Genomic DNA, 57,671 nt, shown 5'->3' on the forward strand with positions numbered 1-57,671 from the left:
CCAAGTTTTACCATTTGCTTCCTTCAGATTTCACCTCACGGTGAACACCCTTGCATAGGCTAACGGTTCTCGCTCGACTGAGCCCGTAGAGGACTTTCACCTCCTAGATCAACGCCATGCTCGGCGCACGAAAAAAAAGACCCAGCGCACTACACGCTGGGTCTCACATTCAATATTAACGCAAGCGCAATTACTTGCCCTTTTTCATCATCGCCGCTAGATCTGCAAACGGGTTATGAGTTGCAGCTTTGTGCTCATCTTGGCCAGGTTGAACTTCACTGCCGTAGCGATCATGCTCTAGGTATTTGCTGTGCTCATGGTCGTGACAATACAAGCAAAGTAGCTCCCAGTTACTGCCATCGGCTGGATTGTTGGTGTGGTCGTGATCTTTGTGATGCACGGTTAGCTCACGTAAGTTTGAGTAAACGAATTCACGTGCGCAGCTACCACACACCCATGGGTATAGTTTGAGGGCGCGTTCACGATAATCGCTTTCATTGCGTTTGTAGGCAGCACTGCTTCCGTAAAAATCTGACGACATTTTCATAAACCTCGGTATTAATTTATGGCGATGCTACCACAGCTTAAATAGCAGTTATGTGCGAATTAACCGCTTCTTTGATCTGATCGGGTACAAAAAAACCGAGACGATATGGCCTCGGTTTCGTTTGTTTAATAGTTTTCTATTAGCTGAGCAAATTATGCGCAGTATTGCTTCGCGATATTTGCGCCAAGACGTGCGTTATTCAGTACTAACTGAATGTTAGAGTCTAGACTGTTACCACCAGTTAGTTCGCATACGCGAGCTAATAGGAATGGCGTTGATTCTTTACCGAAAATGCCCTGCTCTTCCGCTTCTTTAAGTGCTGTTTCAATCGCATCCGTGATTACTTGTGGAGACATTGCAAACTCATGAGGAATTGGGTTAGCGATAACTACGCCACCTTTCAGACCCATTTCCCACTTCGCTTTTAATGCGATAGCAATTTCATCAGCGCTGTCTAGGCGGTAATCAATACCGTGCTCACTTTCACGGGTGTAGAACGCTGGTAGGCTGTCAGTTTGGTAGCCAATTACCGGTACACCTTGAGTTTCTAAGTATTCGCGAGTTAGAGCAAGATCAAGAATCGATTTCGCGCCCGCACAAACAACAGCAACGTTAGTATTAGCAAGTTCTTGTAGGTCAGCAGAGATATCAAATGTCTCTTGCGCACCGCGGTGAACACCACCGATGCCGCCAGTTGCAAATACCTTGATACCTGCCATTTCTGCGATGATCATCGTCGCAGCTACGGTTGTTGCACCATCTTTCTTGCCTGCAACCATAAATGGAATGTCACGACGGCTTACTTTAGTTACCGCACTACCTGCTTGACCTAGGTGACGAATTTGCTCTTCATCTAGACCCACTTTTAGGCGACCGCCAATAATTGCGATAGTCGCAGGAATTGCACCTTGATCGCGAATAGTTTGCTCAACCAACAGCGCAGTTTCAACGTTACGTGGGTAAGGCATACCGTGAGAAATGATCGTCGACTCTAAAGCCACAACTGGGCGATTATTAACAAGTGCCTCTGCAACTTCTGGTTGAATATCTACATAATTCTCTAACATTGTGAGCTTTCCTCTAATTGACGTTGTACTGCATGTTCAGACATAGTGGTGTTAATCGTTTTGTCACTCTTAAGTGCCAAACAGGCTGCCGCTAGGGCAAAATCGACACTTTGTGACCAAGACCAGTCGCTCATGAATCCATGAGCCAGACCAGCCATTAATGCATCCCCAGCCCCAGTAACGTTATTTACTTGCGTGGCCGAAGGTGAAATAAATCTTTGCTCTGTTTCGGTACTTGAGAATGCCCCTTGGCTGCCCAAGCTGATCAGTAGTCGCTTAACACCTTTTTGGTGTAGAGCTTGTGCGACGTCTGGAAGCTGCTCCAATGACTCGATTTGAATACCCGAGAGCAGTTCAGCTTCAATTTTGTTTGGTTTTAGAGTGTGAATACGGTCAAGATATGGTTCCAGCTTACGTGCTTTTACCGACGAAACCGGATCAACAAATATCGGTTTATCACTATGAACGCTAAACAGATAATCAAGCGCACTGTCCGATAAGTTAGCATCAAGAATCAACGCACCGCTGCGGCTCAGTACTCCATCACGAGCAGCCAATGTTTCACTGTTCAACTGTTCGATCAGAGCCATATCATTGAGAGCAATATGCATCTCACCATCAGGCCCATGAATGGATAAATAGCTACTGGTGGTGGCGCCGGTAACCGTCAAGCAATGATCAACACTAACATTGGCAAGATGGCAAGCTTGCTTAAGTTGCTCACCCCATTTATCGTCACCAACGGCTCCGACAAACTGTACTTTGCTGCCTAGGCGACCAAGGTTATCGGCAATGTTGCGTCCCACACCACCAGCGCTGCTAGTTAGCACGCCTGGGTTTGAATCGCCAAACACCAACTCATTACGAGCAAGACCGCATAAGTCCATGTTGGCACCACCGATGACTACCGCGTAGCGTTCGGGCGCAATCACATAGCCTTTTCCCTGAATAAAACCTTTACGAGTCAGGTTCATAATATGACCTGCGACAGCACTGCGGCTTAACCCTAATTTGTCAGCCAGCGTTTGCTGCGCAATCATCGGATCTTGCTTAATCAGTGCCAGAATTTCATTTTCTCGCTCTGTCATTGTGACCTCATTCCATTGGGTGCAACCGCTGCACAACCAAACAATTGTTTGTAATATAAACACTTGTTTATTTAGTGCAAACGTTTGCCCATAAATGTGTGAGAATAAGCACAAAAACAGTAGGTATTATTTTTCGCACAAACAAACGTTTGCTTTGTTTGTGTATGTATTTTTATTGCTCTAAGCGCATAGCTTTCACTCGATTACGTCCATTACTGGGCGCTTTTTCCATTCGTCCTACGTGGTTAACCATTTATCGAGCGATTCAACCGTTTGTCGCATTATCATGCAGCGCCGACACCATATTCATATTCTAAGTGCATCCAAAAAGGACAAGGACTTAGAACGATGAAATCAGTAATAACTCTCCTCACTGGCGCTATCATCTCTGCAACGACCAGCTTCAACCTTTACGCTAACCCTACCCCTGACATTTTGGCGAATTACAACCAAGCAGCAGAAGGCAACGAAGCTTTAGTAGAGACTGTTTATGACCAACTCAATGCACTGATTAAAGAGCAAGGAGCAAAACCTTTAAGCTTGGTCTATCTCGGCAGCACGCAAACATTACAAGGTCGCGATGCCTTTATGCCGTGGAACAAAATGAAGTACACCGAACAAGGTTTAGCAACGATTGCCAAAGCGGTGGCTTTGATTGATTCATTACCGCAAGACATCAATCAGCAGCAACGTATTCAAGGTTTACCTGAGGCCTATCTTACTCAAGCGATGGCTGCCGTAACTTACACATCTTTACCGGATTTCTTTAACCACTTTGAACGTGGCTATGACCTCTACTTGCAGCTACTCAACGATCCACGTTTTGCTCAACAACCTTTTGCTGCCACAGCCTGGGTTTATCACACAGGTATTGCAGCCGCACTGAAATCAGAAGATTTAACCCAAGCGAAAGAGTGGCTTTCTGTTATGGCTCACGCGGATTCAACACATCCACAAACCCAAGCTGCTCAAGCACTAATCGCTCATTAACCAAGAGGAACGATCATGATTGCGTTTAACCATATTCAGCGCCATTACCAACTCGGTAGACAAACAGTTCCTGCGCTAGCGGACGTATCAGGTGAGATTGAAGCAGGTGAAATGGTTGCTCTATGCGGACCTTCAGGCAGTGGCAAAAGCACGTTACTCAACGTTCTCGGCTTGTTAGATACGCAATATCAAGGTGAAGTATTACTCCATGGCAAGCCACTACCCAAGAGGGCCAAACCAGCCGCACAACTGCGCCGCTCCCAACTTGGTTTTATATTCCAGCGTTTTAATCTTATCCCTGTGATGAGCGCACTTGAGAACGTCGCTTACCCTTTGATGCTTAACGGCGTCAGCAAAAAAGAGCAACATCTGCAAGCGACGCAAATGTTGCGTTTGGTCGGTCTCGAGGATTATCTCGAACACCGACCAGACCACCTTTCCGGTGGGCAACAGCAACGCGTCGCTATCGCCCGCGCCTTAGTACACAAACCCTCGCTGGTGATTGCGGATGAGCCCACCGCCAGTTTAGACAGTAAAACTGCCAACATCGTGGTCGATATCATGCGCCGCCTCGGACATGAGATGAACACCACCTTTTTAGTCGCCACTCATGACCCACGCATGGCCTCTCGTTGTGACCGAACCATCGAGCTGCTCGATGGCGAACTCAACCCGATTCAATCGAGTGAAAAGGTGATTTCATGGGCCAGCTAATCAACCGTTTTTTCCCTGACACACTACGCCTCGCTTGGTTAAATCTAAGGCGTAACCAGCGTCGTAGCTTGCTGTCGATTCTGATCATCGCCATTACGATATTTGCTTTAACCAGTATTGGTGGTTTTGGCCTCTACACCTACGACAGTTTAGAGCAATCAACCGCGCGCGATGTCGGTCATGTGATTATCTCAACACCCGGCTATTTTGAAAAAGAAGAAGAGATGCCTTTAGCAAACGGGTTAGATCACACCCAATCGCTTATCAATCGAGTGATGGCATTAGATTATGTACGTGGTGTTCAACCGAGCATTGACTTTACCGGACTGATATCAAACGGTAACAAGTCGACAATCTACGTTGGACGAGGCGTTAATGATCGTGAATTTGATATGAAAGGTCCTTTTCTTGATGTACGTGAAGGGAAAACACTTTCGAATCTACGTTCACCTCGATACGACGCCGCTGAGCCAGAAGTAATGTTAGGTACAGATTTAGCCAATAATCTTAATGTCACAATCGGTGACTGGGTCACTTTACTCGCTACCACTACTGATGGCGCGTTGAATGCGTTTGATTTCAAAGTTCGCGGTATCTACTCAACGGGAATTCCTGAACTCGACAAACGTCAGCTTTATATCCACATCGACACAGCGCAAGAGCTACTCAACAGCCAAAAAATCAGCACCATTTCAGTATTCTTGTTCGAATTAGCGCAAACCGAACTCGCTCAGCAAGATATCGCTGCCCTGCTCGCCAACCATGCACAATCTCTACAATTCACACCATGGCATGAGCGCGCATTTTTCTACCAAAACGTGAAAAGCCTCTATGACCGCATCTTTGGCATCATCGGCGCAATCATGGCTATGGTGGTTTTTGTCTCACTATACAACACCATGATCATGTCGGTAACCGAGCGTACACGAGAGATTGGCACGCTGTCTGCGCTTGGCTGCTACCCAAATGAAATCATTGGCGGCTTTATCCGTGAGGCGGGTCTGCTCGCCATAATAGGCAGCATAATTGGTGCGCTGTTGGCAGGTTTGTTAACCCTATTCCTCACTGTTGCCGACATTCAAATGCCGCCCCCTCCAGGAATGACTGAAGGCTACCCGCTGACGATCTACTTCTCTATTGAACTCGCGATAGTCGCATCAACTGGTGTGATGCTGATCTGTTTAATCGCCGCCTTTTTTTCGGCACGAAAAGGCGTAAACACCCCTATTATCGAGGCTCTTATCCATGTTTAAACCTACTCAATCTCAATCACGTTCTCCAATGATTAAGCTCTGCCTGTCCCTATTAGCCATGCTTGGTCCGGTCGCGAGTAGCTATGCCGAGCTTAACCAAGCACAGGTCGACCAACTGATTAGCAAAGCGGATGACTACCGACTGAGTGAAGAGTCCGCCAAAGTGGTCTCAATCGTCTCTCTTTATCAGAATCAGCTGCTCGACAAAACCCGTCAGTACAATGTCTACTCGAGACCCAATCGAGAGTCTTTAGTGGTGTTTAAATCTGCGGTGGAAGCGGGGCAAAAAATGCTGATGCTGCAAGATAACTTTTGGCTGCAAATGCCGAAAAGCCGTCGCCCTATTCGTATTACACCAATGCAAAAGTTGCTTGGTGAGGCGTCAGTTGGCGATATCAGTTCTCTCACTTGGAACCAAGATTATCAAGGTAAGTGGGTCAATGATACTCAGGTCAATGACCAAAATGGGCTTTCGTATCAAAGCCATCAACTGGTTCTCGTCGCGAAAACAAGCAGTGCGAGCTATCAAAAAATAGCGCTTTGGCTAGAAAAAGACACCGGTTTTCCAATTAAAGCAGATTTGTATCTACTCTCAGGAAAACTAGCTAAGCAGGCCATTTTCATTCGAGGCGTTCGCAACAACCGACTCGCCGTGACCGCCATGAGCTTGTCTGATGCTATTCAGCCAAGTAAGAAAACCGTGATTGAGTATCAATCCGTTACCCCTATGACGTTGGCAGATAAGTACTATAACCCGAGCTTCCTCGCACGTAATAGTACCACGGAGCTGTAACCATGTTGCGCTTACTATCGATAGTGATTTTTTCGACCATGTCTTATGACATCAAAGCCGATGCGTTGCAACTCAGTTGGGATTGGGCGCTATCGGCAAAACATGATCAGCTGCGTGAGAGTGCCTTTATTAAGCCGAATAACGACGAGCAGTCTCGGCTCGATGCGCTACTGGATGTAGGGGCTAGCTATGGTCAGTGGATCGGCTTGTTGGCTCTTTATAGCCAAGGCGTTTACCAAGATGAAAATCATCGCTGGCTTGAAGATAGCCACAACCAGTTGATTGTCCGTGAGCTTGCATGGCAAAGCACGTTGGATGTCGCGGAGCACAGTTATGATTTTTCACTGGGGAAAATACGCCTCGACTATGGCGTTAGCTATGGTTATCGCCCACTCGATATGTTCAAGCCTTATCGCCAAAACCCGATCGGGTTGAGTATCGAAGAAGGTGCTAGTGTTGCAAGTCTCGCTTCCTTTGATGAAAGCGGTGAGTGGACATTGCTCTATACCAATTCCCATTGGACAGACAATGATGCCGAACCGTTTAACGCAGAAAACCAACAACAAGGTATTGGCGTTAGACGCTACGGATTGCACGACAATGCCGAATACCAGTTAATTGCTTATTATGACGACGTGCGTCATGGCAGCCTCGGAGCAAGCTGGGTGTCGGTACCCAATCCCGCTTGGGAATTTCATGTCGAAGCGCTATGGCAAAAACAACATAAGCAGTTTTCTTTGCCCACCCAACCACGGCACGCAGTTGAGCTCTCGCAACAAGGTTCTGCTTGGCAAACTCTGCTCGGTTCCACCTACACCACTCTTGGTGGACACAGTTTTATCGGTGAATATTGGTACGACAGCCGTGCTTGGAGCGATGAACAGTGGCACAAAGCACAAAACCAAGCCCACGCGCTACAAAATATCACTCAATCCTCCTCCTTAGCTCACTCTTATGCTCAAGGTCTCAGCCATTACAACTTAACCGAGCACAGTATATTGCTCCATTGGAGTTGGGATACCAATGCATGGCTCCAGTGGCAAGAAAACAGCCATTGGGCTTGGCTTGGCGACGTAACGCCAAAAGTCGACTTATTGATCTCGCCACAAGATGGTGGCGTCATTGCCACCCAGTGGCTCACATACCAATGGATTGATACTGGCTACGCTTCGGTTGATTTGGAATTCACTGCACGCTTTTTGAGCGGAAAAAGCGATTCTGCTTACGCACAGATTAATCAAAGCCATACACTCACTTTTACGCTTAAAGGAAAATTCTAGTGGACGTGTCGAATTTAGTCATTTGCCCCCGTTGGCGCAATTTCATAATTACTAGCTTATTTTGTCTATTCGTTGCTGTCACGACTTACACAGTGTGGGCCGGTGAGGCTTATGTACATGTAATGACCAGTTTTGGCTATGGTTACGCAGCGCTGCTATCTTCACTTTTTCTCACCAGCCTATTCCCCAGCCTAAACCACATCATTGAAACAGCGTTATCTCTAACGATGTCGATAATTTTAGGCTCACTCAACGCTTGGTTCTGGCTCAGTAGCTATTTCGGTTCTAATCTGTCTGAACTGCTGCCCGTGGTGATGCTTGGTATCGTATTCTCTGGGATGTGCTTTTACTATTTTTATAACCGAGAGCAAATGGCAATTGCCGATAAGCAATTGGAAGAGACCAAACGTAAGCAAGCTGAGCAAGAAAAAGCACTAATTCTCAGCCAATTAATGCAAATGCAGAGCCAAATTGAACCACATTTTTTATTCAATACATTGGCTAATATTAGTGCGCTAATGTCACAAGATGTCGATAAGGCACGGATGATGGTCGATAAACTCACCGATCTGCTACGCACAACATTGACCAACTCTCGACGCACCGAAACCACAGTGGCAGATGAAGTTCGACAACTCGACGCGTATCTGGCGATTCAAAAAATTCGTTTGGATGAGCGCTTACAATTTAGTATTGACGTTGACCCACAACTCCAGCAGACCACTCTGCCACCGATGTTGATTCAACCACTAGTCGAAAACGCGATTCAACACGGCATAGAGCCAAAAGCGGTTGGCGGCACGATTACCGTGTGCATATTTAGCCAAGAAGGAAACATGGTTGTTCGTGTCAGCGACAACGGCATTGGTATTAGTGAAAATCCACACACTAAAGGACACGGCATTGGATTAAGTAATATTAAGCAAAGAATCAAAGGTCTTTATGAGCAGAACGGCAGTGTCGTCGTTACACAACCGGAACAAGGTGGTTTTTGCGTCACGATTTCAATGCCAAAAGAGGTCACGCAAACGGCTCACCACGCAGTAAAGGGAACAACAGCATGAATTCAATCACCGCAATTATCGCCGACGATGAGCCTCTCTTACGTCACCACTTAGACAAAAGCTTATCGGAAGTGTGGCCAGACTTAGAGATAGTTGCGACCTGCGGAGATGGTAAACAAGCACTGGAAAAAATCGTCCAATATACTCCAGATATTGTCTTTCTTGATATTCGTATGCCTGAGTTGGATGGCATGGCGGTAGCTAAACAACTTGTTCAACTTGAGCAGCAGCCATTAGTGGTGTTTGTCACCGCTTTTGATCAATATGCCATTAATGCTTTTGAGCAAAATGCGCTTGATTACTTGCTTAAGCCCATCAATGAAGAACGCCTTGAACATTGCTGTCAAAAGCTTCAGCAACATTTACACGCCAAGAGCAACAAGCAAGCCCCTGATATCAATCATCTATTGGCACAAATCAGCCAACTGACACCAAAGCAGCAGCAATACCTTCGATGGATTAAAGCCGCTCAAGGTGATGACATTCATCTGATTTCAACCAATGACGTACTCTACTTCAAAGCCGAAGAGAAGTACGTATCGATTTATACCGATGAAAGTGAGTATCTGATCCGCACTCCAATTAAAGAACTACTGCAACAACTCGATCCTGATTTGTTTTGGAAAATTCACCGTTCGACGGTGGTGAGAGTGGCAGCAATTGATAAAGTCACTAAAGATTTTACTGGCCGCATGTATGTAAAAATGGCTGGCCATAAACTTGCCGTCAGTCGTGCTCAGCAAGGCTTATTTAAAGGAATGTAAATCGCTACCACATAGCAAGATTAAAACGCCTAGATAGCTTGGTGTGACCTCTGCGTTTCATGGTTCTCCCAAGTATTACATTGACGACGCAGATTAAACGCCTTTGTCTTATTTTGTGAACTCGCACCTCAGATAAACGACGCTTTTTTCGGCTAGTTCAAACAACAACACTTTCACTTGTCGCAGTCTATTTTTGTGCCCCTCTCCAATTTCTCAATGATAGACTGAGAAATCATCTAGCTCTCAACTTTCATTCTCCTCCAATCGAAAGCATATTCTCAGTTTTTAGACAAATGCAGCGAGTTGTGATCCTGCTTTTACATTCATTTTCTGCTCCTGACATAATCATCTCGCAACCAATCGTAAATCTGATGTGTACCTAGTAATTCATATATTTCTCTACCCTTTTAATCGCCATTGTTAGCAATAGCATACGAGGTCAAGTTATGAAGAAAACACTACTTAGCGCTTTAATTTTGGCTAGCATAAGTTTTACAACATCGGCATCTGAACAAGATGCTTTCAAAGTACGCCCCTACCTCCAAAACCCTACCAATACCAGCATGACTATTATGTGGGTTACCACCGACAGCAATGCGGGTGAAGTGGTGGTTTCAGGGGAAGATTTTAGTAAATCGGTCAAATCGTCTCCTCAACAAGCAAAGGAGCTAAATTACTATCCGACCGAAATTGAAAAATATAGCCCCGACACCGCCACACCTTATATCCACAGTGTAAAAGTCGATGGCCTCGCGCCTGGCACCCAATATGAATATGTCGTTGAGCAAGGTGATGAAAAATACAGTGCTCACTTCACTACGGTGCCAAGCAAAGATGGCGATGTCCGATTTGTGGTGTATTCAGACTCAGAAACAGAGCCTGAATCTACGGGCAAGACCAGACGTTGGTCAGAACCTTATGGAGACTTTGATCGTCAATATCTTGTTGATCAAACCACAGGTTACCAAGAGAACATTCGAGTGATGATTGAACGTCAACCCAACTTCATCGCCATCGCTGGAGACCTAGTCGAATCTGGCAATGAACAGCGCGACTGGGATGAATTCTGGCGTCATAACGCTGGCGAGTACAATAACATCGCCTCGTACGTGCCACTCTTCCCTGCGCTCGGCAATCACGAAAACTACCCCGGCCCTGATGGCGGTATGAAAGAGTACAATACTGAATTGGCTCTACAAGCGATTGCTCGATACAAAGCCTATTTTGACGTTCCAGATAACGGCAGCGAAGTCGAGGCATACAAAGATCGCTTCTATCGTATTGATTACGGTCCAATCACCTTTATTACTCTCGACACGTCTGACGGCAAAGAAGATAAAACTGACAAGGATACCAACTGGCGTTTGCCAGGCGTTAACGCTCCTGACTTTAACCCAGGTTCTGAGCAATATGTCTGGCTGGAGAAACAACTCGCGGATGCACAGAAGAACAGTCAATTTACCTTTGTTCAGTTCCACCATGTTCCATATTCTGTAGGCCCTCACGGATTCCCGACGGGTAATGGCGGCTTTGACAATGGTCAAGATAATCAATCTGGTGTACCAGTTCGTGTGCTCACACCTCTGTTTGCTAAGTATGGCGTCGATGCGGTGTTTGCTGGACACGATGAGATGTACGAGCACTCACTTGTTGATGGTGTCCATTTTTACGATACCGGTATCGGCGGTGACGGTTTACGCGGCCCTTACTTCGGTGAAGATGGAAAATACAAAACTGATTTAGATAATCCATACCAACAATTCTTAGCTCATCTTGACTCTCCAGAAGTCTGGCAAGATAAACAGCTGATTAGTGGTGGTAAGCACTACGGACACATGGAAGTCAACGTATTCCAAAATAACCAAGGCGTATGGACGACTGAAATTGCACCCGTCTATGTCTTCCCAATTATGAACAAACAAGGGGAAGTTACCAGTTGGGAACGACGCGTCTACGATGATGTCGTAACGTTAACGGCCAATTGATGCCTAACCACTCTTTATAATCGATAACGCCCCACATTGTGCAATACAATGTGGGGCGTTTTTAGTCGGTCAATACGTCTCAGCTTAAAGGTCTAAGGTAGGCTAAGAAACGTTTCTCAGCATTTTTGAAAATCCACAGAATTAAGAAAGTCAGCGCCATATAGAACAAGCCAGCTGTGAGGAATGACTCAAATGGCGCGTAGTAACGAGAGTTCACCAAACGCGCCGCACCGGTGAGATCAAGAATGGTCACAATACCTGCCACCGCACTACCATGCAGCATGAAAATCACTTCATTGCTGTAAGCTGGCAGTGCACGACGCAAAGCGCTAGGCAAAATGATACGGCGATAAGTCATAAACGTGCTCATGCCATACGCCTTGGCTGCTTCAACTTCTCCTTTTGGTAATCCATTGATTGCACCGCGAATAATTTCGGCAGTGTAAGCAGAAGTATTAAGCACAAAGGCGACCAGCGCGCAGAACCAAGCGTTTTCCCATAAGGTATCTTTTACTGGAAAAAATTGATCCATACCGTAGTAAATTAGGTAAAGCTGGACTAGCAGCGGTGTGCCACGGAAAAAGTAGATGTATCCCCAGCTTGGTAGCATCAAAAGATAGTTGCGGCTATTGCGGGTGATTGCCAAAGGTATCGCGACCAACAAACCTAAGATAAGCGCCAAACCAACCAGCCAGAAAGTGGTCCAAAGCCCTTCTAAATAGATAGGGAAGCTCTCAATAATCAATGAAAAGTCCATTTTCTACCTCGCATGTATACTGAATTTACGTTCAACCAGTTTAAGCAAGCCGGTAGAGACGCTGGTAAAAAATAGGAAGATGATTGCGACGGCCATATAGAAGGTAAATGGCATTTTTGTTGAGCCTGCTGCCAATGCGCTTACCCTAACCATATCTTCTAAGCCAATAATCGAAACCAACGCGGTGGTTTTCAGCAATACCAGCCAGTTATTACCGAAGCCTGGTAACGCATGGCGAACCATTTGCGGGAACAAAATACGGCGAAATGCCAACGTCGAACTCATGCCGTAGGCTTTCGCTGCTTCTAATTCGCCCTTATCCACCGCCATGATCGCACCACGGAAAGTTTCCGCCATATAAGCACCAAAGATAAAGCCAATGGTCAAAACGCCAGCGATAAACGGACTAACATCAATATAATCAGGAAGGTAAGAAACCCATTCATGGTCTGGGTTGCTTGAGGTAAACCATTCGTTCAGCCATTCATTAATCGAGTAAAGGCTGTTATTCAATAATATCTGTCCGCCGAAGAAGATCAGCATCATTAATACCAGATCGGGAATTCCGCGAATGATAGTGGTGTAAAGGGTGGCAATAGCACGAGCCCAGCGATAAGGGGCTAGCTTTGCTAATGCGCCAAGCATTCCCAGAATAACGGCAAGCAAAAGGGACAAGAGTGCCACTTCTATCGTGACCTGTGCCCCTTTTAAAATGGAGGCTTCATATCCTTGAAGATCCAGCATAGGTGAGTTCCTTTCCCTAAACTAAAGTTCGACCGCTGGCTACATCTAGGAACAAGCCAACGGTCGCAGAGAGCCAATCGCTCGTTACCTACCGAGCTTAATTGGCTAGCGTTTACTGACCGTAAACGTCGTAGTTGAAGTATTTAGCCGCGATCTCTTGGTAGATACCTTTTTCACGCAAAGACAAAATCGCTTCATCGAGTTTCTTAGTCAGATCTTTGTCTTGCTTACGAACTGCAATACCAAAACCCTCGCCGAACCATTGTGGATCCGTTAGAGATGGACCAACGAACTCATAACCGTCACCACCCTTAGCATTGAGTACACCTTCTTCTAAGGCAGAAGCATCACCCAGTACTGCTGCAATTCGACCATTTGCAAGATCAAGGTACGCTTCATCAAATGAACCGTAACGAACAATCTCAACTTTATCGTAATTGTCTGTTAGGTACTTATCGTGAGTGGTCGCACGTTGCACGCCGATCTTTACACCATCAAGGTTGTCAAAATTTAGACCCGCATCTTTCTTGGCAATAAATTTGTTTGGAATAAGTGCGTATTTGCCAGTGAAGTCAATTTTCTTTTTACGCTCTTCAGTAATCGACATTGCTGCGATAATTGCATCGTATTTACGCGCAAGCAGAGAAGGAATGATGCCATCCCAATCTTGAGGAACGATCTTACATTTAACTTCCATCTCTTTACAAAGTGCGTTGGCCATATCGACATCAAAGCCTTTGAGTGAACCGTCAGCTTCTGTCCAGCTAAATGGAGGATAAGCACCTTCAATGCCAAAACGAACTGTCTTCCAATCTTTCGCTTGTGCCATGCCTGTCACTGTTGTAGCTGCCAGTGCCGCTACTACTAACCACTTTTTCATTTCCATACTCCTGTGATTTTTAGTGTTTATTAGATAATTACTAGATGTTGTGTTGCTCTGCCTTGTTGTTTAGTTCAAGAAAGGCAGTTAATAAATAGACGAGATAAATTGTTGCAAACGCTCAGATTCAGGGCTGGTAAATAATTTGGCAGGATCACCCTGCTCCTCTACCAAACCTTGATGAAGAAACATCACATGATTTGAAACGTCACGGGCAAAGGCCATCTCATGAGTCACCACTAACATGGTGCGTCCTTCCTCAGCAAGATCGCGCATTACACCAAGCACTTCACCAACCAACTCAGGGTCAAGTGCCGAAGTTGGCTCATCAAATAGCATGACCTCAGGGTCGACCGCTAACGCTCTTGCTATCGCTGCACGCTGCTGCTGCCCACCAGATAAATGACCAGGGTAGTAATCTTTGCGCTCGTACAAGCCAACTTTCTTGAGTAGCAATTCTGCATTTTCAATCGCTTGGGCCTTCGGCACACCTAAGACATGAACTGGAGCTTCGATCACATTTTCAAGTACCGTTAAATGTGACCATAGGTTAAACCCTTGGAATACCATTGCTAAACGAGAACGGATTCGTTGCACTTGTTTTTCATTCGCAGGAACGGCTTCACCTTGGCGGTTGTTTTTCATCTCAATCAATTCGCCATTGACCCAGATTTCGCCGTCTGTATGGGTTTCAAGAAGGTTGATACAACGTAAAAAGGTACTTTTACCTGATCCGGAAGAACCGATTATCGAGATAACATCACCTTTGTGGGCTTCTAAAGAAATGCCTTTTAGAACTTCATTTTGACCGAAGGTCTTGTGCAAGTTATTGATATTTAGCGCTGGTACATCTTTCATGCGCTGCTACTCCCTGTAATATTATCTTCGTCAAGCATATATTTGTTACTGCTTGATTGCATGGATCCTTCCATTTGCCATCAAACTAGCACTAACCCCTTAAACATGCAACAAATTATTAACCTGCACAAATTGGTTATATAGACACTTTATATGAATAAATAAGCACAATATAGTTATTAGTACTTTATTGCATGCATAAGACAAAGCGAGTCGCGAAACTGATAATTGACTCACTTAACATTTACCACACAAAAATCCGCTCCAAATATTCGCCGATAAAAATGTTGCAACTATGCGGTAAAAAGTAAACTACAGGTTTGGTCAAGGTTACATTTTGAAAGCAATTTTCAGGTTTCAAGCGCAAAGTAAGTCAATCCTTAACCATGTTGCGTAGTTTTCTTTCACATTCTTTCATAAAGTGATCTAAATCAATCACTCTTAAGGGTTAGCACGTTAAACTCCCGACGGACAAAAGCCTCAACTGACGCTTTTTTGTCCGCTTCTTCGTCTATTCTTAAGCACATGCTATACGTGCCGCTTAAAGGGCAAAAAGGATTTCTTGTAAGAAGCTATACCTAAACGACTTGTCGTGACTGTTAGGCAACTAACGAACTAAACCTCAAAATACAGAGATTACTGTGTAGTGAGATTAGTGAATATCACGCTTCAAGCGGTCTAGGTATATGAACAGACGTTTTACGCAGTCGCTTATATCAAAAACAAACGAGCGACTTAAAATAAATCACTAACTTTAATATGAGGAATCTATGTCAGACGCAGTCAATAAGCCGCACTCTGATTCGGATATCGAAAACAAGAGCTATCGCGAGCTGCATCGTCCGTCATCGGAATTTGCATCACGTTCCGATTACCTAGATCACGAACTTCAAATCATGAAGCCACGTCGCTTTGGTTTAAACCTACCTGGCCGTGACTTCCGTTTCGAGCTTGAGGACTTAGTTCCAGCTCTTGCGGGTACAATCGGCATCATCGCGATGTACTCAGCAGTAATGATGTCTTGGGCAGAAGGTCTGACAGCTGCTTGGGATCACGTAAACCTTGGTAAAGAGTTTGCGATTGAAGTTGCACGTGTAGAGATGCTTATCCCTGCATTCCTATTCTGTGTTCTAGCATCTGGCTTCATTAACCCGAAAGCAAACCTTGCGGGTAACCACGGTCCGATGATCCCACTTATCGCGACTATCGCACTAGCGGGTGCTCACCCTCTTGCTCTTGCAATCCTGATCGGTGTATTCGGTCTGATCTTGAGTTTCCTAAAAGGTGGTTCCAAACTGGTTAACCTTACCTCCGAAGGTACAGCAGGTGGCTTGCTTATCTTCCTAGGTCTAACCGGTACAATGAGCCAAATCACCTCGATTCAAGAGTGGGCAGTTGGTCTTCAATCAGACACAGTTGCAGCAGGCAGCATGGGTTACGTTGGTCTAGTTGTACTAGCAGTAACTATCGTTCTTTACGCATACCTTGCGAAAGTAAACAAACGCTGGCTAGCTATCCCTGTGTGTGCTTTCACCGGTCTTGCTATCGCTTTGGCATTTGGTGCAGGTTTCGATATCAAATTCGTGACTGAACCAGGTCTACCTAACCTAAACCCAGTTTACTGGTGGGGCAGCACTGAAGAAGGTTGGATGCTTGGTCTTCCAAACATGCAGCACTTCATCGCGTCTCTACCTTTCGCAATTCTTGCGGTAGCAATGTGGTCACCAGATTTCCTAGGTCACCGTATTTTCCAAGAGCTAAACTACCCTAAAAAGACTGAAAAAGTTCTTATGGACGTAGATGACACTATGACTATGTGTTCTATCCGTCAGATGGTTGGTACAGCTGTAGGTGGTGGTAACATCACTTCATCTTGGGGTACTTACATGATCCCAGCTGCGATCGCTAAACGCCCTATTCCAGGCGGTGCAATCCTTCTTGGTCTAATCGTAATGGCAGTGGCTATCCTTGGTTTCCCAATGGACGTAGCGGTATGGCCACCAGTAATGCGTGTAGCACTACTAGTAGGTGTATCTCTACCTCTACTAGAAGCGGGTATGCAAATGGTTAAAGACTCTAAAGACTCACAAGCTGCAGGTATCTGTATCTTTGGTTCTGCGGTAGTTAACCCTGTACTAGCTTGGGCACTAACCATGCTACTAGACAACAACGGTCTAATCGGCGACAAAGAGCGTGCTGCTCGTCTAGGTTTTGTTGATAAAATCGTAATTCCAGTAGGCGTACTAGTGATCTGTCTAGTTGCAATGCTTGCTGTTGGTATGCTTGAAGATCAGTTTGGTATTCCTGCACTACTGTAATTTTTGAGCTATAAATGAAGGGGACGCGATTTTCGCGCCCCTTTTTATCAATTATTTTTAGTATTTGTTGATTTAGTTTAAGGTTTCAAAAATTTTTTAGTGTATCCTTGAATTCGAACTGGTAATATCCCATATAAAGAGTAATGACAATTTCTATAGGTTTTTGATCGAATACGAATAGCGATCAGTAAAGGCTATACATATTGTTATTTTAAATAAGAGTGTACTGTTCCTCATACCGAGGATAGCTGGCTCAGCGGCGAAACCAGTACGTGTTTTTTCTACTAAAAAGGTAGGTATGTCATGGCAGAGCAATTTGCTAAAGCTTGGGAAGGTTTTGTACAAGGTGATTGGCAAAACGAAGTAAACGTACGTGATTTCATTCAGAAGAACTACGCTCCGTATGAAGGCGACGAATCTTTCCTAGTTTCTGAAGGTACTGAAGCAACTAATACGCTTTGGGCTAAAGTAATGGAAGGCATCAAAATTGAGAACGCAACTAAAGCGCCTCTTGATTTCGATACTGACGTTATCTCTACCATCACTGCTCACGATGCAGGCTACATCGAAAAAGATCTAGAAACTATCGTTGGTCTACAAACTGAAAAACCACTTAAGCGTGCAATCATCCCTAACGGTGGTGTACGTATGGTTGAAGGTTCTTGTAAAGCATACGGTGAAACTCTAGACCCTATGATTTCTAAGATCTACTCAGAATACCGCAAAACTCACAACGCTGGCGTTTTCGATATCTACACTCCTGATATCCTAGCTTGTCGTAAGTCTGGTGTTCTGACTGGTCTTCCAGATGCATACGGCCGTGGTCGTATCATCGGTGACTACCGTCGTGTTGCACTATACGGTATTGACTTCCTAATGAAAGACAAGCTGGCTCAATTCAAGTCTCTTCAAGAGCGTTTTGAGAACGGCGAAGACCTAACAGCAACTATGCAACTTCGTGAAGAAATTGCTGAGCAACACCGCGCTCTAGGTCAAATCAAGCAAATGGCTGCTAAGTACGGTTTCGATATCTCTGAGCCTGCTCAAACTGCTAAAGAAGCTATCCAGTGGACTTACTTCGGCTACCTAGCTGCAGTTAAATCACAAAACGGTGCTGCAATGTCTCTAGGTCGTACTTCGACTTTCCTAGACATCTTCATCGAGCGTGATATCGCTGCTGGCAAGATCACTGAAGTTGAAGCTCAAGAAATGATCGACCACTTCGTAATGAAGCTACGTATGGTTCGTTTCCTACGTACTCCTGAATACGATGAGTTGTTCTCTGGTGACCCAATCTGGGCTACTGAGTCAATGGGCGGTATGAGTCTTGACGGTCGTACACTAGTTACACGTACTAACTTCCGTTTCCTAAACAGCCTATACACTATGGGTCCTTCTCCAGAGCCAAACATCACTGTACTTTGGTCTGAGCAGCTACCTGACGGCTTCAAACGTTTCTGTGCTAAAGTATCTATCGATACTTCTTCTATCCAGTACGAAAACGATGATCTAATGCGTCCTGACCTAGAATCTGACGACTACGCAATCGCATGTTGTGTATCTCCAATGGTTGTTGGTAAGCAAATGCAGTTCTTCGGCGCACGTGCTAACCTTGCGAAAACTATGCTTTACGCAATCAACGGCGGTGTGGATGAGAAACTGAAGATGCAAGTTGGTCCTGTTTCTGACAAGATCACTGACGAAGTTCTAAACTACGACGACGTAATGGCTCGCCTAGACACATTTATGGACTGGCTAGCTAAGCAATACGTGACTGCTCTAAACAGCATCCACTACATGCACGACAAATACAGCTACGAAGCGTCTCTAATGGCTCTTCACGACCGTGACGTTCGTCGTACTATGGCATGTGGTATCGCAGGTCTATCTGTTGCAGCTGACTCACTATCTGCAATCAAGTTCGCAACTGTTAAACCAGTTCGTGACGAAGATGGCATTGCAATCGACTTCGAAATCGAAGGCGATTACCCTAAATTCGGTAACAACGACGCACGCGTTGATGACATCGCATGTGAACTTGTTTCTACGTTTATGGGCAAAATCCGTAAACTTAAGATGTACCGTGATGCAATCCCAACTCAGTCTATCCTTACTATCACTTCAAACGTTGTGTACGGTAAGAAAACTGGTAACACTCCAGACGGTCGTCGTGCTGGCGCTCCTTTCGCTCCTGGTGCAAACCCAATGCACGGTCGTGACGAGAAAGGTGCTGTAGCATCACTAACATCTGTAGGTAAACTACCGTTTGCTGACGCTCAAGATGGTATCTCTTACACTTTCTCTATCGTGCCAAACGCACTAGGTAAAGAAGAAGATAGCCAACGTGCTAACCTTGCTGGTCTAATGGATGGTTACTTCCACCACGAAGCTGGCATCGAAGGTGGTCAACACCTAAACGTGAACGTTCTTAACCGCGAAACTCTAGAAGACGCAGTTAAGCACCCTGAGAAATACCCTCAGCTAACAATCCGCGTTTCTGGTTACGCTGTACGCTTTAACTCTCTAACTGCAGAGCAACAAGCTGACGTAATCGCACGTACTTTCACTGAGTCTCTATAATTCTCAGCTGATTAATTGATGAAAGCCTCGCATTAGCGGGGCTTTTTTTTGTCCCAAGTTTTTCCTAAATTAGTTAGCTGGATCTACCCTACTTCCTAGAATTGACCTTAAACTCACTAAAACATCTGTTTCTCATAGCTATAATCATGTTGGTATTACTCATTTTGAGGAGCATGAATGAAAAGAATCGTCGTTGCGTATTCAAGCATTATTTTCGCTTTTAGTTGCCATGCCTCTCTCGAGCCGACTTTGGTGTTTAGCGCAGATAATGATGGGCCTTTTGGTTTAGATAAGGAATACACTAACGCGCTATATGCCTCCTATACCTCCAGCCCGATCAGCGGAGATTCGCGCCTAAACTGGCTTTCTTTATCTCACGATTCTATCGATAAATACGAATTCGCCCTTGGGCAAAAAATGTACACCCCAAACGATTTATTAGCTGACGTACCCATTGCTAATCAGCGCCCTTATGCCGGCGTACTATTTGGAGAGCTCAACTATATCTCGATCATGGACGATAGGGTGAGTCGCTATAACTTCACACTTGGTACGGTGGGTGAGAATTCATTGGCTGATAAAGCGCAGCGTCTCGTACATGAAATTACTGGGTCAGACTACCCCAATGGTTGGGACTATCAAGTTGATGAAGGGCTCGTCGTTAATCTTGGATACCTTAATCATTTTGCCTTATATCGTTCTGCGAACGCCTCCCTTACCCAATTCGAAATCACTAACATTTCAGAACTTAATGCCGGCAATTTTCGTAGCGATATCTCGACTGGATTAATGCTACGCTGGGGCAAAAATCTTTCTGGAAATTTAGGTGCGGCAAACATTGATAAAGAACTGCCATTCCGAGCAGGATCTTTAGGTGGGAAATCCGATGGCTGGTTCGCTTTCTCTGGAATTAAAGCTCGATATCGCTTCAATGACATTACCCTAGAAGGAGATAGACCCGGTATTTCAGATCCCGAAAACTATCCCGTCACGTTAGATAAACAACAAGCGACAGCCGTAGCCGGATTTGCTTGGTATAATGAGCAGTTCGGCGCAAGTTTAACCGCAGCCATAGGCACAGCGGACTATAAAGAGTCGCGGGACAATTATCACTCTAACGCCTCGTTTTCATTGTTCTTTTTCTTGTAAATAATTCTCTTTTACATAACGAATTAATTCACTCGCTCTAGCACAATTTTTCTTTGCTATTTATTGGCATAGAAACCGCTATAACCCTATTTAATCGGGGTAATTTGTAATAAAATAACGTTCAAATAATTGCTAAAGAGATGAGCTCATGTCAACAATTGGTCGTATTCATTCTTTTGAATCATGTGGCACTGTCGATGGTCCTGGAATTCGTTTTATTGTCTTCCTACAAGGCTGCTTAATGCGTTGTAAATATTGTCATAACCGCGATACATGGGACACGCATGATGGTAAAGAAGTGACCGTTGAAGAGATTATCAATGAAGCAAAAAGCTACCGTCATTTCATGAAAGCATCAGGAGGCGGTATCACGTGCTCCGGTGGTGAAGCGATGCTGCAACCTGAATTCGTACGCGACTTTTTCCGTGCAGCTCAAGCAGAAGGTATCCATACTTGTCTTGATACCAATGGCTACATTCGTAAGCATACTGATGTGGTTGACGAAGTATTGGAAGTGACCGATCTGGTCATGCTTGACCTTAAACACATGAAAGACGAAATTCACCAAGACTTTATTGGTGTATCTAACCGTCGCGTACTTGATTTTGCTCGCTACCTACATCAGAAAGGTCAAAAGACTTGGATTCGCTACGTTGTGGTGCCAGGTTACACGGATGAAGATGAAGCAGCGCACATGCTTGGTGAGTTCATTAAAGATATGGACAACATCGAAAAAGTTGAGCTATTGCCTTATCACAAACTTGGCGCTCACAAATGGGAAGCGTTAGGCTTTGAATACCCGCTTGAAGGTGTAAACCCACCGCCAAAAGAAACGATGGAAAACATCAAGTCGATTCTTGAGCAATACCATTCAAACGTTAAGTACTAATCCAACATTAAGTACTGGTCAAATCAAACAGGGCACTTCGTTAAGTGCCCTGTTACTTTTCTAAATATCGCGTTTATTTTACTGCGACATCTTCAAAATGGAATTTGCCGCCATCTAATGGTTGCGTGCGTTCAACCTTGCTATCAAAGTCTAACTGCTTCAAATCAACACGACGAATGGTGCTGTCGTGCATGGTTTTATAGAACAATAAACCATTGCCCTGATCGATCACCGACGTCCACTGCGTCGCGCTTGGCAAATCGGGAATGTGGCTCTTATCATTAAACTCAGTGCCAATTGGAATATCAAAATTGTTTAAGATATGAAATGCTTGTGACACCGCTTGCTGACCCGTTTTCAACTCAGGGGCAGTGTTGACGTAAAACGCCGCGCGTACAAAACGTGAAGGCGGAGAAATATCACCAGGTAGACCAACAAAGGCAGAACCTACGCCAAACGACTGCGCCGTGACACCATTAATTTGCTGGTCACTACTGCTGCCCGGACGTAAATTAATGTAGTTGTTTAAATTTGTCACCTGCCAAGCATAATCTGGAGAATTGGTCAGCACCTTAGCCGTGTTTTTGTGAATATGGATTTCACCATGGTTCATAATCTCAATTACGATGCTGTTGCCATCTTTATCCGAAACACGCCAGTGCGCGGTTGGTGACGGGTTACCCTGTTGGTCAAAATAGACCGTCACAATTTTGATTTTATCAAGCGCTGCTTCAACCTGCGCAACAGTTTCAAACTGACTCAACATCCAACGAACAAAGTCCATATCGGTAATATTGTTCGCCGTGTCACTTGGATCATATTTGGCTAATGAACCATAATTGCGGAAATAGAATAAACCAGCACTCAGCCCTTTCTCATTCACCCCTTCGGCAATAAATTTATCGTCACTCACTGATATACCAGCAAAACCGTATTTGCTCTGCCACTTTAAACCCTGCTTTTGATCTGGCATGGTAGCGGTATAGGTATAATCGCGCGGAGAGATGACCAATTTACTATTGAGATCATTGTGTCCCCACTCTATCGTGCGCGCTTGGATAAAGTCGTTATTCGTTGTAGAGAGTGAAATGCCCGTACAGGCATTCGCCGAATAGTGAAAGCAAGAAGCGAAAAGTAATGCCAATATCGATTTTTTCATAACTAAACCATACTTGTTGTTATCGGTTTACAGCCCGCATAAGAATTTGCAGGCAACTGGTTAAACGTTACGCCTCTATGCGCGTATTAACAATCTCAAACGATGAAAAATATCTATTCAAAGGAAAAAACACCGAATAAGGAAATTGAGTGGAATTGAATAATTTGTGGATGTGGCTAGCCGCAATTCTGGCCATAGCCCCTTGTGTAAAAGATACCCGCGAAAACTTTCTGCCCAAGTTCAGACAAGAAAGCCATTTTCAACATCTAACTTTTGCAGTTTGTTTTGCTCTGTTCCTGCTTTGGTTGGCTGAAGCCGGGATTAAACAAGGACTCGATATTCACTTTCTCGCATTAACCAGTTTAACGCTGATGTACGGATGGCGCGTCGCCTACCTACTCTGTTTTCCTGTAGTATTAAGCCTCGCCCTTTTTGGTACTGTGACTGTCGAAAATATGGGGCACTATCTCGTGCTGTCTTGCTTAATCCCCATTATTACCAGTTATGGTGTTTTTTTACTAAGTTATCGCTATTTGCCACGCAATATATTTGTCTATATTTTCGTCGCTGGTTTTTTTAATGGTGCGATTACTGGCTCGGTTCACATTCTACTCACCAGCCTCTTCCATCTGCTCACTGAGCAGCATAACTGGGCAACAATTGTTGATAATTATCTGGTATTTATTGCTTTATTAGCTTTTCCTGAAGGATTGCTTAATGGCATGGCGGTCGCGGTACTCAGTGTCTTCAAACCCGAGTGGTTACGCACATTCTCTGACCGCGATTACATCTATAATCATTATCACAAAAAATAAGTAAAAAGTTTTCATTTTTAGTCATAAACATGTGTTGAGATCATGTTTCAAGCGTCAACAACAGGCTAACCTAAGCACATTAAAGATGTACTAGATTTATGAGGTCGCCCCTAATGGAAATGACAAACGCTCAACGTTTAATCCTATCTAACCAGTACTACCTGATGTCACAGATGGATCCAGAAAACGCAAAAAAATACAAACGCTTACAGACTATTGTCGAGCGTGGTTACGTATTACAAATGCGTGAGCTAAACAAAGATTTTGGCTGCATTGAAGATAACGAATGTCGTGAAATCATCGACATTATGGAGATGTATCATGCAATGCAAGAATCTAACAATATGTTAGAAGAACATGAGCGCAAAGAAGTAGACCAACGCCGCCTACAGTTCCTTGGTTTTGATTGCGGTACTGAATGTAAGCTAGTGCATTACGTTCGCTTTTTAGTCGATTCGGAAGGTCTTTACCCTCAATTTGACAAAGGCGACCACAACTTTAACGCACAAATGCCAATGCTAGAAAAATACCGTCGTATGTTAGCGACATGGCGTAAGTGCCCGCGCCAATACCACCTATGCGCAAATGAGTTGAAGCAGATTTTCAACGCGTAAAGTCAACCAAGGCTAAGTAAATAGAGGGCAGCATCAACGCTGCCCTATTTCGTTTATACCGTACTAAAACATATAAACCGCGGTTACCGTTAATGCCGTATTAATACCTGATTCAATAATTGGGCTCTTTTCAATCTCACCTTCAAGATTGATGTAGCGCACGCCCGCCCCCAACCTCAGGCTCGGTGTAATGTGCATATAGCCAGACAGCCCAATAAAGTATTGGCCATCCCAGTCAGCATCAAACGCTTCTAGTCCAGAGCGCCTAGCCTCTGCTTGACTCACGCCATACAGATGGTTGTTAATCTTATCGCTATTGTAGGAATAACCAATACTCGGCGTAAATCCCCAGCCTCTTCCACGAAACGGTAAGCGCCAAGCGGCTTCTCCATAGAAGCCATTGTGGGTACCACCAATATCTGAACCAGCCGTAGCTTCAAACATGCCTACACGAGTTAAAATTTGATAGCTCACACCGCCAAAGATGGTGGCATCGCGTTCGTCCAATTTTTTAATCGCCGCATTGTCTGAATCACCGGTTTTCAAAGTACGGGGATCGTATGCAGCACGAAACACAATATTATGTGTTGAACCAATGGGATTCAAACGATAGCCGGCACTGAAACCGCGCATGAAAAAGTGTTCTCCTTCATAGCCGATAACCGGAATTATAGTGCGATTTGAGGGCGTATCCTTATACACCGCTGGCGAATAGGATGCACCAGCACCCAAAGACCATTGACTAATACTTGCTTGTGCATTGAACGCCACACATCCGTGCACCATCACACCTACGGTTAACCAACTTATTTTCACAACCCTTTCCATTCACAAGATTTATCGTTATCACAATTATAACGCACTACATACCATAAAATTAACCGCGAATTGATCACACTTATACACAGTAAACCATGCAAGTTTTTGAAATTCTGGCGACTTCAATCTGTTTGCTCGAGCCCGACGTATAAAAGGTTGTCAGCAGACACAAGGTGGTTTGTAGCAAAGGCGTCTAACGATAATTTTGCAAATAAACACATATTTTTTAAGCAAAAGTAGAAATCCACACTAGTCTTAATTAATGAGGGATACGTTAATTTTTGCGAGTTATTTGTCAGTTTGACAGGTTTCAGAGGGGAAATCATTATGAGCATTTTCGACCATTTCCAAGCACGCTATGAAGCGTCCAAGGATGAGGAGTTATCTTTACAAGATTTCTTAGCACTGTGTAAGGATGACAAGAGTGCGTACGCTAATGCAGCTGAGCGCTTATTAATGGCTATTGGAGAGCCTGAGGTGATCGACACCGCTCAGGACCCTCATCTAAGCCGTATATTTTCCAACCGTGTTATTTCGCGTTACGAGACTTTCAAAGACTTTTACGGCATGGAAGACGCAATTGAGCAAATTGTGTCATACCTAAAACACGCCGCTCAAGGCCTTGAAGAACGCAAACAAATTCTTTATCTACTCGGTCCTGTAGGTGGTGGTAAATCATCATTAGCCGAAAAGCTTAAAGCCTTAATGCAGCAACAACCAATTTACGTGTTGTCTGCTGACGGCGTCCGCAGCCCAGTCAATGATCACCCATTCTGTCTGTTTGATATGAGTGAAGATGGTGAACTGCTCAAACAAGAGTATGGGATTGACAAGCGCTATCTACGTTCGATTATGTCTCCGTGGGCAGCAAAACGACTGCATGAGTTTGGAGGTGACATTTCCAAATTTAAAGTCGTGAAAGTACGTCCATCTATTCTTGACCAATTGGCGGTGGCGAAAACCGAGCCAGGTGATGAAAATAACCAAGATATTTCATCTCTAGTTGGTAAAGTAGACATCCGCATGCTAGAGCATTTCTCTCAAGATGATCCCGATGCATACAGCTATTCAGGCGCATTATGTAAAGCGAACCAAGGTTTGATGGAATTCGTTGAGATGTTTAAAGCGCCGATCAAAGTGTTGCACCCGCTACTGACTGCGACACAGGAAGGCAACTATAATGGTACCGAAGGTTTGTCTGCCCTACCGTTTGACGGTATGATTCTCGCGCACTCGAATGAGTCAGAATGGCAAACTTTCCGCAACAATAAGAACAACGAAGCATTCCTTGACCGTGTTTATATTGTAAAAGTGCCATACTGTCTGCGCGTTTCTGAAGAAGTCAAAATCTACCAGAAACTGCTCGATCATTCTGAGCTATCAAAGGCTCCATGCTCACCAAGCACACTCGACCTATTGGCGCAGTTCAGTATTCTTTCTCGTCTAAAAGAGCCTGAAAACTCATCCATCTTCTCTAAAATGCGTGTTTATGATGGCGAAACGTTGAAAGACACCGATCCAAAAGCTAAGAGTTACCAAGAGTATCGTGATTATGCTGGCGTAGATGAAGGCATGTCAGGTCTATCGACCCGTTTCTCGTTCAAGATCCTATCGCGAGTTTTCAACTTTGATCAAAGTGAAGTCGCCGCGAACCCAGTTCACCTGTTCTACGTAATTGAACAACAAGTTGAACGCGAGCAGTTCCCACAAGACATCGCCGATAAGTACCTAGAGTTCTTGAAAGGCTACTTGGTTCCTCGCTACGTTGAGTTTATCGGCAAAGAAATTCAAACCGCGTACTTAGAGTCCTACTCTGAGTACGGACAAAATATCTTTGATCGCTATGTCACCTACGCAGATTTCTGGATTCAAGACCAAGAGTATCGTGATCCAGAAACTGGTCAGCTGTTCGACCGTTCTGCGCTTAACAATGAACTCGAGAAAATTGAGAAAACCGCTGGCATTAGTAATCCGAAAGATTTCCGTAATGAAATCGTCAACTTTGTACTGCGTGCCCGTGCCAATAACAATGGTCAAAATCCAGTTTGGACCAGCTATGAAAAATTGCGCACTGTGATAGAGAAGAAAATGTTCTCCAACACTGAAGAACTGCTTCCTGTCATCTCCTTTAATGCGAAAACCTCTTCTGAAGATCAGAAGAAACACGACGACTTTGTCGCTCGCATGATGGAAAAAGGTTACACCGAGAAGCAAGTACGCTTGCTATCAGAATGGTACCTACGCGTACGTAAATCATCTTAATAGTGCAGACAAATCCTCAGGAAACTGGGGATTGCCCATGGAGTACCTACCAGAGCGCCAAGCTCTGGTAGGAGATTGGATGCGATGAATACAAACACGCATAGTGTATGTAGCGAAAAAGGGGTGACTCATGGCGCAATTTATCGACAGACGACTGAATGGCAAGAACAAAAGTGCAGTCAATAGACAGCGCTTCATTCGTCGCCACAAAGAAAAAATCAAAGAGTCGGTGGCTGATGCTGTCAATCGCCGTTCAATTACTAACACCGAAACTGGCGAAGACGTTTCAATTCCGCATAAAGATATTAGCGAACCGATTTTCCACCAAGGTCAAGGGGGCGTAAGAGAACGCGTTCATCCAGGTAACGACCAGTTCATCAAAGGTGATAAAATTGAACGTCCTAAAGGTGGTGGCGGTGGTGGCGGTACTGGTGAAGGCGATGCAAGTGCTGACGGTGAAGGACAAGACGAGTTCGTATTTCAGATATCGAAAGACGAATACTTGGACATCTTGTTCGAAGACTTAGCGTTACCAAACTTAGACAAGACGCAGATTAACAAAATTACTGAGTGGAAAACTCATCGCGCAGGCTATCAAACCGCCGGCAATCCAGCCAATATCGCGATTGTTAAGTCACTACAACAATCTCTTGCTCGACGAACCGCGATGACGGCCGGCAAACGCCGCATGATGAATGAGCTCGAAGCGGAGCTTGAACGCATTCAAAACCAAGAGCCAGCCCAACTTATTGAAGAGCGCCGTCTCAAAGAAGAAATCACTTCACTACGTAAAAAAATCGATAGCGTCCCTTTTATCGACACCTTCGATTTACGCTTTAAGAATTACGAGCGACGCCCCATTCCTTCAAGCCAAGCTGTGATGTTTTGCTTGATGGATGTATCAGGTTCTATGGATCAGGCTACCAAAGATATCGCTAAGCGCTTTTATGTCCTGCTCTACTTGTTCTTAACTCGCACTTACGAAAACGTCGAAGTCGTGTTTATTCGCCACCACACTCAAGCAAAAGAAGTCGACGAACATGAGTTCTTCTACTCTCAAGAAACCGGTGGCACCATAGTTTCCAGTGCACTCAAACTCATGAATGAGATCGTTGCCGACCGCTATCCTGTTGGTCAATGGAATATCTACGCGGCACAAGCGTCCGATGGCGATAACTGGGCTGATGATTCACCACGCTGTCGTGAGTTGCTGCAAGAAGGGCTGCTCCCTAAGTGTCAATATTACTCCTACATAGAGATCACACGACGTTCTCACCAAACCTTATGGCATGAGTACGAGAAACTAGAAAACGCTTTCTCTAACTTCGCCATGAAGAATATTCGTAGCGTTGATGACATCTTCCCGGTGTTCAGGGAACTGTTCAAAAAAGAAAACGCTTAGGGAGGTACCATGACAACAAAATCAACAACGAAAAAAAGCGATAAGCTGTTGCCTGATGGTCCTGACTGGACGTTTGGTTTGTTAGAACGCTATCACGTTGAGATCAAGCGTGTGGCACAGCACTACAAGCTCGATACCTATCCAAATCAAATTGAAGTCATCACTTCAGAGCAGATGATGGATGCTTACTCGAGTATTGGTATGCCGATCAACTATAACCATTGGTCATTTGGTAAGAAGTTCATCCAGACCGAACAAGGCTACAAACATGGTCAAATGGGGCTTGCCTACGAGATTGTGATTAACTCCAATCCCTGTATTGCTTACTTGATGGAAGAGAATACCGTCACCATGCAGGCATTGGTGATGGCACACGCCTGCTATGGACATAACTCGTTCTTCAAAGGCAATTATCTTTTCCAAGCATGGACCGATGCAGGTTCAATTATCGACTATCTTCTATTCGCCAAGAAATACATTGCAGAATGTGAAGAAAAGTATGGTGTCTCTGAAGTCGAAGAGTTACTCGATTCTTGCCACGCTTTAATGAACTACGGTGTTGATCGCTACAAGCGCCCGGAAAAAATTTCGATTGCGGAAGAGAAAAGTCGTCAAGAAGAACGGGAAGCGTATTTACAATCACAAGTGAACGACTTATGGCGCACTGTGCCAAAAACCGCTGATAAAGAAGAGAGTGAAAAAGTGCGCTTCCCAAGTGAACCGCAAGAAAACATTCTCTATTTCATCGAGAAACACGCCCCTCTACTGGAGTCATGGCAGCGAGAGATCGTGCGTATTGTGCGCAAAGTGAGCCAGTACTTCTATCCACAAAAACAAACTCAGGTGATGAACGAAGGTTGGGCCACATTCTGGCACTACACCATTTTGAACCATCTCTACGATGAAGGTGTGGTTTCTGAGCGCTTTATCCTCGAATTTTTACACAGTCATACCAGCGTGGTGGCGCAACCTCCCTACAATAGCCCGTACTTTAGCGGTATTAACCCTTATGCGCTTGGCTTTGCTATGTTCCGCGATATTCGTCGTATCTGTGAAGAGCCGACTGATGAGGACAAAGAATGGTTCCCTGAACTTGCAGGCAGCGATTGGCTAGAAGCAGTGCATTTTGCGATGCATAACTTCAAAGATGAAAGCTTTATCAGCCAATATCTATCGCCAAAAATCATTCGTGATTTTAAGCTGTTCTCTATCGTTGATGATGATAGAAAGAACTATATTGAAGTGAGCCAAATTCACGATGATATGGGCTACCGAGCGATTCGAGAGAAGCTTGCCGCCCAGTACAACCTCAGCAATCTTGAACCAAACATTCAAGTATTTAACGTTGATGTACGTGGCGACCGCTCGATGACACTGCAATACGTGCCTCACGACCGTATTCCATTGCATGATGGCTACAACGAAGTACTCAAGCACCTTTACCGTCTGTGGGGTTTTGACGTCATTTTAGAAGAAGTCAAAGAGTCTGGAAGACGCGAGATCATTGGCACTTGTCCGCAGCGCAATAATTACGACTCTGGCATTTAGTCACTAGCCAGATTGGAGTGAAGGTTCATCCCCGCCCCCAGGTGATGAACCTTTTTTTGTTTGATGACTTTGAATCGCTTCTTTTAATTCGCGTTACTTTGAATCGCCTTATTTTGAGTCGCCTTATTTTAAATCACCATAGCGCTCTAGGTAGAGAACCGTCGCCGCCGTGCGTGATGGCACCACCAGTTTTTTAAGCAAGCTCTTCATATGCACCTTGACTGTCGACTCAGAGATAAATAAGTTGTCGGCGATTTGCTTGTTTCTCAACCCTTTAGCGACTTGACGCAAAATCTGCATTTCACGGTCAGTCAAAGTATCAAAAACATCATCCTGATTCTCGCGGTCAGCTAAATACTCGGCGACTTCTTTACTATAAGCTTTGTCACCATTGAGGCTGTTTTTCAATACTTCAATCAATTCATCTGGCTCGGTATCTTTCAGCAAATAGCCATCTGCACCTGCTTTAACTAACGCGTCAATATCAGCAGCACTGTCAGAGACAGTCAGGATCACGATATTGGCATCGCAATTGTCAGCTCGAAGCGCATTGAGGGTATCTAGCCCCGACATGCCTTTCATGTTCAAATCGAGCAGAATTAAGTCTGGCTCAACTTCATGGTTCTTCGCCACCGCTTCCGCTCCTGAGGATGCTTCAGCAATCACTTCAAATTCATCTTCAAAGCTCAATAGTTGGCTCAATCCTCGACGCATCAATGGATGATCGTCTACAAGCATTACTCTACATTGTGTCAAAATCGTTATCCTTAGTTCTTGGATATTTTAATTCTATTTCGCAGCCTTGTTGGCTCGCTGTTTTAATCGTCAGTTGACCATTTAAGCGACTAGCACGCTCATGCATGATCGACAAACCATAGTGGTTAATCTTGCTTTCTTGGCTTTCAATCCCGACACCATCATCAATCACTTTAATCATGACCTCTTCATCACTCTCAGTGCAGAAAATGTCTATTTGGGTCGCATCAGCATGCTTAATCGCATTGATCGTCGCTTCACGAATCAACTGCAGCAAATGAACTTGCTGATGAGCATCAAGTTCGGCCGAAGACAATTGGTTATCAAGCACAATCTTCGCTTCAGTTTGCTCCTGAAGTTGTGCCAACATCTCTTTTAATGAGGTATCAAAATTGCCTTCTTTGATTGATAATCTAAAGGTAGTTAACAATTCACGCAGTTGTGTATAAGCACCTGATAATGCGGAATCTAAGTCACTAACAATGCTGTTTGTTTTATCCAATTCTGAACTCTGCTCAAGCTTTTTCATCATGCGTTTAAGCAAGGAGACTTGGATCTTCAAATAAGAGAGTGATTGAGCTAACGAATCATGTAGCTCCCGCGCAATCGTTGCGCGCTCTTCTAACAACAGTAACTGTTCTGATTGTCGCTGTGCTTGGTTGTAGTAGACGGCACGTGAGAGAATCCGTACAAAGTTATCAATCAAATCTTGGTCTGGACATGGTAAATACCAATTCCAATAAAGTGTGCCTAGTTCCGCCCCATCAAGGGTTAATGTTTGGCTCGAAAGATTCTTTTCTTGCAACTCGCCTTTCGCGAGTATCATCGGTTTTTCTTCCCCAGTACCCACTTCAAGTTTTACCGCACTTACCCCTTCAATACTCACAATTTGCTGCAAGATCGCAGCAAAGTTATCAGGTGTAATTCTTGATGCAGTCAGTTCACTAGAAGACTTATACAGAACATGTAAAGACTGGTTGGCATGCTGAAGTTTATGCGTTTTCTCATTCACAGCCTTCTCTAAACCGTAATAGAATTTGCCTAACTCTTTGGCGGTATTATTAAACGTTCGAGTGAGGATGCCCATCTCATTGTCGCTAACAACATTTAACTCAACATCAAAAGAACGCGACTTAATTTGTTCACTCGCGACCACCAACGCTCGCAGTGGATGAACAATCTCGCGGCGAACAAACAGCACGACAAACACACTAGTGATTAAGATCCCGCCTAAACCAATCACACCAACCCAGGCTAACTCAACCAGTTTTCTCTCTGAAAAGCCTTGCAGCTTAAAGACAAAGGCGTCGATTTGCGAAACAAACGAAGGAACTAACATCAAGTATTGAGAACGCTGCTCACTGATGAGCACTTCCTTTAATTCATGCCAGCGCATAATCAGTTGGTAGTAGTCATGGGTAATATCTTCAGGCACATCCCAATTTTGCAGTGCCTTCATCGAAGGCGAATAGATCGAACGTTCAAATAAAAAAATATGTGAAGAAAAATCACTGGATTGCGATTGAATATCATGAGCAAGTCGATAGCTTTGCATTCGCATTGAGCCCGCGACGTTGAGCGCTTCAGCATCATTCAAACTTGAGGCAAGTAACACAAACGCATAGCCAATCGTTGCCACCGAAAGAAGCACAATTAACGATAATGCCTTCGCAATCGTTCCTGTTACCGACTTTTTAATACTTTTTAACAACCGAACCTCGAATTGATATGACAATATATTGCTAAACAGCTGATGACTAAATTTTAGCGCTAACGCCAATATGTGATCAAACCCAATCGAATTAGTTGATCTAAAACAAACTCCCTCCCTAAATACCCCCTTGGAGGTATTTATACAAATGTGACAAATCCTACAATTTAATTATTGATAAATGAAAGGTTGTTAACGGTATTTGCAATTCCATTCAACCCTATGTGGATTCGCTTTAAATGGTCGATCTGTCGAGAAGACGCCTTTTTACCCGCAATGTAGTGCAAGACGACGCTGTTCGCTTGCCTTGGCTAAGTGCACCTGAACAGTTTACCGATTTATGTACTCAGTGTGGCGAATGTCTTAAAGCGTGCGAGACGCAAATCGTCGTTAAAGGTGATGGCGGATTCCCTAAAGTTGATTTCACCATTGATGAGTGCACTTTTTGCTATCAGTGTGCGGAAGCCTGCCCTGAGTCACTATTTGCCGATCAACAAGAAACACCTTGGCGAGCAAAAGCGGCTATCAGCAACCAATGTCTTGCACAGCAAAATGTCGAGTGTCGTTCTTGTGGAGAAATGTGCGACAGCATGGCAATTCAATTTCGCTTAGAAGTGGGTCGAGTCGCTCAACCGAACCTTGATCCAAATCTTTGTAACGGGTGTGGTGCGTGTGTCGCAGTCTGCCCTACTTCATCTATCAATGTGAGCAATCCGATCGCTTAACGCGCAGCAATAAGAGAGCAGAGAATGCCCCGAAATGAAGTTCATATATCAAGTTTGATCGTCCACGTCGTGCCAGAGCACTTAGACAGCGTGAAAGTTCAAATTCAGCAGTTTGACACTGCTGAGATTTACGGTGAGAGCCCTGAGGGCAAAATTGTCGTTGTTTTAGAAACACAAAGCGAAGGCTTTATCACCGACGTTATAGACAAAATTAATAACTTTACGCATGTCGTCAGCACCGTCATGGTCTACCACCAGATCGAGCGAGACCTAGATGATGAGCAAGAAAACACTGGATCACAACAATCCCAAGTAGAGGGTGAAGTATGAAAATGACAAGACGTGCGTTTGTGAAAGCAAACGCAGCGGCATCAGCAGCAGCAGTTGCAGGTATTACCTTACCAGCATCAGCAACCAACCTGATTGCCAGCTCTGACCAAACCAAAATCACTTGGGACAAGGCACCTTGTCGCTTTTGTGGTACTGGCTGTTCCGTTCTAGTTGGTACGCAAAACGGCAAAGTTGTCGCAACACAAGGTGACCCTGAAGCACCGGTAAACAAAGGCCTAAACTGTATCAAAGGCTACTTCCTGTCGAAGATTATGTACGGGCACGATCGTCTAACTCAGCCTTTGCTGCGTATGAAAGATGGTCAGTACCACAAAGACGGAGAGTTCACCCCAGTATCTTGGGATGTCGCATTTGATACGATGGCAGAAAAGTGGAAAGCCTCTCTAGAGAAGAAAGGTCCAACAAGCGTTGGTATGTTTGGTTCAGGTCAATGGACCGTAATGGAAGGCTACGCAGCATCAAAACTGATGAAAGCGGGTTTCCGTTCCAACAACATTGATCCTAACGCACGCCACTGTATGGCTTCGGCTGTAGTGGGCTTCATGCGCGCATTTGGTATTGATGAACCAATGGGGTGCTATGACGACTTCGAAAATGCCGATGCTTTCGTGCTTTGGGGTTCAAACATGGCAGAAATGCACCCTGTACTATGGACGCGCATTGCAGACCGCCGTTTAAGCCATCCGCATGTGAAAGTAAACGTACTGTCGACCTACTACCATCGTTCATTTGAATTGGCGGATCACGGCTACATTTTCACTCCACAATCTGACCTCGCGATTGCCAACTTTATTGCCAATTACATCATCGAAAATGATGCCGTGAATTGGGACTTTGTTAACAAGCACACCAACTTCACTCAAGCAGATGTCGATATCGGTTACGGCTTACGTGATGATAATCCACTGCAAGTAAAGGCGAAGAATGCAAACTCAGGCAAGCTAACCAGCATTTCGTTTGAAGAATACAAAGCGTCAGTTGCTCCATACACCGTGGAGAAAGCATCTGAGCTTTCTGGTGTCGAACCAGAAAAATTAATTGAACTGGCTAAGCAGTACGCCGATCCAAACACCAAAGTGATGTCGCTTTGGACCATGGGTATGAACCAGCATACACGTGGCGTATGGATGAATAACTTGGTTTATAACATTCACCTACTAACCGGTAAGATTGCGACCCCGGGCAACAGTCCATTCTCGCTGACAGGACAACCATCGGCGTGTGGTACTGCTCGTGAAGTCGGTACCTTTGCACACCGCCTACCAGCGGATATGGTGGTAGCCAACCCAAAACACCGAGAAATCACAGAAAAAATCTGGAAACTGCCAGAAGGCACGATTCCACCAAAACCAGGCTTCCACGCTGTACTGCAAGATCGCATGCTGCATGATGGCGTACTGAACTGTTACTGGGTGCAATGTAATAATAACCTGCAAGCGGGTCCAAACATTAACGAAGAACGTCTACCGGGTTACCGCAACCCAGACAACTTTATCGTTGTTTCTGACCCATACCCAACGGCCACTGCTCAAGCAGCTGATTTGATCCTACCTACGGCGATGTGGATTGAAAAAGAAGGTGCTTATGGTAACGCTGAGCGTCGTACACAAGCTTGGTACCAACAAGTTGAAACCGTTGGTGAAGCAAAGTCAGATTTATGGCAGCTAATGGAGTTTTCTAAACGCTTCAAGATTGAAGAAGTGTGGCCAGAAGAACTATTAGCAAAAGCACCTGAACTGCGTGGCAAAACGATGTTCGACGTACTATACCGCAACGGGCACGTGGACAAATTCCCTGTCGAAGAAGCTCGTGAACTTAACGATGATGCGCACCACTTTGGTTTTTATGTGCAAAAAGGCCTATTCGAAGAGTATGCAACATTTGGTCGTGGTCACGGCCACGACTTAGCACCGTACGATGTTTACCACACCGTTCGTGGCCTGCGTTGGCCGGTCGTTGATGGTAAAGAAACCATGTGGCGCTTTAAAGAAGGCTCAGATCCTTACGCTAAAGAAGGCTCTGGTTGGGACTTCTACGGTAACAAAGATGGTAAGGCTAAGATTATTTCAGCACCTTACGAAGCACCACCAGAAGTGCCAGATAGCGAGTTTGACATGTGGCTATGTACTGGTCGTGTTCTCGAACACTGGCATACCGGTACCATGACGCGTCGTGTACCTGAACTCTACAAAGCGGTTCCAGATGCTGTTTGCTACATGCACCCAGATGATGCCAAAGCTCGCAATGTTCGTCGTGGCGAAGAAGTTTTGATGTCAAATAAACGAGGTGAAGTACGTGTGCGTGTAGAAACACGTGGTCGCAACAAACCACCACAAGGGCTAGTCTTCGTGCCGTTTTTTGATGCTCGAATTCTGATTAACAAACTGATCTTAGATGCGACGGATCCTCTGTCTAAACAGACTGACTTTAAGAAGTGTCCAGTCAAAATCACTAAGATCGTTTAACCCATGACTTGGTCGCGCCAAGCGCGACCACTATCAGAATTTAGCCACACGGCGGAGAAGTTAAAATGAAAAAACTAATGCTTGCCCTACTCGCAATTGGCGCCGTTATCAGCGGCAGCGTTTTTGCTAAATTAGATAATCCTGGTGGTACAGGTGGCGTCGATTCGCTGCGTGGAGAGACGCTATTGGAAGATACACGCCCAGCGGACGCCTTTAAAGATTTTCCAAAAGAGCATGAAGTAGATAGTAGTTACGTCTATCAACCACCATTGATTCCACACGCAATTCGTAACTACGAAGTATCACTCAATGCCAATAAATGTCTGGCTTGTCATAGCTGGAAAAATGCCAAAGAGATGGGCGCGACTAAAATTAGCGTTACCCACTATGTTAACCGCGAAGATGCAGTTTTAGCGGATATGTCCCCACGACGTTACTTCTGCTTGCAGTGCCACGTTCCTCAAACTGAGGCCGCACCGCTAGTAGGCAATGATTTCGAACGTGTTCAATCGCTCAAGTAGCAAGAACACACCGTTAACGAGGTTACACTATGAAATTATTAAAAGCGTTTTGGAAGCGACTAACTCGCCCAAGTAAGGCTGCCGTAGGGGTAGTACTGTTTATGGGCTTTGCTGGTGGTCTTCTGTTCTGGGGCGCATTTAACACAGGTATGGAAGCAACCAATACTGAAGAGTTTTGTTCAGGGTGCCACGCGCCTATTGTTGCTGAAATTAAACCAACTATTCACTACTCCAACCGTTCAGGCGTGCGCGCTATCTGTTCGGATTGTCATGTACCGCATGAATGGACGGATAAGATCGTGCGTAAAGTACAAGCGTCAAAAGAACTGTTTGCACACTACGTACTCAAAACGATCGATACACCCGAAAAATTTGCCGAACGTCGCGGCCACTTAGCCGAACGAGAATGGGCGCGAATGAAGAAAAACGACTCATTAGAGTGTCGTAACTGTCACGAATTTGAGTACATGGATTTTTCTGAGCAAGGCTCACGCGGTGCGAAGCAACACTCAACTGCTTTAGCAAATGGCGAGAAGACCTGTATAGACTGTCACAAAGGCATCTCGCACCATCTTCCTGACATGGAAGGTGTGGAAGGCTGGCAATAAAAAAGGAACGAGGAATGAGTACACTTGAATCAGTAATTTGGCACATTCTTGGTTACAGCGCCATGCCTGTCATTATCCTTTCAGGTTTTGCTGTGGTTGCCGCCATCTGCATCTGGATTCTCTCGATGGGGAAAGATAAAGAGCTAGAGTAACACCTGACGAAGTTGTCGACTGACTTCGATTGGTGCATGCCTATCTACTCTAGTGATTAAAAAGCCAGCCTAAATTAGGCTGGCTTTTTTTCTATCGTTTAATCGCGCTGATTAATGACCCAAAATCGCGCGAACCGCTTCGAGGTCTTCTGGTGTATCGACACCCGCAGCAGGCGCTTCACTAGCAACAGCAACGTGAATTTTTTCGCCATACCACAATACGCGAAGTTGCTCTAAACACTCAATCTTCTCAAGAGCACTCGGCTCCCAGTTAATGTAAGTGTTAATGAAACCCGCACGATAAGCGTAAATACCAATGTGGCGCAGCAGTGGTTGAGCAATCGTGTTGTTATTGGCGAAATTGTCACGATCCCATGGAATCGTTGCACGACTAAAGTACATCGCATAACCATTTTTATCAGTCAGTACTTTTACCGCATTCGGGTTAAACACTTCCGCTTCATCGCTAATTTCAACAGCCAAAGTCGCCATTGGCGCCTCGCTGTTAGCCAAGTTGTCCGCTACTTGAGCAATGATTGACGGCGGGATCAATGGCTCATCACCTTGCACATTAACGATAATGTGGTCATCAGCGATACCCATTACTTTGACCACTTCTGCCAAGCGCTCAGTGCCTGATTCATGATCTGGAGAGGTCATGCAAACTTGCGCGCCAAACGCTTTCGCCGCCTGCTCAACACGCTCATCATCCGTTGCGATAATGACGTTATCTGCACCCGCTTGGATAGCCTGCTCATAAACCCACTGAATCATCGGCTTACCTGCGATATCCGCTAGCGGCTTACCGGGTAAACGAGTCGATTGGTAACGAGCTGGGATAACAACCGTAAATGACATTACCTGCCCTCATCCATGCTCATAGTACGTGCTTCTGGTTCAAGCAGTACTGGAATACCTTCTTTAATTGGGTAAGCAAGGCGGTCTGCCTTACAAATCAGCTCTTGGTTATCTTTGTCATAAGTCAGTTTGCTTTTGCACACTGGGCACGCAACGATTTCAAGCAGACGGTGATCCATAATGTTCCTTTGTTTGTTTAATTCGTTCTAAGATACGCTGTTCATCTTGATGAGAAAATGACGCAGAGACAGGTAAATACCACCAGTTTTCTTGCGCATAATCAGAGCACTTTACCGCATCTTTTTCAGTCATAATAAGGTGTGTACCACGCGAGGCAAGCTCTGCCAACTGTGATACTTCAAAATCTTGGTGATCGGCAAAACCTTGGCTATAAATAAGGTCAGCCCCTAAGTGCTCTAAGGTATTAAAGAATCTAGGAGGATGACCAATCCCTGCCATTGCCACTAAACCTTTGAGTTGACTAACTGGCATTTGTTCAGCCGTTTTTAAGTTAACCGCTAAACTTGGCTGCAGGGTCATAGCGACTTCACTACCCTTGGCTTGACCGCCATTGGTAATAATAAAATCAACTTCTGCTAAACGCTCGATACCTTCACGTAAAGGCCCCAGTGGAATAAGGTGTTGATTACCAAAGCGGCGCTTGCCATCAACCACTGCAAACTCAATATCACGCTCTAATGCGTAATGCTGCAAACCATCATCTGTGATGATGATATCTACGCCCAAAGGCAGCAACGCCTGTACGGCATTCGCTCGAACTGGGTCGACGGCAACTGGCGCATTAGTGCGTTTATAAATCAGTTTAGGCTCATCACCACAATGGGCTGTCAAGGTTTCAGCCCCAACAAGTAATGGGTAGCTCGGCGCTTTAGCTCCGTAACCTCGAGACACCACACCAGGTTTAAAACCAAGTTCTTGCAATTTTTCCACCAGCCAAATCACTACTGGTGTTTTACCATTACCGCCGGCAGTAATGTTACCCACGACAATGACAGGAACTGGCGAACGGTAAGACGATTTCTTACCTTGCTGGTAACTTGCACGGCGAGAGCGGCTAATTTTGCCAAACAGCTTACTGAGTGGCCACAATAGCGGCCACAGCAAGTATTTTAATGGATGATTCTCAAACCAGATTTTTTCAATCACAGTTTAGCCACCAAACTGAATACGGTGCAGTTGCGAGTACGCGCCATCTGGGATAGCAATGAGCTCTTGGTGAGAGCCGCGTTCGATGACTTCACCTTCATCAACCACGAGGATTTGATCCGCTTTCTCAATTGTCGACAAGCGGTGGGCAATCACAAGCACTGTCTTATCTTTTTGCAACTCATCAAGCGCTGCTTGAATCGCTTTCTCTGACTCAGTATCAAGCGCAGATGTTGCCTCGTCTAAGATCAGTACTGGTGCATCACGCAATAACGCGCGAGCAATCGCAATACGCTGGCGTTGACCACCTGACAAACTTGCACCGTTTTCACCGATAACGGTATCTAGCCCTTTATCCATTTTTTCAATAAAAGTCATCGCGTGCGCCAGTCGCGCTGCATGCTCAATCTGCTCACGACTGTACTTTTCCGTTGCCGCATAAGCGATGTTATTAGCGATAGTATCGTTGAATAGATGTACATTTTGCGATACTAGAGCGAAATGGCTACGTAAGTTAGGCAGCGTATAGTCACGCACATCATGTCCATCTAACAAAATAGAACCTGAATCAACATCGTAAAAACGGTTGAATAAGTTAGCAATAGTACTCTTACCTGAACCAGAGCGGCCAACCAAAGCTAAAGTTTTACCTTGGGGAATGGTAAAAGAGACATTACGAAGAGCAGGTTTCTCTTTGCCTTGGTATGTAAACGTAACATCTTTTACGTCCACAACACCTTTGATATTATTGGTTTCAAACTTACCGTTATCTTGCTCTGTTTCTAGATCCATTAACGCAAATAAGGTCTGGCTTGCAGCCATACCACGTTGAAAGTCTGATGTCACGTTAGTCAACGCTTTGAGTGGACGCATCAGACCAAACATTGCGGAGAACACCACAGTAAATGTACCAGGAGTCAAAGTTTCACGAATAGAATCTACGCTAGCAAGAAACAGGACGGTTACCAATGCAACCGAAGCAATTAGTTGAATCACTGGATTAGCGATGGCCTGAGCAGCAACCAGCTTCATTGACTGCTGACGCATTCGGTTACTCACCGAGTCAAAACGCACGCGTTCTACGTCTTGGCCGCCGTAGCTTAGCACTACTTTGTGACCTTTTAACATCTGCTCAGCCGATGCAGTCACATGCCCCATCGCATCTTGCATGTTCTTTGACACTTTTCTAAAGCGCTTCGATACAAAACCGATCGCCCAAGCCACGACTGGCGCAACCACAATCAACACTAATGAGAGTTCCCAGCTGTTCCAGAACATCAATGTCAACAAGCCGATGATGCTCGCCCCTTCACGAACAATGCTCACTAAAGCGCGGCTGGTTGCCCCCGCAACCTGCTCCGAATCGTAAGTGATTCGTGAAAGTAGACCGCCCGTTGATTCCTTATCAAAGTAAGCAACAGGCATGTGCATAAATTGCTTAAATATGGCGCGACGCATTTGCATCACGACATTACCTGATACCCAACTTAGACAATAAGTAGAGACAAAACCACTCAAGCCACGAACAATCATCATACCGAAAATGATGAAAGGAAGAATTTTTAGAAAATCGGACTCTGCGTTACCAAAGCCCTCATCCAAAAGAGGCTTCAATAGTGAGACCATGTAAGTGTCAGCGATAGCGTTAATAACAAGCGCAACAACTGCCGCTGCCAAACCTAGTTTGTATACTCGAATGTAAACCCACAAACGTTTAAAGGTTTGCAACGTAGTTTCATCTTGATTAAGAGACATAGAATTGCTTTATTCTTTTTTACAATAATCTTTCTATTCTACTCGCTTACGCAGCATCTGCCTATACCAAGCCTGACCTTTCAACGTGCGCATTTTACTGACGTAGATTTTATGACCACTGCTCTCGCCTAGGTACGCCACCGTCACTTGCCCTGAAGTACCGGTATCAAGCCACTTACTACCCTGCGCTTGATAGCGGCTTTTTACTTGTTCATTCGGTAACTTCCAGCGCCCTAAATAAGCAGCTGATGCGATAGCCAACTGCGCATCAACTGCTCTGACAAACTTGGGAAGTGAAGAGCTTTTGCTGCCATGGTGTGGCACGATAACAACATCGCTTGTCAATTGCTCGGGCTGCCTAACTAAAATCCATTCAGCAATCGACTCAACATCCCCTGTTAATAGCAAACTTTGACCGCTTACGTAATCTGATACCCGAACCACACAGGAATGAGGATTATAAGCACGCTTGACCCGCTTCGGTGGCCACAACACATCGAAATTAAGTTGTTGCCACTGCCATGATTGGCCCTTCTTACATGGCGATGACGAGTTATATTGATGACTAAAATGCTGACTGGTGATTAGCTCAACATCCGGGTATCGCGATAATAGAAAGCTCAGACCACCAACATGATCCCTGTCAAAATGGCTAACAATAATGGTATCAACGTTTAAGCCTCGGCTATTAAGAAAAGGGATCAGGACACTTTTTGCGTAACTGCCTCCTTGCCACCCTGCGCCTGTATCGTAGATTACGGCCCGCTGATTACGACTAATCACCACAGCTAAACCATGACCAACATCAAGAACATCAACATGCCAAGCATCCGACTCTCGCCGAACGGCCAGCAACAAAACGAAAACTATTAACCCAGCCACTATAATGGGGCGACGTAAAAAGCGGCACAGGAAAACTAAGCCAACTGCGCCAACAAACCACTTTGCATTTTGGCTAGAGACAACCAACCACCCTAGATAACTATACTCTGTCGTATATACAACCGGCTCTAAACTAAGGTCCGCTAACTTAAATAACGCCTCACTCAGCATGGTAAATGGCGCTGGTAATGACAGCAGCATTACCGCGGCCAATATCAAAGGAATCACCCAAAAACTAAACCAAGGGACATACAGCAAGTTATAACCAATACTAGACGCGCTTAAGCCATTAAACATTATGGCTACTATTGGGCTCATCAGTAGAATAAGCACCACTTGCGAAAATACAATTTGCTGCCACTTACTTAAATTAGGTGGTGAGGTTGAAAGCAGAAAAAACACCACCCCAACGGCAAAAATGGAGAGATAAAAACTGTTCGAATAAACAGAAAATGGGTCAAAGAGCAAAAGCCCCCCGACCATGAGAAGCCACTTAAATCGATAGCTGGTGTGTATTTGTAGCATACGTAATACCAACAAAATCAGCAGTAAGATCAAAGCTCGTTGCGTCGTAAGGGTGAATCCTGCCATCCACGCGTAACCAACCGCTAAAAGCACTCCACTCAAAGGAGCGAGCCAAACGTTAGTGACACCCGCACGAGAAAATTGAAAAGCAAGCCACCAAGCAAAGCCAAAGGCTACCCCAATGTGTAAACCCGAAATAGCCACCAAGTGACTGAGGCCACTGTATTGCAACTCTTGCCAAGTTTGCGAAGGTAGATACGCGCGCTCACCAAATCCCAATGCCATTAGCAAGCCTTGATTTGCAAACGATTGAGTCAGTGTAAATGCTTGAGAAAAAAGTGACTGACGCACTGAGCCGTAGCTGCGCACCAGGACGTGACTTGTTGCCTTTATATATCCTCGAGCCACAACTCGTTGGCTAATAGCGAACCTCTCACTGTCAAATCCCGTTTGATTGAGCACCCCAATGATGGGTTTAAGCTTGATTGCAGCAATAACTTGATCGTTTAACTCCAATGGAAAAGGTGCTGTCAGGTATATCTTAGGGCGCAAAAAATAATCCAATTCCTCACCATTAATACGCTTAATCGTCACCACCCCTTGAAAGCCACGATTTATTGGTTTAAAAAGACTGTCAACTTCGGCATTTATGGTAAAATCCGAACCGGCACTGAACAGGGTGTTTATTTGGTGATGGAGTTGACTCCCGTTCACTGTAACCAGAAACAACGCGGCCATCATCCCGCACCCCCATCTAAGCCATCTAAACTTAAAGCTAAGCAAGAGCCAAATAAGGCATGGAACTGACCAAAACCACTCTGGTATTCGCGTCCAGTAAGGAGTGGTTATGATGAGTATTGCGAACGACGACAACGTCCAATAATTAATAAAGAGAGTCATATCCCCTATGCCAAGAAAATTCATAAAACGCTTTATGCCTGACCACGAAGTTATCAAGCGTCAAAAGGCATTAAAGGTTTTTGGCAACGTGCTTTATAACCCAAACCTTTGGTGTCTGAACCGACGTTCAGCTGCCGGGGCATTCGCAGTGGGTTTGTTTATGGCCTTTGTTCCATTACCAAGCCAAATGATCATGTCGGCGGGTCTCGCCATTTTGTGTGGTGTAAATTTACCGCTTTCTGTCGCACTCGTATGGGTGAGTAACCCTATTACCATGCCTGTGCTGTTTTACTTCGCCTATAAAATTGGCGCTTGGGTGATGCATGTCCCACCACAAGCTTTTCACTTTGAATTGTCTTGGGACTTTATCCTGCACCAAATGAGCACCATTGGTCCTCCATTTTTATTAGGCTGTATGATTTGTGGCGTGACTTCGGCAATGCTTGGCTACTTCGGGATAAAAGGACTTTGGCGCTACTCTGTTGTGCGTAGCTGGCAAAAACGCCGCAGCCGTTTCTCGCGCTAACCGATGCTTACGATAAAGGTTGGTTCTATCAACTTCCAGTAACAATGGCTAAGTTACACAATTGCTCGTAACAAACAGAAAATCACCTGAACAACAAGCATTAAAAAAGGACCATCAGGTCCTTTTTTATTTTCTGTTTAGGCTTACTTCGCACTGAGTACTGCAGCTGGATTTAGTTGACTTGCTCTGGACGCTGGGTACCAGGTTGCCAATAAACTCAACACGATTGCCGTAATGGAAACCAGCGCCACATCACCGAACATCACTTGAGATGGGAGAAAATCGACAAAGTAAATATCACCGGACAAAAACTTATGACCAATTAAGCCCTCTAGTCCTTTGATTAAACTTGTTAGGTTAAGCGCAACTAAAACACCAAGCAGGCTGCCAACCACGCTTCCAAGCACTCCAGAAAACACGCCTTGCCAAACAAATATTCGCTTAACTAGACCATCGGTTGCCCCCATGGTACGTAAAATAGCGATCTCCGCAGCACGATCTTTTACCGCCATCATCAATGTCGAAACGATATTAAAACTCGCAACACCAATTACCAATACCATCACCAAGTACATGATAGTGCGCACTAATTGGATATCTCGATATAAGAAACCATACTTTTGTTGCCAACTGCGCAGATAAACATACTCGTTGAGTGTATTGCCCACTTCACGAACAATGTCTCTTGCATTAAGAACATCGGTCACCTTAACCGCAACGCCAGTGACACCATTGCCAATTTTGGCGTAACTCTGCGCATCTTGCAGTGGCACAAGCGCTAAATTGTGATCAATTTGTCCATTGAGTTTTAGTAAACCTGCGACTTGAACACGCACTCGTTTCGGTGTTTGTACTTGGCTAGTACTGCCAGTCGATGGGATCATCAAGGTGATATAGTCACCTTGCTTGGCTTTGAGTAAATCAGCCACGCCTTGTCCTAAAATGACCTGCTTTTCGCCAGCACGGAAATTTTGCCAGCTTTCACTATCAATAAACTGAGCTAAGTTTGATACCGCGGATTCTTTTGTAGGATCAACGCCTTTAACTTCAATCGCCTTAAGTTGTTGCCCTCTCTCAGCTAATGCAGTCAATTTTACGTATGGTGCTGCGGCTTCGATTTTTGGATGCAGCTCAACATGATCAATCATCTCTTGCCAAGTTTGAATTGGTCCACGAACGCCTTCAAACTCGCCGTGAGCAATGACAGACAAAACGCGATTTTTTAACTCACGTTCAAAGCCGTTCATTGCCGACAAACCAATGATGATCACCGCGACACCGACCGCAATTCCGATCGTCGATGACAACGAAATAAAAGAGACCATTTTATTACGCTGTTTAGCACGACTAAATCGACCACCAATAAATAGCGAAAGTGAAGAAAACACTAAGCCCCCTCCACATTAACCAATAAGCCATCTTGCATGTGCAATTGACGATCCATTTTCGCGGCTAATTCGCCATCATGAGTCACGACTAAAAATGCAGTGCCTGATTCTCGGTTTAACTCACGCATCAAATCATAAATCGCCAGTGCGGTTTTGTGGTCAAGATTGCCCGTTGGCTCATCAGCCAACACCAAATCAGGGCTATTGACCAATGCGCGTGCTATCGCAACACGTTGACGCTCACCACCAGACAACTCTGACGGACGGTGATCAACACGATGAGATAGGCCGACTTTATCTAATAATGCCTGCGCTTTTAACTTCGCTTCAGCAGCTTTCATCCCGCCAATTAGTAACGGCATCGCGACATTTTCTAACGCGGTAAAATCGGCCAATAGATGGTGGAACTGGTAAACAAAACCTAAGTGACGATTGCGCAGTTTGGCCTGCTTGTTGGAACTTAGCTTAGAAAGCTCCTGCCCTAAAAAGGTCACTTGACCCGACGTGGTATCGTCCAGAGCGCCCAATACATGCAGCAAAGTGCTTTTCCCCGAACCGGAGGTACCAATAATCGAAGCCAGTTCACCACGTTTCAATTCAAAGCTAACGCCCTTTAATACTTGAGTCTCCAGCGCGCCCTCATGGTAGGTTTTAGTCACATCGCGACACTGTAGTAAATCACTCATATCTTAACGCCTCAGCAGGTTTTACAGACGATGCTCGATAAGAAGGAAATAGCGTTGCCAGTAGGCTGAGCATCACAGCCAAGGTTACTACAACTAGAATTTGTACAGGATTAATCACCACAGGCAATGAACCACCCACTGAAAATAACGCAATCCCAGCACTCTCAAGCAAGCTATTAAGGTTATTTGCCAGCAGAACGCCAAGTAAACCACCAATCAACGCACCCACTATGCCGCTGCTGGCTCCTTGTACCATAAAAATACTCATCACTTGGCGATCCGTCATACCTTGAGTCTTAAGAATCGCAACTTCGGCCTGCTTCTCCATCACCACCATGATAAGCGCTGAAATAATATTAAATGCCGCCACACCCACAATTAGCCCCAACATCAGACCCATCATGTTTTTTTCCATACGTACAGCTTGGAATAGCTCACCACGTTGGTCACGCCAATCTTGCCACTGCCATCCTTGAGGCAACGGTTGCTGGCTAAGCTCACCGACCACAAAAGGGTCATCAAAGAACAGACGCCAACCCGTCATGGTACCGGACTTTAAGCGCATCAATCTTGCCGCATCGTCAATATGAGTCAGCATCAACTGTCCATCAACATCAGAGCCAGTGTTATAGATACCTGCCACAGTAAAGATACGTTGGCTTGGAATACGACCTAAAGGGGTAAATTGACTGGCACTGGTGACCATCAAGCGCACTTTATCACCGGGCCCGATATCCATCGAGCGCGCCAGAGTGCTGCCAACGAAAACTTGATATGCACCTGATTTTAATTTTGATAAACGGCCTGCAACGACATAGTTTTCAACTGGATCGTGATCACTTGGCTTAATACCAATCAGTAAACCAGCGCTAAGCTGTTTGGCACTTTGGATAACAGCTTCACCTTGCACTATGGGCTCAGGGTGCGCTGCGGTAGACATCGCCTGAATAAACTCAGGGGCTTGCTCTGTTCGCGGGGTTTTACCGTCATGTTGCGAGACGATTGCTTGAGGCAACACACCTAATATGCGCCCTTTCAATTGCGCCTCAAAGCCATTCATTACAGAGAGTACCGTGATAAGAGACATCACACCGATAGTGATGCCAGCAGTCGACATATAAGAGACAAATCGGCTGAACCTATCACCGGAACGCCCTCGAAGATAACGCAAGCCGATAAAGGTCGACACTGGATGAAACATAAAATAAACCAAAACCTAATAATGACGAATACTGTAACGATTAATTGGGGTAGCTGATAGCCCTAAATTGCTATTTCGCGGTTAAAATTAGTAATTAACAATGACATACCTTGATTAGTTGCGGTGTATGACGATAATCAGAGCATCAACAAAAGGAAAAGTTCATGTCTGACCAAGAATACTTTACTGTTCATCACCATATGACCGTCAATGTCGAGCCCTTGGCTGACGATTTTACTTATCCGAGTTTTGACCAATTTGCAGACGAAATTCCAGCTCCATTTTTAGTGGCGAGTGAGTTTAGCTCACTCGATCAACTTAATGATGCAGCGCGTGCGGAATTAAAATCCAATGACTTCAAACATGTCATTGCCCTGCTAGATACCCAAAATGCCAAACTCAATCTTCTGCTAACCTTTATGTTATCGCAGCAAGATGATCCGAGTTACCGCCACCAAACCATTACTTTTGGTGCTAGCCAATTTAGCTACTGCGCAAACCAAGCATTAGAGGTTGGAACAAAGGTACGTGCAAAACTGTTTCTTGACCACCCAGCAGCTGCAATTTACTGCTATGGTTCGGTTTTAAACTGCACCGCTGAAGGCGCGCAATTTACGATTACAGTAAAGTATGATCTCTTACGCGACTTGGACCAAGACCTGCTGATAAAAGCAGCTCTTTATCAACAACAGAAATTACTACGCCAGCGCTCTCTAAATCGCGATAAATAAAAATATGTCAAAACCATCATTACTCAACTTAGTTAACCCAAACGGTGCTGGCGATAAAAAACAGATCGGCAACCTACCTGGCGCAGCGCTGTCTTTAGCGATTGCCGAGCTAGCAGAGCAGCACCAGGGACACACACTACTTGCAACACCAGACCCTCAGACGGCATTGAAGTTGCAACAAGAGCTGGAACAGTTCTCGAGCCAGACTGTCACTTTGTTTCCCGATTGGGAAACGTTGCCATACGACAACTTTTCACCACATCAAGAAATCATCTCCGATCGTATTGCGCGCTTATATCAGTTGCCGACACAAAATGAAGGCATCACGATAGTACCTGTTAGTACATTATTGCAGCGCCAATCTCCACGCGAGTTTTTGATGCAGCATACTTTGATGGTGAAAACGGGCGATCTCTACTCGCTAGACAAACTGCGCATGCAACTTGAAAAGTCCGGCTATCGTCATGCCGATCAAGTATTTGGTCCGGGTGAATACGCAAGCCGCGGTTCCATTATTGACCTTTTTCCAATGGGCTCACGCGACCCATTTCGCATCGATTTCTTTGATGACGAGATAGATACCATTCGTACCTTCGATCCTGAAAACCAACGCTCGATTGAGGACGTAAGCGAGATTCGCCTGTTACCTGCACATGAATTTCCAACCAGTGAAGCGGCAATCGAAGATTTCCGAATTCGTTGGCGCCAACGCTTTGAAGCGCGCCGCGAACCTGAATCAGTATATATGCAGGTAAGCAAAGGAACCTGGCCTGCAGGTATTGAGTACTGGCAGCCGCTATTTTTTGAACAAACTGAAACACTGTTTGACTATATCTCGGATAACACGCAGTTACTGACTGTTGGTAATATTGAAGCGGCAATTGACACCTTTTTAACCGATGTTGATTACCGTTACGATCAGCGCAAAGTGGATCCTCTACGCCCTTTACTGCCACCAGAAGAGCTGTGGCTAAAAAAAGACGAGCTATTCAGTCAATTTAAGTTACTACCACAAGCGGCACTATCAATAGACCCAGTGACTGAAAAACAAGGCCGCTTTAATCCGAATATTTCATCGTTACCAGAGCTTAAAGTTCAGCATCAGAACAAAGAGCCAATAGCCGCTTTGCGTCAATTTGCCGAAACCTACCAAGGTAAAATTATCTTCTCGGTTGAATCTGAAGGTCGCCGCGAAGCATTACTTGAGCTGCTACAACGCATTAAACTTCGCCCTATCGAGTGTGAAACGTTTTGTGACGCATTCGCGCACAAACAGAAGTTCACGCTGGTATTGGGTGCAGCCGAGCATGGTTTCCTATACGGTGACGAGCAGATTGCCTTCATCTGTGAAAGTGACCTATTAGGTGATCGCGTTATCCAACGCCGCCGCAAAGATCGCAAAACCACCAATAGTGATGCTGTTATTCGCAACTTGGCCGAATTAAAACCTGGCCAGCCAGTAGTACATATCGACCACGGTATCGGTCGCTACCTAGGGCTACAAACTCTAGAAGCGGGCGGTATGACGACCGAATATGTCACGCTTGAATACCAAAACGAAGCCAAGCTTTACGTACCCGTTGCCTCTTTGAACCTAATCAGTCGCTACTCAGGTGGTGCAGAAGAAAGTGCCCCACTACATAAACTGGGTGGTGAGGCTTGGGCCAAAGCACGCCGTAAAGCGGCAGAAAAAGTACGTGACGTCGCCGCAGAGCTACTTGATGTGTACGCCAAGCGCGAACTTAAACCCGGCTACAAATTTGCACTCGACCGCGGTCAATACGCAACCTTTAAATCGGGTTTCCCGTTTGAAGAGACCGATGATCAGTCGATGGCTATTAATGCCGTGTTATCCGATATGTGCCAAGCCAAAGCAATGGATCGCCTCGTTTGTGGTGATGTCGGTTTTGGTAAAACAGAAGTGGCAATGCGTGCAGCGTTTGTTGCAACCGACAACGGCAAACAAGTGGCGGTGTTAGTGCCGACTACGCTACTTGCCCAGCAACACTTTGAAAACTTCCGTGACCGCTTTGCCAACCTGCCAATTCGTGTCGAAGTGTTATCCCGCTTTAAAACCGCGAAAGAACAAAAACAAGTTCTGCAAGATATTGCCGATGGTAAAGTCGACCTCGTGGTTGGCACCCATAAATTGCTTTCCAGCGATATTCAATTCAAAGATCTCGGCTTGCTGATTGTTGATGAAGAACATCGTTTTGGCGTACGTCAAAAAGAGAAAATGAAAGCGATGCGTGCCGATGTGGATATTCTAACGCTTACCGCAACGCCAATTCCGAGAACGCTCAATATGGCGATGAGTGGCATGCGCGATCTTTCTATTATCGCCACCCCACCAGCACGTCGTTTAGCGATTAAAACCTTCGTCCGCCAACGAGACGATGCGACTGTACGTGAAGCGGTCTTGCGTGAAATTATGCGCGGTGGCCAAGTTTACTTTTTACACAACCAGGTTGAGACGATTGAAAAAGTCGCCGCCGATTTAGAAAAACTGGTACCAGAAGCACGCATCACCGTCGCTCACGGACAAATGCGTGAACGCGAACTTGAAAAAGTAATGAACGATTTTTACCACCAACGTTTCAATTTATTGGTGTGTACCACTATCATCGAAACGGGTATCGACGTACCAACGGCGAATACCATCATTATGGACCGAGCCGATCACCTTGGTTTAGCACAGCTACATCAGTTGCGTGGTCGCGTGGGGCGTTCACATCATCAAGCTTATGCGTACTTGCTCACACCACACCCTAAAGCGATGACCAAAGATGCGATCAAACGACTAGATGCCATTGCATCGCTTGAAGATTTGGGCGCAGGCTTTACACTAGCCACCCACGATTTAGAAATTCGTGGCGCTGGTGAGTTGCTAGGCGATGAACAAAGTGGTCAAATTCAATCGGTCGGATTCACTCTCTATATGGAGATGCTTGAGCAAGCAGTAGAAGCGCTCAAGGAAGGAAAAGAGCCATCGCTGGATGATTTGCTCCGTGAGCAAACTGAAGTCGAGATGCGAATTCCTGCGCTGTTACCGGATGACTACATTCCAGATGTAAACACCCGTCTATCTATGTACAAACAGATTGCGAGTGTCATTGATAAAGATGAGTTAGATGGTTTGAAAGTCGAACTCATCGATCGCTTTGGCTTATTGCCGGATGCAACCAAGAATTTACTTTCTGTTGCTGAACTGAAACTTTCAGCGGCTAAACTAAAAGTGAAGAAAATTGAAGCTCACGATAAGGGTGGATATATTGAGTTCTATCCTGATGCTGACATAAACCCAATGTACTTAGTTAAACTGTTACAATCTCAACCGCAAAAATTTGCAATGGAAGGGCCAACTAAGTTCAAATTCACGTTAGCATTGGTCGATAGACGTCAAAGAATTCAGTTTGTTACTGACATGCTGGCAGAATTCCAGCAAAATTTATTACCAAAACAAAATTAAACATTTCGGGGGAAAGCCCCCGTATATGGAGATGTGATGAAAAAGCTGATCCCACTGCTTCTCTTCTTTGTAGCAATGCCAAGTTGGGCTGCGCGACAATTTGATATCGAAGTGATCATTTTTAAACGTGCAGTGGACGCAGAGCAAGTGACCGAATCTTGGCCCAATACTCTGCCACAAATTAACATGGAGAAAGCTGGTAGCTTCGGTGACAGCAACTATCGTTCGCGTAAAGGCGTACAAATGTTGCCTCGCTCAAGTTACCGACTCGATGGCCAGGCGCAAAAACTGCGTAACCACGCAGGCTTTCAGGTATTAATGCACACTGCTTGGCGCCAAGGTGATAAGGGCCGATTATCTGCTCCAACGTTCCGCATCACTGGCGGCAAAGATTATTCAGCCCAGTTTAACCGTGACGGTTCACCTGTTGGCTCAGTCAACGAATCGATCATTGATGGTGTCAATGAGCAGACAATCTCTGGTCCACTTTACGAGCTAGATGGGAAACTACAAATTTATGTAGAACACTACTTATACGCCGACGTAGAGTTAGATCTGAAAGAGCCAAGTGTGCGTGACGTAATTCTAGAAGATCGCCAAGTACAACTTGACGACCAATCAACGGTTGATGCGAATGAAACGGTTCAAGCAGGCTTGATGACCGAAGTGACGCCAACTGTCCACACAGAAGAATTCTTGAAAAGCTACCGTATGGATCAAAAGCGCCGTATGCGCAGTAGCGAAACTCACTTCTTAGATCACCCTCTGATGGGAATGATCATCCAAGTGCGCCGCGTGAATTAATTACGCAACTCAGTCTATGAACGGGTAAACGCTCAACGCTTTAGTTGGGCGTTTTTTTTATTAATCCTATATACTTTCTTTTCTGTAAGTGATTGTTCGTAGATAGTATGAGCCCTGATTATCAAATCATTACACCTGAATTCGTACTGCGCTTGATAGACGCAGAGGAAAGCGAGCAATTGCGCGAACTAGTTTCGCGCTCTACTAGCCTTCATCAATGGATAGAGTGGTGTCATCCTGAATTTAGCAGTATAGAAGCGGATCGATTTTTGTTGGCTACCCGACTGAACTGGGTCAAAGCCGACGCTTATGGCTTCGGTATCTTCCGCCGTAGTGACGACCAACTTCTGGGTATGGTAGCCATCAACGAGCTCTATCAAACCTTTAATATGGCAAGTCTTGGCTACTGGCTCGCTGATGAATATCAACATCAAGGATATGGGCGTAAAGCCCTGATGGCATTATGTGAGTTTTGCTTTGATATTTTAAAACTTACTCGTTTAGAGATTGTATGCGATCCCGACAACCACGCTAGCCAAAAGCTCGCCATTGCCTGTGGCGCCAAATTCGAAACCCTCGCCGCCAATCGCTTTCTGTTTAACGGAAAACCCAAACAAGGTGCAGTTTACTCCATTATTCCTGAATAAACGTTAATCGTCGCAGATAGCAAAAGAGCTCCCTAAGGAGCTCTCTATTTTTATCGCGATAGCACCATGGATTAGTGCAGTTTTAGATTTGGTCGCAGTACGCGGTTAATGCGTCCCATCAGTACAATCAGCGCCGTTTTGAATACGCCATGCAACGCCATTTGGTGCATACGGTATAGTGAGATATACACCACACGAGCAATACGCCCTTCAATCATCATCGAACCTTTGGTTAGGTTACCCATTAGGCTACCAACGGTTGAGAAGCGGCTTAGTGAAACTAACGAACCTTTGTCTTGATATACGTATGGCTTCAGTTCACGGTTAGTAAGCATTGCTACAATGTTACCAAATGCACGACTGGCCATTTGATGTGCCGCTTGAGCGCGTGGTGGTACGAATGAACCATCGGCTTGGGTACATTGCGCTAAGTCGCCAATAACAAAGATGCTGTCATCACGTGTCGTTTGTAGCGTGTCTTTAACCACAAGTTGGTTAATACGGTTACTCTCTAAGCCACCAATGTCTTTCATGAAATCCGGTGCTTTGATACCTGCCGCCCATACCATGATTTGCGCAGAAATTTTTTCACCATCTTTGGTGGTTAGACCATCTTTATCTGCCTGCGTTACCATTGTCGCAGTGCGCACATTCACCCCTAGTTTGGTCAGCTCTTGGTGCGCGGCACCTGAAATGCGTGGTGGCAGTGCTGGTAGAATGCGTTCACCCGCTTCAATCAGATTCACATTAAGCTTACTTGAATCTAGGTCACCGAAACCGTAAGTGCGTAATTCTTTAACTGCGTTGTGCAATTCTGCTGATAACTCAACACCAGTCGCACCCGCGCCAACGATCGCGATATCTACCGTACCTTGGCCGTTTTTCGCATGCAGTTTCAAAAACTCATTGTTCATGTTAGTGCGGAAACGGTGCGCTTGCTCTGGGCTATCGAGGAAAATACAGTTTTCACGCACGCCTGGGGTGTTGAAGTCGTTAGATGTTGAACCAATGGCTAAAACCAGTACATCATACTCAAGCTCACGCGTTGGCATAAGTAACGCGCCTTGCTCATCTTTCAACTCAGCAAGCTTGATCGTTTTACGCTCGCGATCAATGTCTTCTAAGCTACCCAGTTGAAAGTCGAAATGGTGATTCTTAGCATGTGCTCGATAGCTCAACGCATCGACACCTTCATCCAATGAGCCAGTCGCGACTTCGTGCAACAACGGCTTCCACAAATGGCTTGCTTTACGGTCAACCAAAGTTACCTTTGCACGGCCTTTACGACCAAGAGTTCGACCTAATTTAGTTGCAAGCTCAAGACCGCCTGCGCCGCCACCTACTACGATGATTCGTGTCATAGCAACTGTCCTCTAAAAAATAAAAACGAAAAAATTATTTGTTCCAAGCTAGCTTGGACAGAGCCCACCATCTGGCAGACCGATTAAATTTTTTTGGGCAACGCACATCAATAGCGTTAGAGGTTCTCTCAGTAAACTACGTGATTGGATAAAACTCGCGCTTGGCGAGTATGCAGTCACACACGTAAAACATGTGCTAGCTAGCATAATTTGGGTAAGTTTTTTACTCACTCTCAATTTTTTTTGATATTTATCAAATTATTTTTATGCGACTCATTATATAGAGCAAATTTAGCGACGCAACAAGAGAATGCAGTAAATTCATTAGAAAATGTATGGGATTATGTAATCAAAGATTTAATTTCTCAGTTTTAAAGCATAAAAAACGGCACCCTCAAGGTACCGTTACTATTTTGCCAATCTTGTCACTCAGCGCTTTCAAAGCTGCACTTAGTTAGCGAGTTTAAATGCCTTTACCGCCTGAAGATGCTGTGAGATCTTTTTGAACTTGTGCGCCTGCACTTCATCCCAAATGATGTCATAGTACTTGTTAAGCTCAGTAGCAGTGTCTTGGTTGTTATGGATCTCATCTTGCTTAGACAGAATCACTAAACAACGCTGACTATTTTTAGTACGGAACTCTTCCACGCATTTAGTCGCGATATCCTCGTACTCTTCAGGACGATCGATACGCCCTTGCATAGTGCGTTCTGGATGCAAGTTAGGGTTAAAAACAACCTGCTTGATGCCGCATAAAAAACCAATACGCTCAGACCAGTAACCACCTAAACCAACGCCACAAATAATTGGGTTTGGATCGTCAGACTGTTCGATAACTTTATGCACTTCTTTTAATAGATGCTGCATATCATGCTTAGGATGTAGCGTACTGTAATTGATGAATCGAACGTCATCGTCAATAAACTGAAGTTGAAGAACCTTCTCGTGGTTGCCCGGGCTGGTACTATCAAATCCGTGTAAGTAAATAATCATATTTATTCCCCGATTTAACTGCAGGCTTGTTGCCAATTGTAGTTCGCTCTACTCACTACCCAGCAACAAACACAGTTAAATCTAACACGAAAGCTAGGGTTTTAAAGGGCATAGAGAAACATTCTCGACATCGAACTGTGAAACAGTGATCTCACATGCAAAACTGCTGTTTCAATCGCTCGGCTTGTTGAATGTAGTAGTCATCTCCCCAGAGCTGATAGGCCAATAAATACCACAACATAGCCATCATGTTCGCTCGAGGCCGCCATGCTATGACGCCTTCAAACCAGTCATCAATACCCTCGATATTGCGTAATTGGCAATAACGATGGATGGCGTCCATCTCATTCACGCCCTCAACATCAATACTTAGTGTAAGATCTAATCGTGGGTCACCAATCGTGGCATATTCCCAATCAATGACAAGCACACCATGCTTTGCTTGTACCATGTTGTAACCCGCCAAATCGAAATGACACAAAGTGTACCCAACATCTGCAAGGCTAGGGGCATTACGCCAATCACGGTAAAGAGATTGATATTCTTCCGTTTTTAGTTCCGGTTTCAACTGCATCCAATAATGATCAACTCGCGCGGTATAGTTGAACGGGGCGACCGGTATTCGAGTCGTTGGCAGGCTGTGAACTGCAGTGATGACTTCAAGGAGTTGATCAAAGGTAAGCTTGTCAGTGAGAGGCTCCCCTTCTAACCATTCCACTAATAAACCTTTATCACCAATGTATATGGGTTTAGGGCTTAAGCCTGAATCCTGAATAGTGGAGAGAATTTGAAACTCTTGAAAACGAGAGATCGAGAACGCTTGCGTAATTGGCGTAGCAGGACGCCAAACATACGCCTCGCCATTTGCTGCAACAATTTTCCAGCAACGGTTGGTCAGTCCCCCTGTCAACGTCTGAGCGTAGTCAGGGGGAATAGTAAAGAAACGCTCTAACGACATTAATGAATTGTCTAACTGACATGCTTCACGCCATGACATTCGCGCCATAAAACGTTCCTTCTACTTATCGATATTACAAACCTAGAAAACTCTTTGACTCTTGTTTACGAATCTCGGTTTCATCAGCCCATTCAATCAGACCTGTTTCCAAGTCCATTAGACGCATTGTCATTTTGTAATAAACGTCTTTGTCGCTACCGGCACTTTTTGCGATGCTCGATAGGTTGCCGTAAAGCATGTACTGAGCGCCAACCATTTTACCGAATTGGATTGCATTACTTTGATTAACTAACTCATCATTGTTTTGGAAGTTAAGCTGATCACGTACCGCTTCAACTCGACCCATATCAACAAAGCGGAACTTACCAGAGTTCAGCATTTTAGTGCTAATGGTATCGGTGATTGATTCAGTATCAATATGCTCACTGGTTTTGTTCTTCACTCGTTCAACAAAAACGATAGGACGAGAGTCACGAGTGATTGCCGCTACCGAACCTGATTGCAGCATACTATCAACCATTTCCCCAGCAATAGTTTGCAGGTCAGTAGAACCAAAATCGATTGTGGTTGTTTCAACCGCTTGCGCATCACCGTAACTTACTTGGTTAGAACAACCACCTAAAACAACAGCAAGACCAAGCAGGGCAATAACACTTTTATTCATTCTATGTTCCTTAATTTTTAATTGGTTTGACCAAGTCTTTGAATACTTAGTTCCTCACCGAGTATTAATCGTTATTATTTCGAATCTGAACTCTAAATTGAGTTGCCTTAGGGTTGACTGACACTTCTGAAATCGACACTGTTTCTTCGCCGCGAATAATCAAACGTCGCCAATTACCCAGTTTGCTTACCTCTAAACCTTGCTCATCATACCAATAGAACCGGTATAACAAGTCTAGGTCAGAACTGATATTGCTACTAAGGCTAACAATACCTTGTGTGTGTCCGTCGACCGCTGTCGTTGTAATGTCGTTCACGGTTAAACTGCGCGACATTGAGTCATTGGCGAATAGCACCTTATGAGTATCACCATCAATTCTTAATCCAGACGTGTTAGTTGCACATCCTGCTATCGCAAAGATAGATAAGATCACTAAAACGAATTTCTTCATTACAATCTTCCTAGTTGCTTATGCCACACCGTAGCATTGTTTCCTTGCCGTGAAAGCCATAAAAGCACTGTGTTCCC

The 57,671-nt window shown here is 45.0% G+C and carries 53 protein-coding genes (1 of these 53 running past the window's edge); 28 read left to right on the plus strand and 25 right to left on the minus strand.

The genetic code is table 11. The features are described 5' to 3' along the window. Nucleotides 1-190: 190 nt before the first annotated feature. From IRQ95_RS15135 to IRQ95_RS15145, 3 genes are all read right to left on the minus strand, one after another. Entirely contained in the window at nt 191-541 is a 351-nt protein-coding gene (locus tag IRQ95_RS15135) for a YajD family HNH nuclease (RefSeq protein WP_194437704.1), read from the minus strand. 158 nt (nt 542-699) lie between these two features. After that, nucleotides 700-1,614 (minus strand): pseudouridine-5'-phosphate glycosidase, encoded by a 915-nt coding sequence (locus IRQ95_RS15140; RefSeq protein ID WP_194437705.1) that lies wholly within the window; start codon nt 1,612-1,614, stop codon nt 700-702. After that, a complete protein-coding gene (locus IRQ95_RS15145; RefSeq protein WP_194437706.1) occupies nt 1,608-2,702 on the minus strand; it encodes a PfkB family carbohydrate kinase in 1,095 nt (364 codons plus the stop codon). Before IRQ95_RS15145 ends, IRQ95_RS15140 begins: the two co-directional genes overlap by 7 nt. Nucleotides 2,703-3,050: 348 nt before the next feature. On the opposite strand from IRQ95_RS15145, the gene IRQ95_RS15150 reads away from it, so the two are divergent. The 8 genes from IRQ95_RS15150 (at nt 3,051) to IRQ95_RS15185 (ending at nt 11,545) form a co-directional block, all read left to right on the plus strand. Beyond that, nucleotides 3,051-3,692 carry a hypothetical protein gene (locus tag IRQ95_RS15150; RefSeq protein ID WP_194437707.1) on the plus strand — a complete coding sequence of 214 codons (642 nt, stop codon included), beginning with the start codon at nt 3,051-3,053 and terminating at the stop codon, nt 3,690-3,692. 15 nt (nt 3,693-3,707) lie between these two features. Further along, nucleotides 3,708-4,406: an ABC transporter ATP-binding protein gene (locus IRQ95_RS15155; RefSeq protein ID WP_194437708.1), complete on the plus strand. Its 699-nt coding sequence runs from the start codon at nt 3,708-3,710 to the stop codon at nt 4,404-4,406. After that, on the plus strand, nt 4,394-5,659 hold the full coding sequence (locus tag IRQ95_RS15160; RefSeq protein WP_194437709.1) for an ABC transporter permease: 1,266 nt from the start codon (nt 4,394-4,396) through the stop codon (nt 5,657-5,659). Before IRQ95_RS15155 ends, IRQ95_RS15160 begins: the two co-directional genes overlap by 13 nt. Next, a complete protein-coding gene (locus tag IRQ95_RS15165; RefSeq protein WP_194437710.1) occupies nt 5,652-6,452 on the plus strand; it encodes an outer membrane lipoprotein-sorting protein in 801 nt (266 codons plus the stop codon). The genes IRQ95_RS15160 and IRQ95_RS15165 overlap by 8 nt, the downstream gene beginning before the upstream one ends. A 2-nt stretch (nt 6,453-6,454) precedes the next feature. After that, nucleotides 6,455-7,732: a hypothetical protein gene (locus tag IRQ95_RS15170; RefSeq protein ID WP_194437711.1), complete on the plus strand. Its 1,278-nt coding sequence runs from the start codon at nt 6,455-6,457 to the stop codon at nt 7,730-7,732. Next, a complete protein-coding gene (locus IRQ95_RS15175) occupies nt 7,732-8,796 on the plus strand; it encodes a sensor histidine kinase (RefSeq protein WP_348541616.1) in 1,065 nt (354 codons plus the stop codon). Before IRQ95_RS15170 ends, IRQ95_RS15175 begins: the two co-directional genes overlap by 1 nt. Then, nucleotides 8,793-9,560: a LytR/AlgR family response regulator transcription factor gene (locus IRQ95_RS15180; RefSeq protein ID WP_194437712.1), complete on the plus strand. Its 768-nt coding sequence runs from the start codon at nt 8,793-8,795 to the stop codon at nt 9,558-9,560. The genes IRQ95_RS15175 and IRQ95_RS15180 overlap by 4 nt, the downstream gene beginning before the upstream one ends. Nucleotides 9,561-10,006: 446 nt before the next feature. After that, nucleotides 10,007-11,545, plus strand: coding sequence for a purple acid phosphatase family protein (locus tag IRQ95_RS15185; RefSeq protein ID WP_194437713.1), 1,539 nt, complete (start codon nt 10,007-10,009; stop codon nt 11,543-11,545). Nucleotides 11,546-11,624: 79 nt separating this feature from the next. Here the strand turns inward: IRQ95_RS15185 and IRQ95_RS15190 are convergent, their stop codons facing one another. From IRQ95_RS15190 to IRQ95_RS15205, 4 genes are all read right to left on the minus strand, one after another. After that, nucleotides 11,625-12,302 carry an ABC transporter permease gene (locus IRQ95_RS15190; protein WP_194437714.1) on the minus strand — a complete coding sequence of 226 codons (678 nt, stop codon included), beginning with the start codon at nt 12,300-12,302 and terminating at the stop codon, nt 11,625-11,627. Between the two features lie 3 nt (nt 12,303-12,305). Then, a complete protein-coding gene (locus IRQ95_RS15195; RefSeq protein WP_194437715.1) occupies nt 12,306-13,046 on the minus strand; it encodes an ABC transporter permease in 741 nt (246 codons plus the stop codon). Nucleotides 13,047-13,158: 112 nt separating this feature from the next. Next, nucleotides 13,159-13,926, minus strand: coding sequence for an ABC transporter substrate-binding protein (locus IRQ95_RS15200; protein WP_194437716.1), 768 nt, complete (start codon nt 13,924-13,926; stop codon nt 13,159-13,161). Nucleotides 13,927-14,013: 87 nt separating this feature from the next. Further along, complete coding sequence (locus IRQ95_RS15205; protein ID WP_194437717.1) at nt 14,014-14,784, minus strand: ABC transporter ATP-binding protein; 771 nt, start codon at nt 14,782-14,784, stop codon at nt 14,014-14,016. Between the two features lie 770 nt (nt 14,785-15,554). Between IRQ95_RS15205 and IRQ95_RS15210 the strand changes: the two genes are divergently transcribed. The 4 genes from IRQ95_RS15210 to pflA all read left to right on the plus strand — a co-directional run bounded on the left by IRQ95_RS15210 (nt 15,555) and on the right by pflA (nt 21,720). Continuing rightward, nucleotides 15,555-17,102, plus strand: coding sequence for a DUF3360 family protein (locus IRQ95_RS15210; protein WP_194437718.1), 1,548 nt, complete (start codon nt 15,555-15,557; stop codon nt 17,100-17,102). Nucleotides 17,103-17,405: 303 nt separating this feature from the next. Further along, nucleotides 17,406-19,682, plus strand: coding sequence for a formate C-acetyltransferase (gene pflB, locus IRQ95_RS15215; RefSeq protein ID WP_194437719.1), 2,277 nt, complete (start codon nt 17,406-17,408; stop codon nt 19,680-19,682). A gap of 177 nt (nt 19,683-19,859) precedes the next feature. Further along, the gene (locus tag IRQ95_RS15220) at nt 19,860-20,831 is read left to right on the plus strand and encodes a lipid A deacylase LpxR family protein (RefSeq protein ID WP_194437720.1); all 972 of its coding nucleotides are present in this window, start codon (nt 19,860-19,862) and stop codon (nt 20,829-20,831) included. 148 nt (nt 20,832-20,979) lie between these two features. Then, a complete protein-coding gene (gene pflA / locus IRQ95_RS15225) occupies nt 20,980-21,720 on the plus strand; it encodes a pyruvate formate lyase 1-activating protein (RefSeq protein WP_194437721.1) in 741 nt (246 codons plus the stop codon). Between the two features lie 73 nt (nt 21,721-21,793). Here the strand turns inward: pflA and IRQ95_RS15230 are convergent, their stop codons facing one another. Then, the gene (locus IRQ95_RS15230) at nt 21,794-22,879 is read right to left on the minus strand and encodes a linear amide C-N hydrolase (protein ID WP_194437722.1); all 1,086 of its coding nucleotides are present in this window, start codon (nt 22,877-22,879) and stop codon (nt 21,794-21,796) included. Nucleotides 22,880-23,028: 149 nt separating this feature from the next. Here IRQ95_RS15230 and IRQ95_RS15235 point away from each other — a divergent pair, with 149 nt between their 5' ends. Both IRQ95_RS15235 and IRQ95_RS15240 read left to right on the plus strand, forming a co-directional pair. Continuing rightward, nucleotides 23,029-23,694 carry an energy-coupling factor ABC transporter permease gene (locus IRQ95_RS15235; protein WP_431358058.1) on the plus strand — a complete coding sequence of 222 codons (666 nt, stop codon included), beginning with the start codon at nt 23,029-23,031 and terminating at the stop codon, nt 23,692-23,694. 113 nt (nt 23,695-23,807) lie between these two features. Next, on the plus strand, nt 23,808-24,308 hold the full coding sequence (locus IRQ95_RS15240) for a YfbU family protein (RefSeq protein WP_075648617.1): 501 nt from the start codon (nt 23,808-23,810) through the stop codon (nt 24,306-24,308). 63 nt (nt 24,309-24,371) lie between these two features. On the opposite strand, the gene IRQ95_RS15245 is transcribed toward IRQ95_RS15240, so the two are convergent. Further along, on the minus strand, nt 24,372-25,094 hold the full coding sequence (locus IRQ95_RS15245) for a MipA/OmpV family protein (protein ID WP_194437757.1): 723 nt from the start codon (nt 25,092-25,094) through the stop codon (nt 24,372-24,374). A gap of 360 nt (nt 25,095-25,454) precedes the next feature. Between IRQ95_RS15245 and IRQ95_RS15250 the strand changes: the two genes are divergently transcribed. The 3 genes from IRQ95_RS15250 (at nt 25,455) to IRQ95_RS15260 (ending at nt 30,339) form a co-directional block, all read left to right on the plus strand. Continuing rightward, nucleotides 25,455-27,389: a PrkA family serine protein kinase gene (locus IRQ95_RS15250; protein ID WP_194437723.1), complete on the plus strand. Its 1,935-nt coding sequence runs from the start codon at nt 25,455-25,457 to the stop codon at nt 27,387-27,389. 130 nt (nt 27,390-27,519) lie between these two features. Further along, the gene (locus IRQ95_RS15255) at nt 27,520-28,791 is read left to right on the plus strand and encodes a YeaH/YhbH family protein (protein WP_194437724.1); all 1,272 of its coding nucleotides are present in this window, start codon (nt 27,520-27,522) and stop codon (nt 28,789-28,791) included. Between the two features lie 9 nt (nt 28,792-28,800). Continuing rightward, nucleotides 28,801-30,339, plus strand: a complete 1,539-nt coding sequence (locus tag IRQ95_RS15260) for a SpoVR family protein (protein ID WP_194437725.1) — start codon at nt 28,801-28,803, stop codon at nt 30,337-30,339. A gap of 123 nt (nt 30,340-30,462) precedes the next feature. Here the strand turns inward: IRQ95_RS15260 and IRQ95_RS15265 are convergent, their stop codons facing one another. Both IRQ95_RS15265 and narQ read right to left on the minus strand, forming a co-directional pair. Then, nucleotides 30,463-31,095 (minus strand): response regulator, encoded by a 633-nt coding sequence (locus IRQ95_RS15265; protein ID WP_194437726.1) that lies wholly within the window; start codon nt 31,093-31,095, stop codon nt 30,463-30,465. Then, on the minus strand, nt 31,082-32,806 hold the full coding sequence (gene narQ / locus IRQ95_RS15270) for a nitrate/nitrite two-component system sensor histidine kinase NarQ (protein ID WP_194437727.1): 1,725 nt from the start codon (nt 32,804-32,806) through the stop codon (nt 31,082-31,084). The genes IRQ95_RS15265 and narQ overlap by 14 nt, the downstream gene beginning before the upstream one ends. A 239-nt stretch (nt 32,807-33,045) precedes the next feature. Between narQ and napF the strand changes: the two genes are divergently transcribed. The 6 genes from napF to IRQ95_RS15300 all read left to right on the plus strand — a co-directional run bounded on the left by napF (nt 33,046) and on the right by IRQ95_RS15300 (nt 37,628). Next, entirely contained in the window at nt 33,046-33,531 is a 486-nt protein-coding gene (gene napF / locus IRQ95_RS15275) for a ferredoxin-type protein NapF (protein WP_194437728.1), read from the plus strand. Nucleotides 33,532-33,555: 24 nt separating this feature from the next. Then, entirely contained in the window at nt 33,556-33,861 is a 306-nt protein-coding gene (locus IRQ95_RS15280; RefSeq protein WP_194437729.1) for a chaperone NapD, read from the plus strand. Further along, nucleotides 33,858-36,347 (plus strand): periplasmic nitrate reductase subunit alpha, encoded by a 2,490-nt coding sequence (gene napA, locus IRQ95_RS15285; RefSeq protein WP_194437730.1) that lies wholly within the window; start codon nt 33,858-33,860, stop codon nt 36,345-36,347. The genes IRQ95_RS15280 and napA overlap by 4 nt, the downstream gene beginning before the upstream one ends. A 65-nt stretch (nt 36,348-36,412) precedes the next feature. Further along, complete coding sequence (locus IRQ95_RS15290; protein WP_194437731.1) at nt 36,413-36,868, plus strand: nitrate reductase cytochrome c-type subunit; 456 nt, start codon at nt 36,413-36,415, stop codon at nt 36,866-36,868. A 29-nt stretch (nt 36,869-36,897) separates the two neighbouring features. Then, nucleotides 36,898-37,476 carry a NapC/NirT family cytochrome c gene (locus tag IRQ95_RS15295; RefSeq protein ID WP_194437732.1) on the plus strand — a complete coding sequence of 193 codons (579 nt, stop codon included), beginning with the start codon at nt 36,898-36,900 and terminating at the stop codon, nt 37,474-37,476. 14 nt (nt 37,477-37,490) lie between these two features. Further along, complete coding sequence (locus IRQ95_RS15300) at nt 37,491-37,628, plus strand: TIGR02808 family protein (protein WP_075648628.1); 138 nt, start codon at nt 37,491-37,493, stop codon at nt 37,626-37,628. A gap of 111 nt (nt 37,629-37,739) precedes the next feature. Here IRQ95_RS15300 and kdsB read toward each other — a convergent pair whose 3' ends face one another. Genes kdsB through IRQ95_RS15325 form a run of 5 tightly spaced genes read right to left on the minus strand, consistent with a single transcriptional unit; the run spans nt 37,740 to nt 43,739 of the window. Continuing rightward, a complete protein-coding gene (kdsB, locus tag IRQ95_RS15305; protein ID WP_194437733.1) occupies nt 37,740-38,486 on the minus strand; it encodes a 3-deoxy-manno-octulosonate cytidylyltransferase in 747 nt (248 codons plus the stop codon). Next, nucleotides 38,486-38,665, minus strand: a complete 180-nt coding sequence (locus IRQ95_RS15310; protein WP_182107281.1) for a Trm112 family protein — start codon at nt 38,663-38,665, stop codon at nt 38,486-38,488. The genes kdsB and IRQ95_RS15310 overlap by 1 nt, the downstream gene beginning before the upstream one ends. Beyond that, a complete protein-coding gene (lpxK, locus tag IRQ95_RS15315) occupies nt 38,646-39,653 on the minus strand; it encodes a tetraacyldisaccharide 4'-kinase (protein ID WP_194437734.1) in 1,008 nt (335 codons plus the stop codon). Before lpxK ends, IRQ95_RS15310 begins: the two co-directional genes overlap by 20 nt. A gap of 3 nt (nt 39,654-39,656) precedes the next feature. After that, nucleotides 39,657-41,408: a lipid A ABC transporter ATP-binding protein/permease MsbA gene (gene msbA / locus IRQ95_RS15320; protein WP_194437735.1), complete on the minus strand. Its 1,752-nt coding sequence runs from the start codon at nt 41,406-41,408 to the stop codon at nt 39,657-39,659. 33 nt (nt 41,409-41,441) lie between these two features. After that, nucleotides 41,442-43,739, minus strand: coding sequence for a DNA internalization-related competence protein ComEC/Rec2 (locus tag IRQ95_RS15325; RefSeq protein ID WP_348541617.1), 2,298 nt, complete (start codon nt 43,737-43,739; stop codon nt 41,442-41,444). Here IRQ95_RS15325 and IRQ95_RS15330 point away from each other — a divergent pair. Beyond that, nucleotides 43,723-44,241 (plus strand): DUF2062 domain-containing protein, encoded by a 519-nt coding sequence (locus IRQ95_RS15330; RefSeq protein WP_194437737.1) that lies wholly within the window; start codon nt 43,723-43,725, stop codon nt 44,239-44,241. The genes IRQ95_RS15325 and IRQ95_RS15330 overlap by 17 nt on opposite strands. 143 nt (nt 44,242-44,384) lie before the next feature. Here the strand turns inward: IRQ95_RS15330 and lolE are convergent, their stop codons facing one another. Genes lolE through lolC form a run of 3 tightly spaced genes read right to left on the minus strand, consistent with a single transcriptional unit; the run spans nt 44,385 to nt 47,516 of the window. Further along, nucleotides 44,385-45,629, minus strand: coding sequence for a lipoprotein-releasing ABC transporter permease subunit LolE (gene lolE, locus IRQ95_RS15335; protein ID WP_194437738.1), 1,245 nt, complete (start codon nt 45,627-45,629; stop codon nt 44,385-44,387). Next, nucleotides 45,629-46,315, minus strand: coding sequence for a lipoprotein-releasing ABC transporter ATP-binding protein LolD (lolD, locus tag IRQ95_RS15340; protein ID WP_194437739.1), 687 nt, complete (start codon nt 46,313-46,315; stop codon nt 45,629-45,631). Before lolD ends, lolE begins: the two co-directional genes overlap by 1 nt. Further along, complete coding sequence (gene lolC, locus IRQ95_RS15345) at nt 46,308-47,516, minus strand: lipoprotein-releasing ABC transporter permease subunit LolC (protein WP_194437740.1); 1,209 nt, start codon at nt 47,514-47,516, stop codon at nt 46,308-46,310. Before lolC ends, lolD begins: the two co-directional genes overlap by 8 nt. A gap of 164 nt (nt 47,517-47,680) precedes the next feature. Between lolC and IRQ95_RS15350 the strand changes: the two genes are divergently transcribed. The 4 genes from IRQ95_RS15350 to IRQ95_RS15365 all read left to right on the plus strand — a co-directional run bounded on the left by IRQ95_RS15350 (nt 47,681) and on the right by IRQ95_RS15365 (nt 53,167). Further along, nucleotides 47,681-48,247 carry a PilZ domain-containing protein gene (locus IRQ95_RS15350; RefSeq protein ID WP_194437741.1) on the plus strand — a complete coding sequence of 189 codons (567 nt, stop codon included), beginning with the start codon at nt 47,681-47,683 and terminating at the stop codon, nt 48,245-48,247. Between the two features lie 4 nt (nt 48,248-48,251). Beyond that, a complete protein-coding gene (gene mfd / locus IRQ95_RS15355) occupies nt 48,252-51,716 on the plus strand; it encodes a transcription-repair coupling factor (RefSeq protein ID WP_194437742.1) in 3,465 nt (1,154 codons plus the stop codon). 36 nt (nt 51,717-51,752) lie between these two features. Further along, nucleotides 51,753-52,520 carry a peptidoglycan binding protein CsiV gene (locus IRQ95_RS15360; protein ID WP_194437743.1) on the plus strand — a complete coding sequence of 256 codons (768 nt, stop codon included), beginning with the start codon at nt 51,753-51,755 and terminating at the stop codon, nt 52,518-52,520. A 107-nt stretch (nt 52,521-52,627) separates the two neighbouring features. Continuing rightward, on the plus strand, nt 52,628-53,167 hold the full coding sequence (locus IRQ95_RS15365) for a GNAT family N-acetyltransferase (RefSeq protein WP_194437744.1): 540 nt from the start codon (nt 52,628-52,630) through the stop codon (nt 53,165-53,167). Nucleotides 53,168-53,238: 71 nt separating this feature from the next. On the opposite strand, the gene IRQ95_RS15370 is transcribed toward IRQ95_RS15365, so the two are convergent. The 6 genes from IRQ95_RS15370 to IRQ95_RS15395 form a co-directional block, all read right to left on the minus strand. Further along, the gene (locus IRQ95_RS15370) at nt 53,239-54,528 is read right to left on the minus strand and encodes an NAD(P)/FAD-dependent oxidoreductase (protein ID WP_194437745.1); all 1,290 of its coding nucleotides are present in this window, start codon (nt 54,526-54,528) and stop codon (nt 53,239-53,241) included. Between the two features lie 450 nt (nt 54,529-54,978). Further along, nucleotides 54,979-55,521 (minus strand): alpha/beta hydrolase YcfP, encoded by a 543-nt coding sequence (ycfP, locus tag IRQ95_RS15375; protein WP_194437746.1) that lies wholly within the window; start codon nt 55,519-55,521, stop codon nt 54,979-54,981. A 151-nt stretch (nt 55,522-55,672) separates the two neighbouring features. Continuing rightward, nucleotides 55,673-56,527, minus strand: coding sequence for a phosphotransferase (locus tag IRQ95_RS15380; RefSeq protein WP_194437747.1), 855 nt, complete (start codon nt 56,525-56,527; stop codon nt 55,673-55,675). Nucleotides 56,528-56,552: 25 nt separating this feature from the next. Then, a complete protein-coding gene (gene lpoB / locus IRQ95_RS15385) occupies nt 56,553-57,143 on the minus strand; it encodes a penicillin-binding protein activator LpoB (protein ID WP_075648644.1) in 591 nt (196 codons plus the stop codon). A gap of 64 nt (nt 57,144-57,207) precedes the next feature. After that, complete coding sequence (locus IRQ95_RS15390; RefSeq protein ID WP_194437748.1) at nt 57,208-57,594, minus strand: YcfL family putative periplasmic lipoprotein; 387 nt, start codon at nt 57,592-57,594, stop codon at nt 57,208-57,210. Beyond that, nucleotides 57,594-57,671: the 3' end of a COG3014 family protein gene (locus IRQ95_RS15395; protein ID WP_194437749.1), read on the minus strand. The gene runs 1,314 nt beyond the window's last position; the window shows 78 of its 1,392 coding nt (coding positions 1,315-1,392); its start codon lies beyond the right edge, outside the window; it ends in the stop codon at nt 57,594-57,596. The genes IRQ95_RS15390 and IRQ95_RS15395 overlap by 1 nt, the downstream gene beginning before the upstream one ends.

The sequence above is a fragment of the Vibrio fluminensis genome (genome assembly GCF_015278125.1).
GTDB lineage: Bacteria > Pseudomonadota > Gammaproteobacteria > Enterobacterales > Vibrionaceae > Vibrio > Vibrio fluminensis.

Excerpts from the sequence above, each read along its gene's own strand:
- IRQ95_RS15240 (WP_075648617.1), top strand. The coding sequence starts at position 23,808 with ATGGAAATGACAAACGCTCAACGTTTAATCCTATCTAACCAGTACTAC.
- IRQ95_RS15290 (WP_194437731.1), top strand. The coding sequence starts at position 36,413 with ATGAAAAAACTAATGCTTGCCCTACTCGCAATTGGCGCCGTTATCAGC.
- IRQ95_RS15245 (WP_194437757.1), bottom strand. The coding sequence starts at position 25,094 with ATGGTGCACGGATGTGTGGCGTTCAATGCACAAGCAAGTATTAGTCAA.
- lpoB (WP_075648644.1), bottom strand. The coding sequence starts at position 57,143 with ATGAATAAAAGTGTTATTGCCCTGCTTGGTCTTGCTGTTGTTTTAGGT.
- IRQ95_RS15220 (WP_194437720.1), top strand. The coding sequence starts at position 19,860 with ATGAAAAGAATCGTCGTTGCGTATTCAAGCATTATTTTCGCTTTTAGT.
- IRQ95_RS15210 (WP_194437718.1), top strand. The coding sequence starts at position 15,555 with ATGTCAGACGCAGTCAATAAGCCGCACTCTGATTCGGATATCGAAAAC.
- IRQ95_RS15350 (WP_194437741.1), top strand. The coding sequence starts at position 47,681 with ATGTCTGACCAAGAATACTTTACTGTTCATCACCATATGACCGTCAAT.
- napF (WP_194437728.1), top strand. The coding sequence starts at position 33,046 with ATGGTCGATCTGTCGAGAAGACGCCTTTTTACCCGCAATGTAGTGCAA.
- IRQ95_RS15250 (WP_194437723.1), top strand. The coding sequence starts at position 25,455 with ATGAGCATTTTCGACCATTTCCAAGCACGCTATGAAGCGTCCAAGGAT.
- IRQ95_RS15300 (WP_075648628.1), top strand. The coding sequence starts at position 37,491 with ATGAGTACACTTGAATCAGTAATTTGGCACATTCTTGGTTACAGCGCC.
- IRQ95_RS15280 (WP_194437729.1), top strand. The coding sequence starts at position 33,556 with ATGCCCCGAAATGAAGTTCATATATCAAGTTTGATCGTCCACGTCGTG.
- IRQ95_RS15365 (WP_194437744.1), top strand. The coding sequence starts at position 52,628 with ATGAGCCCTGATTATCAAATCATTACACCTGAATTCGTACTGCGCTTG.
- IRQ95_RS15360 (WP_194437743.1), top strand. The coding sequence starts at position 51,753 with ATGAAAAAGCTGATCCCACTGCTTCTCTTCTTTGTAGCAATGCCAAGT.
- pflB (WP_194437719.1), top strand. The coding sequence starts at position 17,406 with ATGGCAGAGCAATTTGCTAAAGCTTGGGAAGGTTTTGTACAAGGTGAT.
- kdsB (WP_194437733.1), bottom strand. The coding sequence starts at position 38,486 with ATGTCATTTACGGTTGTTATCCCAGCTCGTTACCAATCGACTCGTTTA.
- IRQ95_RS15230 (WP_194437722.1), bottom strand. The coding sequence starts at position 22,879 with ATGAAAAAATCGATATTGGCATTACTTTTCGCTTCTTGCTTTCACTAT.
- IRQ95_RS15380 (WP_194437747.1), bottom strand. The coding sequence starts at position 56,527 with ATGGCGCGAATGTCATGGCGTGAAGCATGTCAGTTAGACAATTCATTA.
- IRQ95_RS15390 (WP_194437748.1), bottom strand. The coding sequence starts at position 57,594 with ATGAAGAAATTCGTTTTAGTGATCTTATCTATCTTTGCGATAGCAGGA.
- napA (WP_194437730.1), top strand. The coding sequence starts at position 33,858 with ATGAAAATGACAAGACGTGCGTTTGTGAAAGCAAACGCAGCGGCATCA.
- IRQ95_RS15135 (WP_194437704.1), bottom strand. The coding sequence starts at position 541 with ATGTCGTCAGATTTTTACGGAAGCAGTGCTGCCTACAAACGCAATGAA.
- IRQ95_RS15180 (WP_194437712.1), top strand. The coding sequence starts at position 8,793 with ATGAATTCAATCACCGCAATTATCGCCGACGATGAGCCTCTCTTACGT.
- IRQ95_RS15195 (WP_194437715.1), bottom strand. The coding sequence starts at position 13,046 with ATGCTGGATCTTCAAGGATATGAAGCCTCCATTTTAAAAGGGGCACAG.
- IRQ95_RS15310 (WP_182107281.1), bottom strand. The coding sequence starts at position 38,665 with ATGGATCACCGTCTGCTTGAAATCGTTGCGTGCCCAGTGTGCAAAAGC.
- IRQ95_RS15140 (WP_194437705.1), bottom strand. The coding sequence starts at position 1,614 with ATGTTAGAGAATTATGTAGATATTCAACCAGAAGTTGCAGAGGCACTT.
- mfd (WP_194437742.1), top strand. The coding sequence starts at position 48,252 with ATGTCAAAACCATCATTACTCAACTTAGTTAACCCAAACGGTGCTGGC.
- IRQ95_RS15160 (WP_194437709.1), top strand. The coding sequence starts at position 4,394 with ATGGGCCAGCTAATCAACCGTTTTTTCCCTGACACACTACGCCTCGCT.
- lolC (WP_194437740.1), bottom strand. The coding sequence starts at position 47,516 with ATGTTTCATCCAGTGTCGACCTTTATCGGCTTGCGTTATCTTCGAGGG.
- IRQ95_RS15295 (WP_194437732.1), top strand. The coding sequence starts at position 36,898 with ATGAAATTATTAAAAGCGTTTTGGAAGCGACTAACTCGCCCAAGTAAG.
- IRQ95_RS15260 (WP_194437725.1), top strand. The coding sequence starts at position 28,801 with ATGACAACAAAATCAACAACGAAAAAAAGCGATAAGCTGTTGCCTGAT.
- IRQ95_RS15200 (WP_194437716.1), bottom strand. The coding sequence starts at position 13,926 with ATGAAAAAGTGGTTAGTAGTAGCGGCACTGGCAGCTACAACAGTGACA.
- lolD (WP_194437739.1), bottom strand. The coding sequence starts at position 46,315 with ATGAGTGATTTACTACAGTGTCGCGATGTGACTAAAACCTACCATGAG.
- IRQ95_RS15255 (WP_194437724.1), top strand. The coding sequence starts at position 27,520 with ATGGCGCAATTTATCGACAGACGACTGAATGGCAAGAACAAAAGTGCA.
- IRQ95_RS15325 (WP_348541617.1), bottom strand. The coding sequence starts at position 43,739 with ATGAATTTTCTTGGCATAGGGGATATGACTCTCTTTATTAATTATTGG.
- ycfP (WP_194437746.1), bottom strand. The coding sequence starts at position 55,521 with ATGATTATTTACTTACACGGATTTGATAGTACCAGCCCGGGCAACCAC.
- IRQ95_RS15150 (WP_194437707.1), top strand. The coding sequence starts at position 3,051 with ATGAAATCAGTAATAACTCTCCTCACTGGCGCTATCATCTCTGCAACG.
- IRQ95_RS15370 (WP_194437745.1), bottom strand. The coding sequence starts at position 54,528 with ATGACACGAATCATCGTAGTAGGTGGCGGCGCAGGCGGTCTTGAGCTT.
- IRQ95_RS15185 (WP_194437713.1), top strand. The coding sequence starts at position 10,007 with ATGAAGAAAACACTACTTAGCGCTTTAATTTTGGCTAGCATAAGTTTT.
- IRQ95_RS15155 (WP_194437708.1), top strand. The coding sequence starts at position 3,708 with ATGATTGCGTTTAACCATATTCAGCGCCATTACCAACTCGGTAGACAA.
- IRQ95_RS15170 (WP_194437711.1), top strand. The coding sequence starts at position 6,455 with ATGTTGCGCTTACTATCGATAGTGATTTTTTCGACCATGTCTTATGAC.
- IRQ95_RS15165 (WP_194437710.1), top strand. The coding sequence starts at position 5,652 with ATGTTTAAACCTACTCAATCTCAATCACGTTCTCCAATGATTAAGCTC.
- IRQ95_RS15145 (WP_194437706.1), bottom strand. The coding sequence starts at position 2,702 with ATGACAGAGCGAGAAAATGAAATTCTGGCACTGATTAAGCAAGATCCG.
- IRQ95_RS15205 (WP_194437717.1), bottom strand. The coding sequence starts at position 14,784 with ATGAAAGATGTACCAGCGCTAAATATCAATAACTTGCACAAGACCTTC.
- IRQ95_RS15190 (WP_194437714.1), bottom strand. The coding sequence starts at position 12,302 with ATGGACTTTTCATTGATTATTGAGAGCTTCCCTATCTATTTAGAAGGG.
- IRQ95_RS15330 (WP_194437737.1), top strand. The coding sequence starts at position 43,723 with ATGCCAAGAAAATTCATAAAACGCTTTATGCCTGACCACGAAGTTATC.
- msbA (WP_194437735.1), bottom strand. The coding sequence starts at position 41,408 with ATGTCTCTTAATCAAGATGAAACTACGTTGCAAACCTTTAAACGTTTG.
- pflA (WP_194437721.1), top strand. The coding sequence starts at position 20,980 with ATGTCAACAATTGGTCGTATTCATTCTTTTGAATCATGTGGCACTGTC.